General features: G+C 63.3%; 39 protein-coding genes. 13 read left to right on the top strand and 26 right to left on the bottom strand.

Annotated features, from left to right (window positions below):
- From WCJ41_RS08590 to WCJ41_RS08580, 3 genes are all read left to right on the top strand, one after another.
- A partial coding sequence (locus WCJ41_RS08590) for a sulfatase-like hydrolase/transferase (RefSeq protein ID WP_336905436.1) occupies positions 1-981 on the top strand: 981 nt, incomplete at its 5' end.
- A gap of 86 nt (positions 982-1,067) precedes the next feature.
- A complete protein-coding gene (locus WCJ41_RS08585) occupies positions 1,068-3,203 on the top strand; it encodes a tetratricopeptide repeat protein (protein ID WP_336905435.1) in 2,136 nt (711 codons plus the stop codon).
- Between the two features lie 124 nt (positions 3,204-3,327).
- Positions 3,328-3,693, top strand: coding sequence for a hypothetical protein (locus tag WCJ41_RS08580; RefSeq protein ID WP_336905434.1), 366 nt, complete (start codon positions 3,328-3,330; stop codon positions 3,691-3,693).
- A gap of 9 nt (positions 3,694-3,702) precedes the next feature.
- On the opposite strand, the gene WCJ41_RS08575 is transcribed toward WCJ41_RS08580, so the two are convergent.
- Complete coding sequence (locus tag WCJ41_RS08575; protein ID WP_336905433.1) at positions 3,703-5,583, bottom strand: adenylate/guanylate cyclase domain-containing protein; 1,881 nt, start codon at positions 5,581-5,583, stop codon at positions 3,703-3,705.
- Between the two features lie 93 nt (positions 5,584-5,676).
- Between WCJ41_RS08575 and WCJ41_RS08570 the strand changes: the two genes are divergently transcribed.
- Both WCJ41_RS08570 and mtnA read left to right on the top strand, forming a co-directional pair.
- Complete coding sequence (locus tag WCJ41_RS08570) at positions 5,677-6,327, top strand: SOS response-associated peptidase (RefSeq protein ID WP_336905432.1); 651 nt, start codon at positions 5,677-5,679, stop codon at positions 6,325-6,327.
- Between the two features lie 138 nt (positions 6,328-6,465).
- Complete coding sequence (mtnA, locus tag WCJ41_RS08565) at positions 6,466-7,566, top strand: S-methyl-5-thioribose-1-phosphate isomerase (RefSeq protein ID WP_336905431.1); 1,101 nt, start codon at positions 6,466-6,468, stop codon at positions 7,564-7,566.
- Here mtnA and mtnK read toward each other — a convergent pair.
- Positions 7,560-8,840 carry an S-methyl-5-thioribose kinase gene (mtnK, locus tag WCJ41_RS08560; protein ID WP_336905438.1) on the bottom strand — a complete coding sequence of 427 codons (1,281 nt, stop codon included), beginning with the start codon at positions 8,838-8,840 and terminating at the stop codon, positions 7,560-7,562. The two genes, mtnA and mtnK, sit on opposite strands and share 7 nt — an antisense overlap.
- 283 nt (positions 8,841-9,123) lie before the next feature.
- Between mtnK and WCJ41_RS08555 the strand changes: the two genes are divergently transcribed.
- Genes WCJ41_RS08555 through WCJ41_RS08535 form a run of 5 tightly spaced genes read left to right on the top strand, consistent with a single transcriptional unit; the run spans position 9,124 to position 14,794 of the window.
- Complete coding sequence (locus WCJ41_RS08555; RefSeq protein WP_336905430.1) at positions 9,124-10,149, top strand: sugar ABC transporter substrate-binding protein; 1,026 nt, start codon at positions 9,124-9,126, stop codon at positions 10,147-10,149.
- 9 nt (positions 10,150-10,158) lie between these two features.
- Entirely contained in the window at positions 10,159-11,676 is a 1,518-nt protein-coding gene (locus tag WCJ41_RS08550) for a sugar ABC transporter ATP-binding protein (RefSeq protein WP_336905429.1), read from the top strand.
- Positions 11,677-11,701: 25 nt separating this feature from the next.
- Entirely contained in the window at positions 11,702-12,772 is a 1,071-nt protein-coding gene (locus WCJ41_RS08545) for an ABC transporter permease (RefSeq protein WP_336905428.1), read from the top strand.
- Positions 12,773-12,821: 49 nt separating this feature from the next.
- Positions 12,822-14,249 carry a deoxyribodipyrimidine photo-lyase gene (locus WCJ41_RS08540; protein ID WP_336905427.1) on the top strand — a complete coding sequence of 476 codons (1,428 nt, stop codon included), beginning with the start codon at positions 12,822-12,824 and terminating at the stop codon, positions 14,247-14,249.
- Complete coding sequence (locus WCJ41_RS08535) at positions 14,246-14,794, top strand: NADPH-dependent FMN reductase (RefSeq protein ID WP_336905426.1); 549 nt, start codon at positions 14,246-14,248, stop codon at positions 14,792-14,794. Before WCJ41_RS08540 ends, WCJ41_RS08535 begins: the two co-directional genes overlap by 4 nt.
- 107 nt (positions 14,795-14,901) lie before the next feature.
- On the opposite strand, the gene rpe is transcribed toward WCJ41_RS08535, so the two are convergent.
- The 3 genes from rpe to WCJ41_RS08520 form a co-directional block, all read right to left on the bottom strand.
- A complete protein-coding gene (rpe, locus tag WCJ41_RS08530; RefSeq protein WP_336905425.1) occupies positions 14,902-15,573 on the bottom strand; it encodes a ribulose-phosphate 3-epimerase in 672 nt (223 codons plus the stop codon).
- 8 nt (positions 15,574-15,581) lie between these two features.
- Complete coding sequence (gap, locus tag WCJ41_RS08525; protein WP_336905424.1) at positions 15,582-16,598, bottom strand: type I glyceraldehyde-3-phosphate dehydrogenase; 1,017 nt, start codon at positions 16,596-16,598, stop codon at positions 15,582-15,584.
- A 91-nt stretch (positions 16,599-16,689) separates the two neighbouring features.
- On the bottom strand, positions 16,690-17,337 hold the full coding sequence (locus WCJ41_RS08520) for a TetR family transcriptional regulator (protein ID WP_336905423.1): 648 nt from the start codon (positions 17,335-17,337) through the stop codon (positions 16,690-16,692).
- A 97-nt stretch (positions 17,338-17,434) separates the two neighbouring features.
- Here WCJ41_RS08520 and WCJ41_RS08515 point away from each other — a divergent pair, with 97 nt between their 5' ends.
- A complete protein-coding gene (locus WCJ41_RS08515) occupies positions 17,435-18,697 on the top strand; it encodes a DUF3422 domain-containing protein (protein ID WP_336905422.1) in 1,263 nt (420 codons plus the stop codon).
- 78 nt (positions 18,698-18,775) lie between these two features.
- Here the strand turns inward: WCJ41_RS08515 and WCJ41_RS08510 are convergent, their stop codons facing one another.
- The 14 genes from WCJ41_RS08510 to WCJ41_RS08445 all read right to left on the bottom strand — a co-directional run bounded on the left by WCJ41_RS08510 (position 18,776) and on the right by WCJ41_RS08445 (position 36,685).
- A complete protein-coding gene (locus WCJ41_RS08510) occupies positions 18,776-19,948 on the bottom strand; it encodes a Gfo/Idh/MocA family oxidoreductase (protein WP_336905437.1) in 1,173 nt (390 codons plus the stop codon).
- An 11-nt stretch (positions 19,949-19,959) separates the two neighbouring features.
- Complete coding sequence (locus tag WCJ41_RS08505) at positions 19,960-21,018, bottom strand: sugar phosphate isomerase/epimerase (protein ID WP_336905421.1); 1,059 nt, start codon at positions 21,016-21,018, stop codon at positions 19,960-19,962.
- 20 nt (positions 21,019-21,038) lie between these two features.
- Complete coding sequence (gene xylA, locus WCJ41_RS08500; protein ID WP_336905420.1) at positions 21,039-22,352, bottom strand: xylose isomerase; 1,314 nt, start codon at positions 22,350-22,352, stop codon at positions 21,039-21,041.
- Entirely contained in the window at positions 22,352-23,809 is a 1,458-nt protein-coding gene (gene xylB / locus WCJ41_RS08495; RefSeq protein ID WP_336905419.1) for a xylulokinase, read from the bottom strand. Before xylB ends, xylA begins: the two co-directional genes overlap by 1 nt.
- Before the next feature lie 11 nt (positions 23,810-23,820).
- Complete coding sequence (locus tag WCJ41_RS08490) at positions 23,821-24,846, bottom strand: LacI family DNA-binding transcriptional regulator (RefSeq protein ID WP_336905418.1); 1,026 nt, start codon at positions 24,844-24,846, stop codon at positions 23,821-23,823.
- Positions 24,847-24,905: 59 nt separating this feature from the next.
- Entirely contained in the window at positions 24,906-26,297 is a 1,392-nt protein-coding gene (locus WCJ41_RS08485; protein WP_336905417.1) for a flavin reductase, read from the bottom strand.
- A gap of 9 nt (positions 26,298-26,306) precedes the next feature.
- On the bottom strand, positions 26,307-27,947 hold the full coding sequence (locus WCJ41_RS08480) for an ABC transporter ATP-binding protein (RefSeq protein ID WP_336905416.1): 1,641 nt from the start codon (positions 27,945-27,947) through the stop codon (positions 26,307-26,309).
- Positions 27,937-28,839: an ABC transporter permease gene (locus tag WCJ41_RS08475; protein ID WP_336905415.1), complete on the bottom strand. Its 903-nt coding sequence runs from the start codon at positions 28,837-28,839 to the stop codon at positions 27,937-27,939. The genes WCJ41_RS08480 and WCJ41_RS08475 overlap by 11 nt, the downstream gene beginning before the upstream one ends.
- On the bottom strand, positions 28,836-29,807 hold the full coding sequence (locus WCJ41_RS08470; RefSeq protein WP_336905414.1) for an ABC transporter permease: 972 nt from the start codon (positions 29,805-29,807) through the stop codon (positions 28,836-28,838). Before WCJ41_RS08470 ends, WCJ41_RS08475 begins: the two co-directional genes overlap by 4 nt.
- 136 nt (positions 29,808-29,943) lie before the next feature.
- Positions 29,944-31,551, bottom strand: a complete 1,608-nt coding sequence (locus WCJ41_RS08465; RefSeq protein WP_336905413.1) for an ABC transporter substrate-binding protein — start codon at positions 31,549-31,551, stop codon at positions 29,944-29,946.
- 190 nt (positions 31,552-31,741) lie between these two features.
- A complete protein-coding gene (locus WCJ41_RS08460; RefSeq protein WP_336905412.1) occupies positions 31,742-33,337 on the bottom strand; it encodes an ABC transporter substrate-binding protein in 1,596 nt (531 codons plus the stop codon).
- Positions 33,338-33,598: 261 nt separating this feature from the next.
- Entirely contained in the window at positions 33,599-34,552 is a 954-nt protein-coding gene (locus WCJ41_RS08455) for an Hsp33 family molecular chaperone (protein WP_336905411.1), read from the bottom strand.
- Entirely contained in the window at positions 34,549-35,478 is a 930-nt protein-coding gene (gene argF, locus WCJ41_RS08450) for an ornithine carbamoyltransferase (RefSeq protein WP_336905410.1), read from the bottom strand. The genes WCJ41_RS08455 and argF overlap by 4 nt, the downstream gene beginning before the upstream one ends.
- Positions 35,479-35,506: 28 nt before the next feature.
- A complete protein-coding gene (locus WCJ41_RS08445; protein ID WP_336905409.1) occupies positions 35,507-36,685 on the bottom strand; it encodes an aspartate aminotransferase family protein in 1,179 nt (392 codons plus the stop codon).
- A 428-nt stretch (positions 36,686-37,113) separates the two neighbouring features.
- Between WCJ41_RS08445 and WCJ41_RS08440 the strand changes: the two genes are divergently transcribed.
- Positions 37,114-37,650: a GcrA family cell cycle regulator gene (locus tag WCJ41_RS08440; protein WP_336905408.1), complete on the top strand. Its 537-nt coding sequence runs from the start codon at positions 37,114-37,116 to the stop codon at positions 37,648-37,650.
- A gap of 170 nt (positions 37,651-37,820) precedes the next feature.
- Here WCJ41_RS08440 and phoB read toward each other — a convergent pair whose 3' ends face one another.
- The 7 genes from phoB to WCJ41_RS08405 all read right to left on the bottom strand — a co-directional run bounded on the left by phoB (position 37,821) and on the right by WCJ41_RS08405 (position 45,162).
- Positions 37,821-38,522: a phosphate regulon transcriptional regulator PhoB gene (gene phoB, locus WCJ41_RS08435; RefSeq protein WP_336905407.1), complete on the bottom strand. Its 702-nt coding sequence runs from the start codon at positions 38,520-38,522 to the stop codon at positions 37,821-37,823.
- On the bottom strand, positions 38,519-39,241 hold the full coding sequence (gene phoU, locus WCJ41_RS08430; protein WP_336905406.1) for a phosphate signaling complex protein PhoU: 723 nt from the start codon (positions 39,239-39,241) through the stop codon (positions 38,519-38,521). The genes phoB and phoU overlap by 4 nt, the downstream gene beginning before the upstream one ends.
- An 11-nt stretch (positions 39,242-39,252) precedes the next feature.
- Entirely contained in the window at positions 39,253-40,074 is an 822-nt protein-coding gene (pstB, locus tag WCJ41_RS08425) for a phosphate ABC transporter ATP-binding protein PstB (protein WP_336905405.1), read from the bottom strand.
- Positions 40,075-40,089: 15 nt separating this feature from the next.
- Complete coding sequence (gene pstA / locus WCJ41_RS08420; RefSeq protein ID WP_336905404.1) at positions 40,090-41,604, bottom strand: phosphate ABC transporter permease PstA; 1,515 nt, start codon at positions 41,602-41,604, stop codon at positions 40,090-40,092.
- The gene (gene pstC / locus WCJ41_RS08415; protein ID WP_336905403.1) at positions 41,597-42,775 is read right to left on the bottom strand and encodes a phosphate ABC transporter permease subunit PstC; all 1,179 of its coding nucleotides are present in this window, start codon (positions 42,773-42,775) and stop codon (positions 41,597-41,599) included. The genes pstA and pstC overlap by 8 nt, the downstream gene beginning before the upstream one ends.
- Before the next feature lie 84 nt (positions 42,776-42,859).
- Complete coding sequence (locus WCJ41_RS08410) at positions 42,860-43,900, bottom strand: PstS family phosphate ABC transporter substrate-binding protein (protein ID WP_336905402.1); 1,041 nt, start codon at positions 43,898-43,900, stop codon at positions 42,860-42,862.
- Positions 43,901-44,145: 245 nt separating this feature from the next.
- The gene (locus tag WCJ41_RS08405) at positions 44,146-45,162 is read right to left on the bottom strand and encodes an ATP-binding protein (protein WP_336905401.1); all 1,017 of its coding nucleotides are present in this window, start codon (positions 45,160-45,162) and stop codon (positions 44,146-44,148) included.
- A 92-nt stretch (positions 45,163-45,254) separates the two neighbouring features.
- On the opposite strand from WCJ41_RS08405, the gene WCJ41_RS08400 reads away from it, so the two are divergent.
- On the top strand, positions 45,255-45,860 hold the full coding sequence (locus WCJ41_RS08400; RefSeq protein ID WP_336905400.1) for an alpha/beta hydrolase fold domain-containing protein: 606 nt from the start codon (positions 45,255-45,257) through the stop codon (positions 45,858-45,860).
- Positions 45,861-46,120 lie beyond the last annotated feature (260 nt).

Below are 46,120 nucleotides of genomic sequence, written 5' to 3'. Positions count from 1 at the left end.
GACGGCACCCAGAAGATCGAGGATACCGGCCCGCTGACGAAGAAGCGCATGGAGACGGTGGACGAGGAAGTGACCGCTGCGGCGATCGGCTTCATGGACAAGGCCGTGAAGGAGAAGAAGCCCTTCTTCGTGTGGTGGAACTCCACCCGCATGCATATATTCACGCACCTCAAGGCGGAATCAGAAGGCAAGACTGGGCTTGGCGTCTATGCCGATGGCATGGTTGAGCATGACGGGATGGTGGGCGAACTGCTCGCCAAGGTGAAGGACCTCGGCATCGAGGACAACACAATCATCATGTACTCGACCGACAATGGCGCTGAGACCTTCAGCTGGCCGGACGGCGGCACGACGATGTTCCGAGGCGAAAAGAACACCAACTGGGAAGGCGGCTACCGCGTGCCGACCGTGATCAAGTGGCCCGGCGTCATCAAGCCCGGCACGGTGATCAACGACATCGCCGCACATGAGGATATGCTGACCACCTTCGTTGCGGCGGCCGGTGACCCCAACGTGAAGGAAGAACTTCTCAAGGGTGAGAAGATTGGCAACCGCGAGTACAAGGTGCACCTCGACGGCTATGACCTCCGCCCCGCGCTGGAAGGCAAGGGCGACTGGCCGCGCAAGGAGTTCATCTACTGGACCGACGATGGCAGTGTTGCGGCCATCCGGTACGGTAACTGGAAGATTACCTTCCTGAAGCAGGACGCGTTGGGCTTGCGCGTGTGGACGGAGCCCTTCACCCAGCTCCGCGCCCCGCTCATCACCAATTTGCGCATGGACCCCTTCGAGCGTGCCGACGAGGAGAATGCGATGGGCTTCCAGCAATGGTACATGAACCGCATGTTCATGATCGCCCCGGCGACCGGTTATGTCGCGCAGTGGCTGCAGAGCTTCAAGGAGTTCCCGCCGCGCCAGAAGCCGGGTTCCTTCAACCTCGACCGCGTGATGGAAGCCGTCACCAGCGTCCAGGGCGAATAAGCCGACGACACCGAGGCACCGGAGTGGCTTGACAGAGCCCTCCGGTGCCTTTCTCTTTGCCTCTATCTGACCTGAATGGGATGGCGATGCCGGGGCACCGTTTGCGATATCTTGTGGCGGCGGTGATGCTGGTGCTTTCGGGCTCTCTGGCCTCCGCCGAGGAAGCGCCTCATGGGGGCTTCGTGGGCAGTGCGGCCTGTGCGGATTGCCATGCCGCCGAGACCACCGCCTGGGCTGGCTCCGACCATGCCTGGGCACTGAAGACGCCAGATGCCGCGAGCGTTCTAGGTGACTTCAATGATGCCACGATCACCAACAAGAACGTCACCACGCACTTCACCTCGAAGGAAGGGAAGTACTTCGTCGAGACCGAGGGCGCAGACGGCAATCCCACGACCTTCGAGGTGCGCTACACGGTGGGCCACCGCCCCCTGCAGCAATACCTCGTCGAGACGGAAAAGGGCCGGCTGCAGGTGCTCGACCTTGCCTGGGACGTGGCACGGAAGAAGTGGTTTCACCTCTATCCAGAGCAGGACGCGCCGCCGGGCGATGGACTGCACTGGACCGGCAGCTACAAGAACTGGCAGGCGCGCTGCGCCACCTGCCACCAGACCGGCTTTGACAAGGGCTTCGACCTCCCCACCCGCACCTACAAGAGCCACTGGGCCGAAGTCACCGTGGGCTGCGAATCCTGCCATGGACCGGGCGAAGCGCACAATGCCTGGGCGGCGACGAAGACCGGCGATGACCCCTACAAGGCGCTGCCACTTGGCCCCGGGCACCAGGCTCAGGAACTCGATGTCTGCGGCCCCTGCCATTCGCGCCGCGAAGCCTTCTCGCAGCTACAACCCAGTGCGGGCGCCTCTTTCGATGAGAACTACGCGCTGGCACTGCTGACGCCCGACCTCTACTTCCCCGACGGCCAGCAGCGGGACGAGGTGTTCATCCTCGGGTCCTTCATGCAATCCAAGATGAAGGCCAAGGGCGTCACCTGCTCCAACTGCCATGAGCCGCATGGCGGCGGGTTGGTTGCCGAGGGCAATGCCGTGTGCACGCAGTGCCACAGTCCGGCGGGCAACGACACGTTCCCCAGCCTGCGCAATGCAGAGTTCGATTCACCCGAGCATCATCACCACAAGCAGGGAAGTGATGCCGCGGAATGCGTGAGCTGTCACATGCCAGAACGCAGCTACATGATGATTGACCCGCGCCGTGACCATTTCTTCCGCAGGCCCGATCCCCTGCAATCCAAGGCGGCGGGAGCACCCGATGTCTGCACCGGCTGCCATGCCGACAAGACAGCAGAGTGGGCGGCCGCGCAGATCGCCTCGTGGAAGCCCGCTGGCGACAGGAGCTGGCAGGACCGTTCCGCCTTCATCGCCTTCACCAATGATGATCGTTCGGAGACCACCGTGGCCGACCTGACACGCTATGTGCTCGATCGCGCGCATCCGGCGGTCGTGCGCGCAACCGCCCTCAACGCTCTCGGTTCCAGTGGCTCCCTCTCGGCGGCCAATGGCGAGCAATTGCTGAAGGACGATGACCCGCTGGTGCGCGCCGCTGCCACCGGTGCCCTCCGCCAGGTCAATGTGCAGGACAGGATCCCATTGCTGATGCCATTGCTCACGGACCCATCGCGCAGCGTGCGGCAGCGCACGGCAGTGGAGATCGCCGGCGCCGGTGTCGCGATGCTGCCTGCAGCCGATGATGCAGCCTATCGCAAGGGGCTGCAGGACTTCATGGATGCGCGCATGGCCAATGCCGACACGCCCGAGTCTCACGTCGCCATCGGAGGACTCGCACTGAGCCGGCGTCAGTGGGACGACGCCCAAAGGGCCTTCACCACGGCCACTGAACTGGACCCGCAGATGGCCTCGGCCTGGCTGGTCCTGGCGCAGCTTTCCGAGGCACGCGGCAACCCGAAGGATGCCGAGGCAGCTCTCACCTCCGGTCTCGCGGCCTCTCCCCGCAACGTCGACATCATGCTGGCGCGGGGTGACCTCTCTGCACGCCAGCAGAAGTTTGACGATGCGCTGGGCTGGTATCGCCGCGCACAGGGCGCTGATCCGCAGCGACCGGACGTCTGGGTGGCGTCCGCCATCGGCTACGCGCTGAAGGGCGACAGGGTGGCGGCGGCCGAAGCCGCCAAGCGCGCCCGTGACCTGGCACCGAGCATGGCCCTGCCGCCGGAGCTCGAGCAATTCCTGGCACAGCCCCAATGATTCAAACCGGGTATTTCCACACGCCAAGGTTTATGGACAAGTGCACACCGGAGCAGAGAATGACCGTCGCCCGCCTGGGGAATTCGAATTGGCGGCGGAAAGTTCATCAGCAAGGAGAATCAACATGATGAAACGGATGTTGCTCGCAGCGGCCGGACTCGCGACACTCGCCACCGTGGCGGTCACGGCGGCGCCCCCTGCGGAAGCGAAAGTCTTCATCTATGGGGGCGTGCCCTATTATGGCTACGCGATGCAGCCGCACTATCGCTATTACTACGGCCGCGGCTGGTATGACCCCTATGCCTACAACTACGTCCAACCCGCCTGGATGACGTGTGGCCAGGCTCGTCAGGCAGTGAAGGCCAGCGGCTACTACAACGTCGTTACGCGGGATTGCTCCGGCAAGATCTACAATTTCTCCGCCGTCCGGAACGGCAAGCCGCGCAACGTCTCGGTAAACGCCAAGACGGGTGCCGTCTGGCAGAACTAGCGACCTCACTCAGGCGTGGCCGCTGCCCATGTCGGACGCAGTGGCCCGCCTGATCTCCTGCCAACGCGGATCCGCGTGCAGCGGATCGAAATCGGAATCGCGCATGATCCACGCCCGCATATCGGCATTGCTGATTGGCAGGAGCTTGGCCAGCACGGCAAAGGCCTCATCCAGCTTGCCACCGACACTGTAGTAGCAGGCGATGTTGTAGAGCGTGAGGTAGTCATCGGGCGCTATGGCCAGAGCCGTCTTCGCCCACTGCTCCGCCCGCTTCACGTCCTTCAATTTGGCCAGGGCCGTTGCCATGAAATAGGCAGGGCGCGGATTTTCCGGGTTCCTGGCGAACTCGCGTTCTGCCCGTTCCACGCCACGTGTCGCGCAGCGCACAGCATCTGCCTCGCGGTTCAGCGAGGCGTAAACCTGATTTAGCAGGATCAGCGTCTGGTAGTCCTCGGGCTTGATCTCCGCTGCGCGCTCCCAGTGTCGCGCCGTGTCTTCGAGCTTGCCCTGCGCGTAGCATGATCGCCCTTGAAAGAAGTGAAGTTCGAAGAGATCGCGCTCGGATGCGAGTGCCGCTGCAAACTCCGCATCGGCTTCGGCATAGCGGTGCGCGATGGACAGGGCGAGCCCGCGCGAGGCACGGGCTTCGGCAAGGCTGGGCTCGAGCGCCAGTGCCTTGCCGCTGTTGGCCAGCACGGCATCGGCAGTTTCCTCGCTGTAGTCCATGTAGAGAAATGCATCGCAGTCGGCGAGACCGGAATAGGCGCGGGCATAACCAGGGTCGAGTTCGAGCGCCTTTGCAAACATGCGCTTTGCCAGGTTGTAATAGGTGCGCGACCCGCGGTGGAAGTAATCGCGGCCGCGCAGAAAATAGGTATAGGCCTCGACATTGCGCGTGGGTGCCTGTTCGATCGCCTTCTTCTCGCGCGGCAGCAGCTTGACCTTGAGCTGGGCGACAATCGACTTGGTGATCTCGTCCTGCAGGGCGAAAATGTCAGTCAAGTCACGGTCATAACGGTCGGCCCACACCTGCCCGCCACTGGCGCCCTCGGTGAGTTGCGCGGTGATCCTCACCTTCGAGCCAGACTTGCGGACGCTGCCATGAAGGAGATAGCCCACGCCAAGATCGCCTGCGATCTCCTCCATGTTGGCGGCGCGGCCCTTGTGCCTGAACACCGTGTTGCGGCCCAGCACGAAGAGTCCGGACACGTTGGAGAGATCGGTAATCAGGTCTTCGGTAATGCCGTCGGAGAAGAATTCCTGCTGTTTGTCACCACTCATGTTGGTGAAGGGCAGCACGGCCAGTGAGGTGCGCTCTGCGGCCTGCCGCACAACTGGCGCGCGGGCCTGAACCTTCGGCTCAATGTGTTCAATGAGGAAAACATGCAGTGGCCGTGCAATGTTACGCAGGGTCTTTTCGCCCAGGTCTTCGAAAGCGACATCGAGCCTGGAGCCGATCTGGAAACGAATGCCGGCGGAGCAGGCAATGCCGCCGGGCGGGGCATGGGCTACCATGCGCGAGGCGAGATTGACGTCGTCGCCGAAGAAATCATCCCCCTTCACCAGCACATCGCCGAGGTTGATGCCAATGCGGAAGCGCAGCGCACGGTCAGCCGGCAAGTCAGCGTTGCGACCTGCCAATTCGCGCTGGATTTCGATTGCGGCCTCCGCCGCCTCAAGTGCGCTGGAGAATTCGGCGAGGAAGCCGTCTCCCATGGACTTGAAAATACGGCCATCATGCCGTCCCACTGCGGGGTCGACGAGGTCATGCCGATGCTGGTGGAGCGCAGTCAGCGTTCCCTCCTCATTGGCTGCCATCAGTCGGCTGAAGCCCACGACCTCCGCCGCCATGATGGCGGCGAGGCGGCGCTTCACACGCTCCCCGGTCATCTCTACCCCCCCCTTGAATTCGTTTCCAACTATGTGTTTGCACGTTGCAAATTGCAATGCTTACGTAACGATGCCCACCTTTTCGAGCGCCACATGTGCAATCTCTACAGCCTCACCAAGGGCCAGGCCGCGATCCTTGCGATGGCCCGTGCCATGGTCGACCATACCGGCAACTTGCCGCCACTCCCCGGCATCTTTCCGGACTACCGCGCACCGATCATCCGGAACGGGGCTGATGGCCGCGAGCTTGCCTATGCACGATGGGGCATGCCTTCTCCCAGCTTCGCCTTGAAGGAGCGCAACAGCGACCCAGGAATCACCAATGTTCGCAATGTCGCCTCTCCGCATTGGCGGCGCTGGCTCGGCGAGGCTTCGCGCTGTGTGGTGCCCTTTTCGAGTTTCGCCGAACCCGCGAGCCTGCCCGATGGCAGGAAGGAGAATGCCTGGTTTGCGCTGGGCGAGGAACGGCCCCTCGCCTTCTTCGCCGGGATCTGGACCCGCTGGACCTCGGTGCGCAAGGTGAAGGAGGGCGAGACCACCAATGATCTCTTCGCCTTCCTGACCACCGACGCCAATGCCGAAGTGGGCGCCATTCACCCCAAGGCCATGCCGGTAATTCTCACCACCGGGGATGAAGTGGACTGCTGGCTCACGGCGCCAACTCAACAGGCCCTCAAGCTGCAACGGCCCCTGCCCGATGGCTCATTAGTGATCGTGGCGCGCGGCGGCAAGGACGATGGTTGAACTTGCCTCACTGGCGCTTCGATTGATTACAGATGATCGCCCCCGCAACGCACGAAGCGGACGCATGGAATGCAAGCAAGCTGACTGATTGATTACCTGCGCTTTCTCCTGCACATTCGCCATGCGTGGAGGATACCAATGAACGTTAACGGGAAGCACTACCGCACCATCTGGCTCAACGCGGATGGCTGGGCGGTGGACATCATTGACCAGACCAGGTTTCCCCATGTCTTCGAGACGGTGACGCTGCGCACGCCGGATGAGGCGGCTGTTGCCATCAAGGACATGCTGGTGAGAGGCGCGCCACTGATTGGCGTCACCGCAGCCTATGGCATGGCGCTCGCGATGCGGCAGGATACAGCTGATGTGGCGCTCGGTGGCGCATATGAGCTTCTGGTGAAGACGAGACCCACCGCGATCAATCTCAAATGGGCGCTGGATGAGATGATGCGTGTGCTGAGGCCATTGCCCGCAAGCGCCCGCGCGGCTGCCGCCTATGCGCGGTCCGCCGAGATCGCGGACGAGGACGTCGCTATCAACCAGGCCATCGGGCGCAACGGCTTCGAAATCATTCGGCAAATCGCTGCCCGCAAGAAGCCGGGCGAGACCATCAACATCCTTACGCACTGCAATGCCGGCTGGTTGGCCACCGTGGACATGGGCACAGCCACCGCGCCCATTTACACAGCACATGACGCAGGCTTTCCGGTCCATGTCTGGGTGGACGAAACACGGCCGCGCAACCAGGGCGCATCGCTCACCGCATGGGAACTGCTGCACCATGGCGTGCCGCACACTGTAATCCCCGATAACACGGGTGGCCACCTGATGCAGCACGGACTGGTCGACATGGCGATCGTCGGCACCGATCGCACCACGGCACAGGGCGATGTGTGCAACAAGATCGGAACCTACCTGAAGGCATTGGCGGCGCATGACAATGGCATACCCTTCTATGTGGCGCTCCCCTCCCCCACCATCGACTTCACGGTGGTGGACGGCATCCGCGAGATACCCATCGAGCAGCGTGGCGGGCATGAGGTGTCGCACATGACCGGGCGCACGGAGGACGGGCGCATCGAGACGGTGGAGATCGTTCCGCGCGGGTCGAAGGTAGCCAACTATGCCTTCGACGTGACACCGGCGCGCTATGTGACAGGCCTCATCACCGAACGCGGCGTGATCGCCGCCGACCGGGCAGCGATCGCCAAAGCCTTCCCCGAGCGAGCTGCTCAGTAGTGTTTCATCTCCTGACGCACGCGCCGCGCGGCATCGACAACTGCAGAAATGGACGGGTAGCGCGCGGTATTCACCATCATGTCACGTGCCAGCGTGAGGACGCGTGCCTCGCAGGTGGCGCGGCGGTCCTCATCCTTGATCCACTCGAGATCGATGTTGTGGGCAAGGCCTAGGATGCGGCGGATCATCTTGGCGGCAGCAAAGCCCACTGTGTCAGCCCATAGCCGGTCCATATAGGCTTGCCGTTCGATGTCGAGCCGTGCCTCACCTTCCGCACCCGCGAAGAGCGAGGCTGGGTAGGCATCACCCGTAGGACTTTCCCGCCACAGCGCGACGAACTTGTCGCGGAATCGGAACATGATCTGTTCCAGCGTCGAAAGCACCCAGTCGCGATAGGAATCACGCTCACCGGCCTGCTCTTCATGCCCGTCCTGGGCGAAGAAATTAATGAGGACGTTGGCGACGATGGCGCCAACGTCGAAGCCCATCGGACCCATGAAGGCGAATTCCGGGTCGATCACCCGGGTATCCTCCTTCGTCAGCATGACGGAGCCGGTGTGCAGGTCGCCGTGCAGCATGGCCTCCGCCGAGGACAGGAACTTGAGCTTGAGGCGCGACACGGCAACCTTCAGATCGCCATCCTCGCGCCAGCGCGCGGCGTAGGCGTCAAGTTGCGGCGATGTCCAGCGGTTGAGTTCGGCCACGCGATAGGGATCGGTGAAGATCAGGTCCTCGGTGATCTTGCACAGCGCGGTGTTTCCGGCAAAGGCCCCGATCAGGGCCTTCTTGCAGTCGGCCGTCAGCGCGAGGTCGGACGTGAAATAAAGGGTCCGCGCCAGGAAGGTGGAGATGTCCTCGGCGAATCTCGGATATTCGGTCGCCGCAATCATGCCGCGCCGCATGATGATGTGCGGTTCCAGCAGTTCCATGACGATCAGTGCCAGCGTCTCGTCATAGTGGTGGATCTTCGGCACCAGCGCCCCGGTGAGGCGTGCCTGCTCGGTGAGGGCCGTGTGCTCGTAATGCGCGCGGGACAGTGGCAACGGCCAGCTCTCACCCACGAGCCGCACATAGGGCAGCGCCTGCTTCACAGCGACACCGCCTTGAGGCCCTTTCACGATGAACACGAGGTTCAGGTTGCCGTCGCCCACCTCGGCGATCGACCATTGCTCAGGCCTCCCGCCAAGAATGCGGCGCACGGTGTCGATGCCTGAAAGATAAGCAGCAAGTGTTTCGGGTTTCTGTGGCGCGTAGCCTTCGCGGGTTTCGATCATTGCAGACATGACATGCGATTTGCTGATGGCGATAAGCGCAGTGAGCACCGGAATGCACCGTGAATGCAAGTGTCGCGCGCCGCAGGGCGATTGCTTTCGCAAACGCAAAAGCGATGATGCCATGCAGCAAATCAGATTTGTCGGACAAAAGCTCTGGACAAACTTCAATCCGTGTTGGATGTTTTCGCTCATCGGCGTCCTTCAAGAAGTTTCGGCCGACTACGCCGGCACGAAACCACTCGGGCGCGCGACAGAACATCAGCTTTGGAGGAGGACCAACGCAATGCTCGACGATCTCATCAAGGAAGCCGCCAACCGCCGTGACGTGTTCAAGAAGCTGGGTGCCACCGCACTCGGCGCAGCGCTGCTCGCCGACGCGGGCTTCGACCCTGCCATGGCGCAGGCACTGGCGCCTGGCGCCAAGCCCATGAAGGCAGCCTTCTCGAATGCCGGCCTGCAGGCCACCTGGTGCGCCCAGGGCAAGCAGGCGGCGGAAGCCTGGGGCAAGCTCATGAATGTGGAGGTCACCTGGTTCGACGGTGAACTCTCAGCCACCAAGCAACGCGCCGCCATCGATAACATGGCCTCGCAAAAGTGGGATTTCGTGGCCATCCAGACCTTCGGCATCGGAACGCTGACCGACCCGATCAAGAAAATGATCGACGAAGGCACGCCGGTGATCGCCATGGATACGCTGGTTGCCCCTCCGGGTACCGTGCCACTGCAGACCTTCATCGCGCCTGACAACATCATGATGGGCTCGGTCGTCACCAGCGCCCTCGTCTCGGCGATGGGCGGCGGCGGCAACATGGTGATGACTCAAGGAGCACTCGGCCACTCCGGTGCGCAGGGCCGCGCCAAGGGCTTCCATCAGGTGGTTGATGGCAATGCCAACATCAAGGTGCTGGACGAACAGCCCGCCGACTGGGACGTGACCAAGGTTGCCCGCATCTGGGACTCGCTGCTGACACAGTATCCGGACATCAAGGGTGCCTTCTTCCACAATGACGACATGGCGCTTGCTGCCCACAACGTCATGAAGGCCAAGAACCGCACCGACATCCTGATCGCCGGCGTCGACGCCATGCCACCCGCCGTGAACGCGGTGCTCGATGGCGTGATGGTGGCGACCGTTCGCAACCCCTCATGCCGCATCCACGGCTGGGCGGTGGCAGCAGGTGTTGCCGCTGTTCAGGGTGGCGAGAAGCCCGGCAAGGACATTCCGGACTTCATCCTCGCCGACGGCCCGGTCATCACCAAGGAAACGGCTGCGGGACATCTCTGGCTGCAGAAGAACTTCCTGATCTGACATTTTGTGATGCAGGATCAGTCACAACAGACGAGCGGGGGCCAACAGCCCCTGCTCGAACTTTCCAACGTGTCGAAGCACTTCGGCGGCGTGATGGCGTTGCAGAGTGTCGACTTCACGCTGCTGCCCGGTGAAATCCACGGTCTCGTGGGCGAGAATGGTGCTGGCAAATCCACGACCATGAAGATCATCGCCGGGGTCCACACGGACTTCGACGGCGGCATGAAAATCAATGGGCGCGAGGTGCGTTTGCGCTCGGCCGGCGATGCGCTGTCCAATTCCATCGGCATGGTCCACCAGGAACTCTCCGTCGTTCCCGACCTGACGGTCGCCGAGAACGTGTTCCTCGGCAATCAACCGCTCACGCGGCTCGGCACCGTGGACTGGGGCCGCATGAACCGCGATGCAAAGAAGCTGATCGCAAGCCTTGGCCTCGACATCGACCCCACGACCACCATGGGCTCGCTGCCTGTCGGCCTGCAGCAGCTGGTCGAACTCTCCCGCGTGCTGTTCTCGGGCGCGCAGATCATCATTCTCGACGAGCCGACCTCGGCGCTATCGCCGCCGGAAGTAAAGCAGCTCTTCGAAGTGTTGCGCCGGTTGCGCGGCGAGGGCCGCTCCATCGTGTTTATCTCGCACTTTCTCGATGACGTTCTGGACATCTCCGACCGGGTCACGGTGTTCCGCAATGGCAAGAAGGTGATCACCGAGGACACGAAGAACCTGACCAAGGACATCGTGATCGCGCACATGATCGGACGCGGCTCCAAGGGCATGCATATGGGCGAGGATGCGGAGCTGAAGGGCGATGATGCCAAGCCCGTCGTGCTCTCCGTTCAGGGCGTGAGTGATGGCCGGAACCTGCGCGATTTCTCGATCGAGATGCGAGCCGGAGAGATCACCGGCGTCTATGGCTTCATGGGATCGGGCCAGCTCGAGCTGGCGCGCGCGCTGTTCGGCAAGGTTCCGCTCCGCAAGGGCACGGTCCGGCTTGACGGCAAGGCAGTCCGCTTCCGTTCGACCGCCGCGGCGCGCGCCAAGGGCATTGCCTTCGTGCCGGAAAACCGGCGGATGATGCTGTTCCGCCAGGAACCGGTCTACAAGAACGTCTCGATCTCCATCCTCGACCGCATTCACCGACTGTGGCTGAAGCCACGCGCCGAAAAGCGCATCACCGAGGCCCACATCAAGGACCTGCAGATCAGGCCACCGCGAACTGCAATCCCGCTCGGCTCGCTGTCGGGCGGCAACCAGCAGAAGGTGGCATTGGCCAAGTGGCTGACCCACCTTCCCAAGGTGCTGATCCTCGCCGAACCCACCCGCGGCATGGACGTCGGTGCCAAGGAAGACGTGATCCGCATCGTCAAATCACTGCGCGACAAGGGTGTCGCCATTCTCGTGCTCTCGACCGAGCCTGAGACCATCCTGACGCTGGCTGACCGGGTAACGGTGATCCGCAAGGGAACCGTGGCGCGCGAATTTGCATCGGGGCACATCGAGAAGGCCGACCTGCTGGCGGCAGCCTGAGTTTTTCGAGGGAGACGAAGTAACCATGACGACCGCCGAAACGGTAGCGCCCAAGAGCTTCTCCATGAAGCGCTTCCTCGCCGACCAGCTGCGCAACATCGCACCCGTGTTCACGCTGGTGGCCCTCGTCGTGTTCTTCACCTTCGCGTCGAGCTCGTTCCTGACGCTCGACAACATGCTGAACATCGTGCGCCAGCTCTCCATCACCGGCATCATCGCGGTGGGTCTCACCTTCGTGATCCTGACGGCCGAAATCGACCTCTCCGTGGCGGCGGTGGCCAATGCGGTGGGCATCACGGTGGCCTATTTCACCATCCAGCCGGACTACGTGAACATCGCCAACATCCCGCTCCCGGGCTGGATCGCCATCATCCTTGCACTTCTTTCCGCGCTGGCTTTCGGCCTCGTCACGGCCTTCGGCATGACCTTCATCGGCATCCCGTCCTTCATCATGACGCTCGCCATGATGCAGATCGCCAATGGCGTCTCGGCCCTGCTGGTGCGCGGCCAGATCGCTTACCAGTACCCGGACCTCATCACGCTCCTCGGCTCGGGCACGGCATTCACCATCCCACTCGGTATCAATGCCGCGGGCAAGGCGATGTTCATCCCCATTGGCTGGCCGATCATCGTCTGCATGGTCTTTCTGCTGGTGGGGCATCTGGTGCTCACCTACACGCGCTATGGCCGCTACATCTACATGGTGGGCGGTAACCGCGAGGCGGCGGAGTATTCCGGCGTCAACGTCAAGTTCATCATCGGCTCGGTGATGGTGATCTGCGCAGTGTGCTCCGGCATCGCCGGCATGCTGGGCGTGGCTTATTTCGGCTCCGCGCAACAGAACCAGTTCGACACCTTCCTGCTCGATGCAATTGCAGCGGTTGTCGTCGGCGGCACATCGCTGTTCGGCGGGCGCGGCGGCATCGGCAACACCATCATCGGCTTGCTGGTGCTGGGCGTGGTCAACAACGGGCTGGACCACATCCAGATTGACAGCTTCCTCAAGATCCTGATCCGCGGCCTCATCCTGCTCGCCGCGCTGATCATCAACGTCTATGCGCAGGTCCTGAAGGAAAAGCAGGCAGACCTGGACTGAACAAGGGGCGGTTGATCCCGCCCCTCGTTCGGTGCGTAAAAGGGGTATCATGGCAGCCCCTTCCCTCTACTGGCTTCGCAACGACCTGCGCCTCACCGACAATGCCGCCCTGACGGCGGCGGCGGCGCAGGGCCCGGTCATCTTCCTCTACATTCTCGATGACGAGGCCCCGGGCGACTGGCGCCTTGGCGGTGCCTCGCGCTGGTGGCTGCACAAGAGCCTTGAAGCTCTCGGCGCCAAGGCGCCGCTGGTGCTGCGCCGGGGCGGGGCGGACAAGGTGATTGCCGAGGTTCTGAGGGAGAGCGGCGCCGACTCCATTCACCTCACCCGCGACTATGCGCCGTGGTCAGGCGCGCTGGAACACCGCGTCAAGGCTGCCTGCGAAGCGGCAGGTGCCTCCTGCCACCGCTATGGCGGCTACCTGCTGCATGAGCCGGAGACGATCCGCAATGGCTCCGGCGAGCCCTATCGCGTCTACACGCCCTTCTCCAAGGCCTGCTTTGCGGCGGGCGAACCGAAGCCGCTGAAGCCGGTGCCGAAATTCACCCCCTGGTCGGATGCGCTCAAAAGCGATCGCCTGTTCGACTGGGGACTGCTGCCGACGAAGCCCGACTGGGCCACCGGCATGGCGGCCCACTGGACACCGGGAGAGGCCGGAGCCGCCGTGCGGCTCAAGGAGTTCATCGCCGATGGTCTTGCATACTATGCCGATGAGCGTGACCGGCCTGACCGCGACGTGACCTCGCGCCTCTCGCCACATCTGCACTTCGGCGAGATCAGCCCTGCCCAGTGCTGGCATGCGGTGCGCGCGGCGCAGCTTGCGGCTGGCGGCAAGCTGGACAAGGCGGCGGAGAAATTCCTCAAGGAAGTGCTGTGGCGGGAATTCTCCTACCACCTGCTGCATCACTGGCCGACCTTGCCGGAGAAGCCTTTCCGGCCCGAGTTCGCCTCCTTCCCGTGGAGCGACAATCCGGAGGGCCTGAAAGCATGGCAGAAGGGCCGCACCGGCTATCCCATCGTCGATGCCGGGCTGCGCGAGTTGTGGGCGACGGGCATCATGCACAACCGCGTGCGCATGATTGCGGCCTCCTTCCTCATCAAGGACCTTCTGGTTCACTGGCAGGACGGCGAGCGCTGGTTCTGGGATACGCTGGTCGATGCCGACATTGCCAGCAATGCCGCAAGCTGGCAGTGGGTGGCGGGTTGCGGAGCAGACGCCGCACCCTATTTCCGCATCTTCAACCCGGTGCTGCAGGGCGAAAAATTCGACACCAAGGGCACTTATGTCCGCAAGTGGCTGCCGGAGCTGGCGCATATGCCGGATGAGTTCGTGCACCGCCCATGGGAGGCGCCTGCACTGGTGCTGAAGGCCGCCGGGGTTGAACTGGGAGGAAACTACCCCCATCCTGTCGTCGACCACGCGAAGGCACGCGACAGGGCGCTCGCGGCGCTGAAGGAAACCAAGGGGGTCCAATGACGACGCTTCTCGGCATCACCGGCTCACTGCGCAGGGCTTCCACCAACACAGGTCTGCTGCGCGCGCTGAAGGACATGACGCCAGCACATGTGACCATGGAAATCGCGGACCTGCACGGCATCCCGATGTTCAACGAGGATGACGAGGCCGCGACCGGAAAGCCCGAGAGCGTGAAGGCGCTCGATGGCAGGATCCGAGCTGCGGACAGCATCGTGATTGCCTGCCCGGAGTACAACTTCTCGATTCCCGGCGTGCTGAAGAATGCCACTGACTGGCTCTCGCGCGGTGGCTCGCCCTTCCGCTGGAAGCGGGTGGGCATCATTGGCGCGGGCGGCGGCCAGTTCGTCGGCACGGCGCGCGCGCAGTATCACCTGCGGCAGAACCTGCAGGCGCTGCAGGCCATCACCATGCCCCGGCCCGAGATCTTCGTGAACCACAACGAGGAGAAGTTCGACGCCGAGGGCAATCTCACCGACGCGGAGACACGGCGGCACCTCTCGAAGTGGTTCGAGTCGTTTCTTGAGTGGGTGGAGAAGCGGCCGTGAACGATCTCACACTTCATCATGCGCGGGCTTGAACCGCGCATCCTTTACACCGGTGCCAAGAAGATCGCCGGGTCAGGCCCGGCGATGATGAAATGGGGGAAGCGAAATCAGACCGCGACGCTCGTCGCAGCGTTACGGATGGCACGGATTTCAGCTGCATAGTCCTTGGTCTTGAAGATCGCCGAGCCGGCGACCAGCACATTGGCGCCGGCACGAACGACCTCGCCGGCATTGTGCCGTGTGATGCCACCATCAACCTCGATGTCGATGTTGCGGCCGCCCACCATGTCACGGACTTCCGAAATCTTCTCCAGCATCGCAGGAATGAAGGACTGGCCGCCAAAACCGGGATTGACGCTCATCACCAGGATCAGGTCTAACCGGTCCAGCACATGTTTCAGAACGGACGCGGGCGTCGCGGGATTGAGCGAAACACCGGCTTTCTTGCCCATCGCGCGGATCGCCTGCAACGAACGGTCGAGATGGGGGCCTGCCTCGGCATGCACCGTGATGATGTCAGCGCCCGCCCTGGCGAAGCTTTCGAGATAGGGGTCGACGGGAGCGATCATCAGATGCACGTCGAAGGGTTTCTTCGTCACACCGCGGATCGAGTCCATGATCGGCGTTCCAAAAGAGATGTTGGGCACGAAGTGCCCATCCATCACGTCGATGTGGATGTAGTCGGCCCCCGCCTCATCAATGGCGCGCACCTCCTCGCCCAGCCGCGCGAAGTCGGCGGCGAGGATGGAGGGTGCAAGCAGCAGGGGCCGCGTCTTCATCATCAGCCTCAGGCGATCAGCCTGCCGAAATAAGCGGCCGTGTCGCCCATGCGGTTCGAGAAGCCCCACTCATTATCGTACCAGGAGAGGATCGACACGAAGTTGCCATCCATCACCTTGGTCTGGTCGAGGTGGAACACGGAAGAGTGCGGATCGTGGTTGAAGTCGATCGACACGTTCGGCTTGTCGGTGGTGCCGAGGATGCCCTTGAGCGGGCCATTGGCGGCCGCCTTGAGGATCAGCTCGTTCACCTCTTCCTTCGTCGTGGCGCGCTTGGCGATGAACTTGAGGTCGACAACCGAGACGTTCGGCGTCGGCACGCGCATGGCGAAACCGTCGAGCTTGCCCTTGAGCTCGGGGAGCACCAGGCCCACGGCCTTGGCAGCACCGGTCGAGGTCGGGATCATCGACAGCGCCGCAGCGCGGGCGCGGTAGAGGTCCTTGTGCATTGTGTCGAGCGTAGGCTGGTCGCCGGTGTAGGAGTGGATCGTCGTCATCATGCCCTTGTCGATGCCGAGGCCGTCATTCAGCACCTTGGCGACGGGCGCGAGACAGTTCGTGGTGCACGAGGCATTCGAGATCACCATGTGATCCTTCGTGAGCTTGTCGTGGTTCACGCCATAGACGACGGTGAAGTCGGCGCCATCCGACGGGGCCGAGACGATCACGCGCTTGGCGCCGGCGGTAAGATGCGCCGCAGCCTTGTCGCGCGCCGTGAAGATGCCGGTGCACTCCAGCGCGATGTCGATGCCGAGATCCTTCCACGGCAGCTGGCTCGGGTCCTTGATGGCGGTGACCTTGAACTGGTCGGAGCCGATCGAGATCGAGTCGCCCTTCACCATCACCTCATGCGGGAAGCGGCCATGGACGGAGTCGAACTGCAGCAGGTGCGCGTTGGTTTCCACCGGGCCAAGATCGTTGACGGCCACCACGTCGATGTCGGTGCGGCCGGACTCATAGATGGCGCGAACGATGTTGCGGCCGATGCGGCCGAAGCCGTTGATGGCGACACGGACTTTCGTCATGGGAAGCTCTCCGGATGATGGCGGGTTGAATGTCGGCGGCTGTTATAGAGATTTTGCTGCGCCGCGAAAGGGGGAATCTGAGGTACGTAACTCAGCGCTCTGTGGCATAGTGCTTCGGAAAGAATGCGGCCAAGGCCGTGGCCATCACCTGCTTCGCCTTGGTGTCGCTGACCTGGCCCTTGTAGCCACCGCCGCCGAGGCTGACCCATAGGCCGTCACCCAGCGATTCCAGCCCCCTTGCGGCGAGGGCCGCGTTGAGGCCATAGCCGCCTTCCGCGATAACCTCGCGGCAGAGCGCCTCCGTGGCGGTCTGCCGTTCGGCATCTGAGCCGGCGCAGATCTGGTCATAAAAGGGGCGGCCCTGTATCTCGCCCCAGAAGGCAACCCAGGCGGCCAGCTTTTCGCGCGTATAGACGTCGGTGTCGAAGTCGGAGAGCAGCAACGCCTTCAGACGGTCCGCCGCGGCGGGGCCGGCAGCGTTCATGCTGGCCTCCCAGTGGGCTCGGTATTCGGCGGCCAGCGCCCCCAGAACGGCGGCCAGCAGCTCGTCCTTGGTGTTGAAATGGAAAATCACGATGCCGGCGGATAGCCCGGCCTCCTTCGCCACATCGGCGACCGTCAGGCCTGCGTAGCCCTTGCGGGCGAGCACCGCGATGGTGGAATCGATCAATTGCTGGCGGCGCACCGGGCGCGTCGCCTTGCGCGGGGGAGGAGTTTCGGTCTGCCGGACACTTGCCATGCAGTGCAGCATAGTCAATGCTTCGCCCGGGGGAAAGGCTGAAGCCGTGCCTGCCTCTGAGGTGACCCTGCGGCAGAATCTTCTCGTAAGGCGATACATGCGCGACCATGAATTGAGATCAATCCTGAATGACGAGTTGCATGGGCGCCCCGGCCTGCCGGTGGTCGCCCCGGCGCGCATCACGCACCTGGCCTTCACTCTGTCCGAGGGAGATAGTGACCCTCTGGACCACGTCCGACTGCTGTGCGACGCGCTGGGCGTGAAGCCGCCGCCGCCTGGTGCGGCCCACCATGCCTTCGACATTGCCGGCGGGCAGTTCAAGTATGAGCGCCATGGCGAGTTCTACCGCATCAGCGTGGTCGCCGAAGGCGGGCCGGAAAAGGGCGAGGCGCTGGTCATCCTGCCGGTCGGCTGGGTCGACGGCCTGCCGGGGTCCCGACTCGTGGGCATCCACACCCGCGTCATGGCCAAGGAGGAGCCAGGTCCCGATGTGGACGAGCTCATCCGCATGTTCGGCCACGAGGACCTTGCAGGCTCACGCGTCAGTTCCGGTCAGGCGACAGTCTGGACAGACTTCCGCATCGGCCCTGACGGCTATACCCGCATGCTGGTAAAGGACCACGGCCTGTCGCCGCTGCGGCTTGGCCGCGTCGTCCGGCGCATCCACGAGATCGAGACCTACCGCATGATGGCGCTGCTGGCCCTGCCACTGGCGCGCAAGGTGACGGGGGAACTCGCAGGCCTCGACCGCGCGCTGTCGAAGGTGACGGCGGACATGCTGTCGGCGCGCGAGAGTCACGAGGACGCAGAACTGCTCACAGGCCTGAGCCGCATCGCTCGCGACGTGGAGGAAATCTCCAGCCGCACAAGCTATCGCTTCTCTGCAGCGCGGGCCTATGCAGCCCTCGTCGACAAGCGCATCGCCGAATTGGGTGAAGAAAAGGTGATGAGCTTCCAGCGCATCGGCGTCTTCCTCGACCGCCGCTTCTCGCCTGCCATGGCCACCTGCCAGGCGGTGAGCGACCGCATCAAGAGCCTGACCGAGCGCAGCGAACGCGCCTCGAACCTGCTGCGCACCCGCGTCGACATCGCGCTTGAGGCGCAGAACCAGCAGGTGCTGCAGTCGATGGAAAAGCGCGGCCACCAGCAGCTGCGCCTGCAACAGACGGTCGAGGGCCTCTCCGTGGTCGCGATCAGCTATTATCTGATCGCCATTCTCTCGAAGCTGATCGAAGGCTTTGGCTCATACGCCCATGTGGAGACGAAGCTCGTCAGCATCGTCATCATTCCCGTGGTGATGTTCTTGGTGTGGTACGGGATCAGAAGACTCAGAAAGCATATTCTGAGTTCGGAGAAATAAGATCCTTACGTCCTCTCCCGATTCGGCGGGAGAAGACGTTTGTGAACCATTCATGAGCCGGTGAGTGGCGAATTCGCCCTACAGCTTCGTCCACTTCCCGTTCTTCTCCGACGACTTCACGCAGGCCTCGATGAAGGCCATGCCGGCAACGCCGTCCGCAATGCCGGGGAAGGCCACGTCCTTGTCGCGCTTCTTGCCCGACCGCTTCGCCTTGATGGCGCGCGCCACCTCCGTGTAAACATTGGCGAAGCCTTCGAGATAACCCTCGGGGTGGCCCGGCGGCACGCGCGTGACGCGGCCTGCGGCAGGGCCGGAGCCCGCACCGCCGCGGGTGATGAGCCGCTTCGGCTCGCCAAACGGCGTGTACCAGAGATAGTTCGGGTCGGCCTGCGTCCACTCGAGCCCGCCCTTGGTGCCATAGACGCGGATCTTCAACCCGTTCTCGTTGCCCGGCGCCACCTGGCTGGCCCAGATCATGCCGCGTGCACCATTGTTGAAGCGCAGCATCACATGCACGTTGTCATCCAGCGCGCGACCCTTCACGAAGGTGGTAAGGTCGGCGGAGAGCTCTTCCGCCGAGAGGCCAGAGACATCGCACATCAGCTGGTAGGTGTGAGTGCCGATGTCGCCCACACAGCCGCCAGCACCCGAACGCTTCGGATCGGTGCGCCATGCGGCCTGCTTCTGGCCGGTCTTTTCGAGCGCGGTGGTGAGCCAGTCCTGCGGATATTCACCCTGCACCAGGCGAATGTCGCCCAGCTCGCCCGCCTTCACCATGGCCTTGGCGTGGCGGATCATCGGGTAGCCCGAGTAGTTGTGGGTGAGGGCGAAGATCACCTCCGGATGCTTCGCCAGCGCCCTCTCCAGCTGCTTTGCCTCCTTGAGGTTCAGCGCCAGCGGCTTGTCGCAGATCACATGAATGCCGGCCTCGATGAAGGCGAGCGCTGCCGGCACATGCACGTGGTTCGGCGTGACGATGGAGACGACTTCGATGCCGTCGGCGCGCTTCGCCTCGGCCTTCGCCATCGTAAGGAAGTCGGTGTAGATGCGGTCGGGGCTCAAGCCCAGTTCCGCGCCCGAGGCCTTGGCCTTCTTCGCGTCGGCGGAAAGTGCGCCGGCCACGAATTCATACTGGTCGTCCATGCGGGCGGCCAGGCGGTGCACGGCGCCGATAAAGGCCCCCTGCCCGCCGCCCACCATGCCGAGCCGGATGCGGCCCGTATTCGCGTCACTGCGTCCTGATACCATGATGCAATACCCCCTTATGCCAGGCCGAGCATGCGGCGGGCCTTGGTGGTGTCCGGCTTGCCGCCCGCGAAATCATCGAAGGACTTGGCCGTGGTCTTGATGATGTGGCTCTCGATGAAGGGCGCACCTTCCGCCGCACCCTGCTCGGCATCCTTGATGCAGCATTCCCATTCGAGCACCGCCCAGCTGTCGTAATTGTAGCCGGCGAGCTTGGAGAAGATGGCGCCGAAGTCCACCTGCCCGTCACCCAGCGAGCGGAAGCGGCCCGCGCGCTTGAGCCACGGTTGGAAGCCCGAGTAGACGCCCTGGCGGCCCGTGGGGTTGAACTCGGCATCCTTCACGTGGAAGGCGCAGATGCGCTCATGGTAGATGTCGATGAAGTCGAGGTAATCGAGCTGCTGCAGCACGAAGTGCGACGGATCGTAATTGATTTGGGCGCGCGGATGGTTGTTCAGTCGCTCGAGGAACATCTCGAAGGTGATACCGTCGATCAGGTCCTCGCCGGGATGCAGCTCATAGCCAACGTCCACGCCGTTCTCGTCCATCACGTCGAGCAGCGGCTTCCAGCGGCGGGCCAATTCATCGAAGGCTTCCTCGATGAGGCCCGGCGGGCGCGGCGGCCAAGAATAGATGAAGGGCCAGGCCAGAGCGCCTGAGAAAGTGACGTGACTGGTGAGGCCCATGTTCTTCGACGCCTTGGCGGCAAGCTTCACCTGCTCCTCGCCCCAGGCGCGACGATCCTTCGGCTTGCCATGCACCGCACCCGGCGCGAAGGCATCGAAGCCCTCGTCATAGGCAGGATGCACGGCAACGAGCTGGCCCTGAAGGTGGGTCGAAAGCTCCGTCACTTCAACGCCATTGGCGCGGGCCACGCCCAGCACCTCGTCGGCATAAGTCTTGGAGTCGGCTGCCTTCTTCAGGTCAAAAAGGCGGCCATCCCATGTGGGGATCTGCACGCCCTTGTAACCAAGCGACGCGGCCCATCTGGTGATCGAGTCCCATGAGTTGAAGGGCGCTGCATCGCCCGCGAACTGGGCGAGGAAAATGGCGGGTCCCTTGATATCGGTTGGCATGTTGGGTCCTCCCTGGACGATCAGATGTATGAGTTGAGAAGCGCTTCGAGGCGCTCCTGTTTTCCGGATTTGGGCTGCGGGTCGAGGCCTTCGGCGAGCGCACGCTTGGCGATCGACTCCAGCGTCTCCTTGCCTTCCAGCATCGCCTTGTTCTTGGGCTCGCTCCATTTGCCATAGCGGTCAGCAACGATCTTGCCGAGCTTGCCGTCCTCGAGGATGGTCGCGGCGATCAGCAGGCCGCGCGCGCAGGCATCCATGGAACCGACGTGCGCATGCAGGATGTCGTCCGGATCGATGGACTGGCGGCGGATCTTGGCATCGAAGTTGAGCCCGCCCGTGGTGAAGCCACCGGCCTTCAGGATTTCGAGGAAGGCCAGCGACATTTCGGGGATGTTCATGGCGAACTGGTCGGTGTCCCAGCCTGACTGGTAGTCACCACGGTTGATATCGATCGAGCCAAAGATGCCCAGTGCCGAAGCCAGCGCAATTTCATGCTCGAAAGTGTGGCCGGCGAGGATCGCGTGGTTCTGCTCGATGTTGACCTTCACGTCCTTCTGCAGGCCGAGCGAGGCGATCGTCGCGTAGACAGTGGCGACATCATAGTCATACTGGTGCTTGGTCGGCTCCTGCGGCTTGGGCTCGATCAGGATCGGGCCCTTGAAGCCGATCTTGTGCTTGTACTCGACAACCATGGCGAGGAACCGCTTGGCCTGTTCCAGCTCATGGCCGATGTTGGTGTTGACCAGCGTCTCATAGCCCTCGCGGCCACCCCACATGACGTAGTTGGCGCCATCGAGGTCCTTGGTCACGTCCATGCAGTGCTTCACCTGCGCGGCGCAGTAGGCAAACACGTCCGGATCCGGGTTCGTTGCGGCACCCGCCATGAAGCGGCGGTTGGAGAACATGTTGGCGGTGCCCCAGAGGAGCTTCTTGTTCTTGGCCGCCATCTTCTTCTCGAAGATCTTGGCAATCTCGGTGACGTTGGCGTTGAACTCCTTCAGCGACTTGCCCTCGGGCGCGATGTCGAGATCATGGAAGCAGAAGAAGTCGACGTTGAGCAGCTCGAGTGTTTCGAACATCAGGTCGGCCTTCATGCGGGCGGCACCCATGTCGTCCGACATATGGTGCCACTGGCGCTGGAAGGTGTCGCCGCCGAAGGGATCGCCGCCTGGCCAGCACAGCGTGTGCCAGTAGGCTATGGCGAAGCGCATGTGGTCGCGCATCGTCTTGCCCATGACCACCTGGTCCGGATTGTACCAGCGGAAGGCGAGATCGCTCTTGGAATTCGGGCCCTCGTACTTGATCGGGTCCTTGATGGAATAGAAGGCGGACATCAGCGGTAAATCTCCTTGATCGCGGGATAGATGGAAGCATAGCGGCGGTAATGCGCTTCGTAAGCGTCACGCGCCTTGGGTTCGGGCTTGATGGTGCGGGCGGTCTTGGGTGCTGTCAGCACCTTGCGGAAATCAGCACCCGTGGCGGCGATGAGGCCAAGGCGTGCCGCACCGAATGCGCCGCCAACGTCACCCGCTGCGGGCAGGTCAACCGGCACGCCCAATACGGTGGCGATGATCTTGAGCCAGAGTTCGGACTTGGAACCACCACCCACGGCGGTGACGCGCTTCACTTCCGTTCCCGCATCCTTCAGCGCTTCGAGCGAATCCCGGAAGGCGAAGGCCACGGCATCGAGTGCCGCATGGGTGAGCGTCTTGTGGTCGCTCTCGTGACCAAGCCCCATGATGAGGCCACGCACCTGCGCATCCGCCACCGGTGTACGTTCGCCCGAGAGATAGGGCAGCATCAGTGCGGACGATGGACCGGTGAGCGTGGGGCCGAGCGCGCCAATGAGCTTCGGCGCGGGCTTGCCGAGGATAGTCGCCAGCCATTCGAGGCTCGCCGCGGCAGACAGGATGACGCCCATCTGATGCCACGTTCCCGGCACGGCATGGCAGAAGGCGTGCACGGCGCGGCCAGCATTGGGCCGGAACGTGTCGTTCGACACGAAGAGCACGCCCGAGGTGCCGATGGAGACGAGGGCCGAATTATCCGTCACCGCGCCGATGCCGCAGGCCGCCGCGGCATTGTCACCACCACCGCCAGCAACGACCGGTCGCTTCGGCATGCCCCAGGCCTTGGCGACGTGCGGGGTGAGCCTGCCTGTCGCATCGGTGCCCTCATAGAGCTTCGGCATCTGGTCGATGCTCATGCTGCCGGCAGCCAAGAGTTTCTCTGACCAGTCGCGCTTGGCAATGTCGAGCCAGTAGGTGCCGGAGCTATCCGACATGTCGGAGGCATAGTCGCCGGTCATGCGGAAGCGGATGTAGTCCTTGGGCAGCAGCACCTTGGCGACCTGTGCGAAGATATTGGGCTCATGCTTCTTCACCCACAGCAGCTTCGGCGCGGTGAAGCCGGCGAGCGGGATGTTGCCGGAAATCTCCCGTGCGCGGGATTCCGCCTTCTCGATATCATCACATTCCCTGAAGGAGCGCGCATCATTCCACAGGATGCAGGGGCGCAGCGCCTTGCCATCCTTGCCGAGCAGGGTTGCGCCATGTTGCTGGCCGGAGAGGCCGATGCCTTCCACTGCCGCGATGGCCTTGGGCTTCAACTTGCCCAGCGTCTTCATCACTGTGTTGCAGGCCTTCCACCAGTCCTCGGGGTTCTGCTCCGACCAGCCGGGCTGCGGGCGCGAAACCTTGAGGGGGGCGGAGGCGGTGGCCACGATCTTCTGCTTCGCGTCGATCAAAACGCCTTTCACCGATGATGTGCCGAAGTCCAGTCCCAGATACATGTGCCGTCCTCTTAGGGGATGTTGTCGCGGAGATAGATGTCGATGCGGATGCGCTCCATCTGCTCGACGATGGGCAGCTTGTCGGCCTTGGACATGAGCACGCGAATGGCGCTTCTCACCTCGTGGCCGGCATCCTGGTTGATGATAATGTCGATTGTACCGTCGATCAGGGCGCGGCGCGTGTCGTCGGTCAGTTCATGGGTGATGAACACCACCTCGCGCGCCCGGCCCGCCTGTTCCAGCGCAGCGGCGATGCCACTGGAGCCGGCACCAACATTATAGAGGCCGATGAGGTCCGGGTGATCGGCGAGAAGCTGCTCGGCCACCGCCTGCACCTTCACCCGATCGTCGCGGCCCTCACGCACCGGCAGCAGTGTGAGGTTCGGAAAGTCATGCGTCATCACCTGCTCGAAACCGAACTGGCGCTCGATGTGATCGCGCAGTGACAATGAGCCCGCGATCAGACCCACCTTGCCGCGGCGTCCCGAGAGATAGCGCCCCATGAGGGTTGCCGCCGTGCGGCCTGCCGCTGAATTGTCGATGCCGACGTAATGGATCCGCTTCGAGCTTGGCACGTCGGACACCAACGTCACCACAGTGACGCCGCGCTCCGCCACTGCATTGAGCGCCTCGCGCACCCGCGGATGGTCGAGCGCCACTACGGCGACGCCGTCATATACGGCTCCGATGGTGTCGAGGGTGGAGGCAAGTTGCTGTGCGTCGAAGACATCGGTGTGGATGAGATCGATCACCACCTTCTCGCGCGCCATGCGAAGTGCTTCCTCCTGCACCGCCTCGGCGAGCGAGGTCATGAAGGCGTTGCTGCCTTCGGGCAGGATGAAGCAGAAGCGGTATTCACGCGCCCGCGCCAGGCGGGCCGCCAGACGGTCCGGCTGGTAGTTGAGGCGGCGGATGGCCTTTTCGACGCGCTCAGCCGTCTGCGGGCGCACGGCGGCGCGGCCGTTCAGCACGCGGTCGACGGTGGCGATGCTGACGCCCGCCTCCGCGGCGACATCCTCGATGGTGGCCTTGACCATGGCCCATCAAAGCGCGGCCACCCGTTTTCGTCAATTCCTGATAGGCGTCTATCAAAGGCTCAATCGACGGCCTTTACCGTGCCCTGCTTATGGTCACCGGAATAGACCTTGAAGCGGCCGATCTTGCGCTCGGCCGCATAGCGCCGGAGCATCGAACGGGTCGCCTCGTCAGGCAGCCGATCCCAGGGAATGTCCTCGAAATCTGCAAGCACAGTGCGGCCGCGGGCATGCAGCAGCGCCTCGCCGCGATAGTAGATGCACTGCTCGCGGGTGCCGGGGTTCTCGAACACGGCAAAGAGGAAGCCCAGCGTCGCGTCCATCCCTTCGCGCTGCAGCAGTTCATGCAGTTGCGAGGCGCTGCCCGAGTGGCCGTGCCGGCCCACTTCCGGCAGCACGAGGCCGTTGGGGCGTGACGGTTCGGGGAGCAGCACGAGGCGATTGTCGTTCTCGAGAATGGCACCCACCACGGTGCGGCTGGCGGAGGAGGCCGCGTTCACCGCCGCCTGCTCGAGCCCCAGCGTGATGTAGTGGCCCCGCGCATAGCCCAGCGGGTTGGCATCAGAATAGGAGAAGGCCTCGACGTGGCCCATCAGGATGATGTGGTCGCCCGCGTCGACCACCTGATAGCGCGCGCAGTCAAACCACGCTGCGGAACCCTCGATCAGCGGGTTTCCGAAAGGTCCTGCACGCCATGCAGCCGCTTCGAACTTGTCGGCCCGCTTGGAGGCGAAGAGCACGGAGACGTCCTTCTGCGCTTCCGAGAGGATATTGACAGCGAAGCCCTTGGCATGGCGGAACACCTCCATGCTCGCCGCCTGCTTGCCGATGCAGATCATCAGCAACGGCGGCTCCAGCGAAACGGAGGTAAAGCTGTTGGCGGTGAAGCCCCGGGGCTGGCCATCGATGCCGGCTGTCGTCACGATGGTGACGCCGGTCATGAAGCTGCCAAATGCTGAGCGAAGCTCGCGGTTGTCGAAGCTGCTGAGGCGTTCGGCGAGGAAGCTGCCGAGCAGAGCGTTTACCTCGTCCGGCGTTCCCACCGCATTGCGGCCACGCTGCAGTGCGCGCGCCAACACCTCGGCCGCATCGCGATGGGCATTGGAAGTGACAATCAGCGCCGGGCAGAGTATTGGCACGGCCGGATCATGCTGCGGCACGGCATCCAGCAAGGCGATGCGCCGCACGCGGTGCGGAAAGCTTGCAGCAAGGTCGAGGGCCACGCCTGCCGCTGATCCATGGCCGACGACATTGGCGGAGGTGATGCCGAGATCATCCAGCAAGCGCCTCGCCTGCGCCACGGGATCATTTGCCCCGATGTCAAGCGAGAGCACCCGGAACTGGCTTGCAAAGGCCTCAAACCAGGTGTCCGCGTCACCGCCGAGGAACAGGACGACCTCGCCCTCACCCTTGTCTGTGTAGCGGCTGCCGCCGATGCTGTTGTGTGCCGGCACGGCTGTGGCCTAGGCCTTGACCTTCGCCTGAGCCCGCTGGGCCAGAAGGTTGGTCAGCCAGTCCGGGTCCATCTGCGGCACCGAGGAGAGCAACAGCTCCGTGTAGGCGGGGTGCGGCGGATTCAGCACCACCGACTTCGGCCCCTGCTGCACCACCTTTCCGCGGTGCATGACCACGATCTCGTCCGAAATCGCCCGCACGGTTGCGATGTCGTGGGTGATGAAGAGATAGGAGACGTTGGTGTCCTTCTGCAGCTTCATCAGCAGTGTCAGGATTTCTTCCTGCACGATCTGGTCCAGCGCCGACGTCACCTCGTCGCAGATGATGATGTCGGGCTCGGCAGCGAGCGCGCGGGCGATCGAGATGCGCTGCTTCTGGCCACCCGAAAGCTCGGTGGGCAGGCGGTCGATATAGCTCTCGTTCAACTCGATCGAGTCGAGCAGCTCCGCCACGCGCCGGTCGCGCGCGGCGCCACTCACCCCGTGATAGAACTCCAGCGGTCGGCCGATGATGTCGCGGATCGTCTGCTTGGGGTTCAGCGAGGTGTCAGCCGACTGGTAGATCATCTGGATACGCCGGAGCGTGTCCTTGTCGCGGTCCTTGAGCGCACGTGACAGTGGCTTGCCGTTGAACAGGATTTCGCCCTTGCTGGGCGGCAGCAGGCCGGTGATGGCGCGGGCCAGCGTCGACTTGCCGGAACCCGATTCACCCACCACGGCCACAGTGCGGCCGCGCGGCAGGCTGACGGTGACATTGTCGAGGACCTTCACAACACCCGAATAGCTGGCATCGACGTTTCGCACGCTCAGCGTCACGTCATCGCTGATCGATTCTTCCTTGGTGAGGCTGCGCACGGCCCACAGCGTCTTGGTATAATCCTTCTTCGGCTCCTTCAGCATCTCGCGGGTGGGGGCTTCCTCCACCTCGAGGCCGTGGCGCAGCACCATGATGCGGTCGGCCATCTGGGCCACCACCGCAAGATCATGCGTGATGTAGATCGCCGCCGTGTGGAACTGCTCCACGATGTTGCGCATGGCCGCCAGAACCTCAACCTGCGTCGTCACGTCGAGTGCTGTCGTCGGTTCGTCGAAAATGATCAGGTCAGGGCGGCAGGACATGGCCATGGCCGTCATGGCGCGCTGCAGCTGCCCACCCGACACCTGGTGCGGATAGCGATCGCCAATGTGCTCGGGATTCGGCAATTGCAGGCGGCGGTAGAGGTCGATCGAGTCCGCAATCGCCTGGTCCTTGGTCCTGATGCCGTCACGCACCGCAGTCTCGATGGTCTGTTCCATGAGCTTGTGGGCGGGGTTGAAGGCGGCGGCTGCACTTTGTGCCACATAGGCGATGCGCGCGCCCCAGAGCCGGCGCTTCTCGGCCTCGGACGCCGTGCGCAGGTCGATGCCGTCGAACATGATGGTGCCGTCGGTTATGCGGCAGCCCGGCCGGGCGAAGCCCATGGCGGCAAGGCCGATGGTGGATTTGCCCGCACCCGACTCACCGATCAAGCCAAGCACCTCGCCGCGCTTCAGCGAAAGGTCGACGCCCTTGACAATGGGATTCCAGATGCCATCCGAGTTGCCCTCGATCTTGAGGCCGCGGATCTGCAGAAGGTCCGCGCCCTTGACGCGCTGGTTGTCACTTTTCATCGCGAAGCCCGCTGGTCTTGTGGAGGAACCAGTCCACCACGAAATTTATCGACACCGTCAGCAGCGCGATGGCCAAGGCCGGATAGAAGGGCGCCGGAATCCACGGGAAGCTCTTCACCGGGAAGGTGATGAGCGTCTTGCTTTCGGCCACCATGGAGCCCCAGTCGGCGGTGGGCGGCTGGATGCCGACGCCGAGGAAGGAGAGCGCCGCAATGGTGAGGAACACGAAGCAGAACCTGAGGCCGAATTCGGTGATGAGCGGCGGCAGGATGTTGGGCAGCACTTCCTTGAAGATGATCCAGCGATTGCCTTCGCCACGCAGCTTGGCGGCTTCCACGTAATCCATCACCACCACGTTCAGCGCCGTGGCGCGTGCCAGGCGGAAGACGCGGGTGGAGTCGAGCAGCGCCAGGATGAGGATCAGGTTTATGACGTACTTGCCGAAAACGGCGAGCAGCATCAGCGCGAAAATCAGCACGGGGATCGCCAGGAAGGCATCGACGATGCGCGAGACCGCCTGGTCCAGCCAGCCGCGCTTCAGCGCCGTCAGCACACCCAGCGTGCCGCCGATGGCGAAAGAGAGCAGCGTGGTGATGAAGGCGATGCCGATGGTGTTGCGCGCGCCGTAGATGATGCGGGAAAAAAGGTCACGGCCGATCTGGTCGGTGCCGAGCCAGAACTCGCCTCCGGCAGGCTGGTAGGCCTTGCCCACCACTTCGGCCTCGCCATAGGGCGCGATCCACGGGGCGAAGACCGCCGCGAAGACATAGATCACGATGACGATCATGCCGAACCATGCGCTGAGGGGCGCCGAGGCCAGCGTGCGCTTGACGTTCTGCCACAGGCTGCGGCGGGCACGGACGGAGCGGATGTCTGGAGCTTGCGCGGTCATTTGGGGTGCAGCAGCCGTGGATTGGTGATGATCGACACGATGTCGGCCGACAGGTTGAGCAGGATGTAGGTCGCAGCGAAGATCAGCGCGCAGGCCTGCACCACAGGCATATCGCGGCTCGAGACCGAGTCCACCATCAACTGGCCGATGCCGGGATAGACATAGACGACCTCGACCACGACGACGCCGACGACGAGATAGGCGAGGTTGAAGGCGATGACGGTTGCAATGGGCGCCCAGGCATTGGGAAGCGCATGCTTGATGATCGCCTCGCGCCGCGGAACGCCCTTGAGCTGCGCCATTTCCATGTAGGGGCTGGCGAGCAGGTTGATGAGCGAAGCCCTGGTCATGCGCATCATGTGGGCAACGATGACAAGGGTCAGCGTCAGGGCCGGAAGGGCCGCCCTGTACATGTGCTCAAGAAACGGGGTCGAGTCCGAAACCGTCGAAAGCGAATAGAACCAGCGGTGCTTGATGGCGAAGAAGAACATCAGCAGGTAGGCGATGAAGAATTCCGGGGTGGCGATGGTCGTCAGCGTCACGGTGTTGACGGCACGGTCATACCAGCTGTTGCGGTAGAGCGCGGCCATGATGCCGAGGAACAGCGACAGCGGCACAGCGACGACTGCCGTCATGATGGCGAGGAAGAAGGTGTTGTAGAGGCGTGGCGCGATCAGGTCGGTGACGCTGCGCTTGATGGAGCCGCCCATGCCGGCATAGGAGTAACCGAAGTTGCCGTGGAGGATGTTCCAGATCCACTCGAAGTAGCGGACGGTGGCGGGGCGGTCGAGACCGACCTGATGGTTGAAGGCTGCCACCGTTTCAGGTGTGGCGCCTTGTCCGAGGATGGCTTCCGCGAAGCCACCAGGCAGCAATTCAAGGGACGCGAAGATAACGACCGACACCACGAACAGCGTCAGAAGCCCTAGTCCCAAGCGCTGCAGTACGGTTTTCAGAACCGGATGCATGCCTCTCCCCTGAGCCTCTTGTTGGGCCCGTGCTTTCGATAGTAGCAGAACTACTGAGCCTACCAAGCAAAATGATAGAGGCCGGACTGCGCATCCGCAGTCCGGCCTCCGACCGTTGACTGGTCGTTTCCGTCAGTTACGAGGTGAACCACCAACGCTCGGCAACGCGCATGCCGTCAAGCTGCCAGTTGGCGGCCACCTTGCCGTGGCCGAGGTTCTTCGCATGGGCCTCGACATAGGAGTTGAACAGCATGTTCACCAACCCGCCGTCGTCATGCAGGATCTGCTGCATCTCGGCATACATGGCGGCACGCTTGGCTTCGTCCGTCTCGGAACGGGCCGCAACGAGGAGCTCGTTGAACTTTGCGTTCTTCCAGAAGGTATCGTTCCACGAAGCATCCGCTGCATAGGCGGTGGTCATCATCCAGTCGACGGTGGGGCGGCCGCTCCAGTAGGAGGCAACGAACGGCTTCTTCAGCCAGACATTGTCCCAGTAGCCGTCTTCCGGTTCCTTGATGACGTTGATGTCGATGCCGCAGTCCTTGGCCTTTTCCTTCCACAGGATTGCCGCATCGACGGCGCCCGCGAAGGCGGCATCCGCCACCGAGAGGTCGAAGGCGAGGCTGTCGAGGCCGGCCTTCTTGAGATATTCCTTGGCCTTGGCGGGGTCATAGCTGTGCTTCGGCATCGGGTCGATGGCGAACTTCACCGTGGGGGCGATCGGGTTGTCGTTGCCCACGGTTCCGTGGCCGAGGAACACCGACTCGAGGATCGCATCGCGCGGCATCGAATACTTGATGGCGGTGCGGATGTTGACGTCGTCGAACGGCTTCTGCGTCACGTTCATCACGTAGATGTAGTGGCCGTAGCCGGTGATCTCCGACACGGTGAGGTCCGGATTGGCCTTCAGCTGGTCGAGCGTCTTGAGATCGCAGCGGTCCATGTAGTGGATCTCGCCCGACAGCAGCGCATTGGTGCGGGCCGCCGAGTCCTTGATCGACAGAAACTGCACCGTGTCGAACCAGCCCTTGCCGGGCTTGTAGTAGTTTTCGTTCTTGGTGAAGGAGGCCTGCACGCCCGGATCGAACTTGTCGAGCTTGTAGGCGCCGGTACGGATGCCGGACTGCCAGTCCACCGTACCGTCGGGGTTCTTCGGCATGATCGGCATGTGGTAGTCAGAGACGGTGTAGGGGAAGTCGGCATTGCCGCCGGTCAGTTCGAACACCACGGTGTTCGGCCCGTCGGCCTTCATCACGGTGACTTCCTTCAGCAGCGACTTTGCCGCCGACTTGGAGTTCTCGCCCAGGTGATGCTGCAGCGAGGCGATGACGTCATCCGCCGTTACTGTCTTGCCATTGTGGAAGGTCACGCCGTTCCTGACCTTGAACACCCACTTCTTGGCGCCGTCGGAGGACTCAAAGCTCTCGGCGATGTCACCCACCACGTTCCCGTCGGCGTCGATCTCGGTGAGGCTGTTGGCCAGCGTGCCCCACAGCGCGGTGCCGGTGAACTGATCCGGATAGAGGCCCGGGTCCATCGAGTCGGTGGTGGCGCCGTGGCCGACGCCGACCTTCAAGTTGCCGCCCTTCTTGGGCTCATCAGCATAAGCCTTGCTGAACATGCTGTTGGCAGCGGCCAGGCTGACGCCCGACGCCAGCGCAAGCTGGGTGAATTCACGCCTGGTGATGCGGCCCCTGACGGCCTGCCCCAGCGCGGCGTTCAGCTTGTTCTTGATCTCGTCCATTGTCGCTCTCCCTCAGGCCGATGTACGGCCATTGACGTTTCCCCGGCTGGCATTCCCGTTCTCCGAGCCTGGCTTTCGCCTCAGGCCTGCGGGATCTGCCACCGTCCAGTGTGAAGGTTCACATGACGAAAAGACCCCGTCAATTGCTTGACGGGGTCCCGTTTCATTAAATTGTCGTATCAGGCGTGAATTACGCCATCCACCAACGCTCGTACATGTAGCCGCCGTCATGGTCGAAGTCGGTGTTGAATTCGCCATGGCCGACCGCGTTGTTCAGCGCGCCGACATAGTTGTTGAACATCAGCACGACCTGGCCGCCGTCGTCATGCATGAGCTGCTGACATTCGGCATACATGGCCTGACGCTTGGCCTCGTCCGTCTCGGCACGAGCCGCGACGAGCAGCTCGTTGAAGCGCGGGTTCTTCCACTTGGTGTCGTTCCAGGCCGCATCGGCAGCCATGGAGATCGAGAGGAAGGAGTCCGCGGTCGGACGACCACCCCAGTAGCACTGGCACCAGGGCTTCTTGATCCAGACGTTATCCCAGTAGCTGTCGTTCGGCTCGCGCACGACGTTGATCTCGATGCCGGCGGCCTTGGCCTGTTCGGCCATCAGCAGCGCTGCGTCGACGCCGCCCGGGAAGGCTGCATCCGAAGCCGAGAGATCGACCTTGAGGTTTTCCATGCCGGCCTTCTTGAGCAGCGACTTGGCCTTCTCCGGATCGTAGGTGTAGACCGGCTCGGGCTGGATCGCATACTTGAGCGACTGGGCGAGCATGTTGTCGTTGCCGGCGGAACCGTAGCCGTAGAGGATCTTGTCCACCAGTTCCTGGCGGTTGATCGCCCACTTCAGCGCCTGGCGCACTTCGAGCTTGTCGAAGGGAGCCTGGTCAACCAGCATCGGCGCCGAGTAGAGCGCGGTGCCCGACACGTTGTAGAGGCCGGTGTCCGGCGCGTTCTTCAGCATGTCGATGGTCTTGAGGTCAGCACGGTCGATGAAGTGCACTTCGCCCGACAGATAGGCGTTGGTGCGGGCCGCCACGTCGATGATCGAGAGCAGCTCGACGTTATCGAAGTAGGTGTCCTTGAAGTAGTTCGGGTTGCGCTCGGCGGTCATCTTCACGCCGGGCTCGAACGACTTCAGGATGTAGGGACCGGCGCCGATGCCCTTGTCCCACTGGATCTTGCCGCCCTCAGAGGGATACATGGCAAGGTGGTAGTCGGAGAGCAGGTAGGGGAAGTCGGCGTTGCCGCCCGAGAGTTCGAACACAACGGTGTCCGGGCCGTCGGCCTTGACCGACACGAGGTTCGACAGAACGCCCTTGGCCGGCGACTTGGAGTCCGGCGCGATGTGATAGTTGATGGTGGCCACCACGTCATCGGCGGTCAGCGCCTTGCCATTGTGGAAGGTGATGCCCTTGCGCAGCTTCACGATCCACTTCTTGGCGCCGTCCGTCGGCTCGAGGCTCTCGGCGACGTGGGGAACGACTTCGTTCTTCTGGCTGATCTGCACCAGCGGCGCGCCCATGACGGACTTGCCCCAGGCGAAGGTGAAGCCGTTCGACCAGGTGGCCGGATCGAGCGAGTCAGTCGTCTGGCCGTGGCCGACGGCGGCCTTGAAGGTGCCGCCCTTCTTGGGTTCGGCGCGCGCGGCGCGGGCGAACATCGTCTGCGCGACGGCCAGCGTGACGCCGGAGGCCATCACGAACTGGATGAAGTCGCGGCGCGACAGCTTGCCCAGACCGACGGCCTTCTCGGCTGCCTTCAGTTTCATTTCGAATTCGGTCATGCATCTCTCTCCTTAAGTGACCGTCAACTTTGCGGTGGGGATTGGGACTGGATCATGGCGAGCAGCGCGTTCAGCGCTCCTTAGCCAATGCTCTCCCTCGCCTCTCCCACGACCGTTCTTCTTTATCTTTGGGGCCTTTGGCCCTATCCGCGTGAGCCTGTCACGTGGATTTCCGTCCGTCAATCAGAGTTGCACAGCCGGGTGGTGAATCCTACTAACGATTTGGACAGGTTTCGGGCGAAATACGACACGTGAGGCCCATCACGGGGCGAGGTCACCCGGCTGCACCTTGTAAGTGGTCGAACAGAACTCGCAGGTCACGGCGATTTCACCATCCGTTACCATGTCGGCCCGGTCCTCTGCCGGAAACCGCGCCAGCATCCGGGTGATGCTCTCCTGTGAGCAGCTGCAGTAGCGCTCCAGATGTGTCGCGGGGTAAGCCGTGACGCCATCCTCATGATAGAGACGATAGAGAAGTTGCTCGGCGGAGAGCTGCGGGTCGAGCAGCTCATGCGCCTCGACCGTGTCGAGGAGCAGCCGCGCCTTCACCCAGTCATCGTTCTCTTGCGGTGCAACATCGAGCCCCTCCGGGGCATCGCCGGAATGGCTCGGAAGCGGGCTGGAGCCACCCTCCCGCGGCAGGTGCTGAACCATGATGGCGCCCGCGCGCCAGGCCTCGCCCTTGGCGCCGCGCTGGAGCAATGGGCCCGCCGCCATGCGAATGCGCGTGGGGATCTGCTCCGACTTCTCGAAATAGCTGTGGGCTGCCGCCGTGAGGTCTGCCCCATCAAGCGGCACGATGCCCTGGTAGCGCTCCATGTCGGGGCCCTGGTCGACTGTCATGGCAAGGTAGCCCTTGCCGAGGAGTTCGACCTGGGTGGGGTTCTTCAGCGCCGCCATGCGGTCCGCGTCGAAGCGGGCATAGCCGCGCACCTTGCCGGGCGCCACATAGTCGGCGACGATCATGTCCACCGGGCCGTCGGTCTTGGTCTGGAGAATGAACTTGCCGTCGAATTTCAGCATGGCGCCCAGGGTGGCGGCCAGCGCCACCGCCTCGGCGAGGAGCGCCGACACCGGTGCGGGATAGGCGTGGCGGTGCAGGATGTCGTCCACCGCCGGACCAAGGCGCACAAGGCGGCCACGCACGCCGAGCGGCTTGATCTCGAAAGGCAGGACGAGGTCGTCCGCCGGCAGGCCCATCGCGTCCGCCATCATGCCCCCAGGCAGTGCAGAAGGATCGACTTCTGCACATGCAGACGGTTCTCGGCCTCGTCGAAGACCAGCGAGTTGGGAGAATCCATCACCTCATCCGTCACCTCTTCGCCGCGATGCGCGGGCAGGCAGTGCATGAATTTGGCATTGGGCTTCGCCCGCTTCATCAGCGCGCCGTTCACCTGATAGGGCCTGAGCAGGTTGTGGCGGCTCGCCGTATCGGTGTTGTGCATCGAGACCCAGCAATCGGTGATGACGCAATCGGCTCCTTCCACGGCCGCTTCCGGCGAGGTGGTGAGCGCGATGTCGGCGCCGGTGGCGCGGGCCCAGTCCATCACCTCCGGGGCAGGCGCCAGTTCGGCCGGCGTGCCGATCTGCAAGCGACCGCCCATGCGGCCAACCGCCTGGATCCATGAGGCGGCGACATTGTTGCCGTCGCCCACCCAGCTGACGGTGAGATTCTTCAGCGGCGCCACATGTTCCTCGAGCGTCATCACGTCGGCCATCACCTGGCAGGGGTGGGTGAGGCTGGTGAGGCCGTTGATCACCGGAACGGTGGCCGCGGCGGCGAGTTCCGTCAGGGTCGAATGCTGCGCGGCGCGGATCATGATGGCATCAACGAAGCGCGACAGCACGCGCGCCGTGTCGGCGATGGTCTCGCCGCGGCCCAGCTGCATCTCGCTGCCGGTCAGCACCAGCGTATCGCCGCCGAGCTGCCGCATGCCCACCTCGAAGGATACGCGTGTCCTGGTCGATGGGCGCTCGAAGATCAGCGCCAGCATGCGGCCCTTCAGGGGTTCATCCTTCTCGCGCAGGCCCCTGGGAAGGCCCTTGCGCGCATCCTTCATGGCCCGCGCCTTGGCGATGATGCCGTTCAGCGTGGTGGCGTCAAAATCGGAAATATCGAGAAAATGCTTGGGAGAACTCATGGGAACCGTCATGAAGAAATGAAATGTGTCAGGCCTTGACTTCGAGCGCCTTGCAGGCACGGTCGAGCTTGTCCACGGCTTCGGTGATGTCGGCATCGGTGACGATGAGCGGCGGCAGCAGCCGCACCACATTGTCACCCGCACCGATGGTGAGAAGATGCTGGTCGAGGGCTGCCGCCTGGAACGCCGTGTTGGGCACCTTGCATTTGATGCCCATCATCAGCCCCGCCCCGCGGACGTCCTCGATGATGGTGGGGTGATTGTCCTTCAGCGCGGCAAGCTTCTGCTTCAGCGTGAGGGCGCGGCGCTGCACGCCATCGAGGAAGCCGGGCTCCAGGATGACATCCAGCACAGCATTGGCGACCGCCGTGCCCAGCGGGTTGCCGCCGAAGGTGGAACCGTGGGTACCGGCAGTCATGCCAACCGCCGCCTTCTCGGTCGCGAGGCAGGCGCCGATGGGGAAGCCGCCGCCGATGCCCTTGGCAATGGCCATGATGTCTGGCGTGACGCCCGCCCATTCATGCGCGAAGAGCTTGCCGGTGCGGCCAACGCCAGTCTGCACCTCGTCGAAGATCAGCAGCAGGCCATGCTCATCGCACAGCTCGCGCAGGCCCTTGAGGCAATGCGGCGGCACGGGGCGAATGCCGCCCTCGCCCTGCACCGGCTCGATGAGGATGCCCGCCGTCTCAGGCCCCATCGCCGCCTTCAATGCTTCATGATCGCCGAAGGGCAGCTGGTCGAAACCCTCGACCTTGGGGCCGAAGCCCTCGAGATATTTCGCCTGGCCGCCAGCCGCGATTGTGGCCAGCGTCCGGCCATGGAAGGCGCCCTCGAAGGTGATGAGGCGATAGCGCTCCGGGTGGCCGGTGGCCGACTGATACTTGCGCGCCATCTTGATCGCGCATTCGAGCGCCTCGGCGCCTGAGTTGGTGAAGAACACCGTGTCGGCGAAGGTGTTCTCGATCAGCCGCTGGGCAAGCTTTTCCTGCCCCGGCATCTGATAGAGGTTGGACGTGTGCCAGATCTTCTTCGCCTGCTCGGTGAGCGCCTCGACGAGATGCGGATGGGCGTGACCACAGCTCGTCACCGCCACGCCGGCGCCAAAATCGAGATAAGCCTCGCCTTCGGGCGTGAACACGCGCGCGCCCTCGCCCCTGTCGAAGGCAACCTTCGCGCGGGCATAGGTCGGCAGAACGGGCGTGATCATGGCGGAACCCTGTTGTCGAAATCAAAAGGCGCCCGCCGGTGGGGAGGGCGCCTCGCAGCGAAAACCTTATAATTCCGAGGGCGCGCGGGGTCAATCATGCGCTGGCCCGGAATGATTCACGAAACTCAAGGCGTGATTCACGGTTGTCCACACTGAGTCAAAACAGCGCAGCGACAGACGATTCCTGCCACTGATAAGGTTTGGTTAACCAAAGTGCTTGGCGCGGAAACTGGGGAAAACGGTTCCGATTCTGGCGCCGGAGGTTGCGGGTGAGTCACCGCGTATTGTAGGGTCACGGCCATCAGCTACGAGATGTAGCGGCTAACGGTCAGTTTGGTGATTGAACACGCCGGGACGAAGCAGGTCCGGCGAGGTATGAGGGATTCCGTTTGACTGCACAGCATGAAGTCAATCTTGGAGGGGCGAAATTGTCCTGGACAGATGAGCGCGTCGAGCTTCTGAAGAAGCTCTGGACGGAAGGGCTGAGCGCCAGCCAGATCGCCGGCCGGCTTGGCAATGGCGTGACCCGCAATGCCGTGATCGGCAAGGTTCACCGCCTCAACCTGTCGGGCCGGGTTCAGCAGCAGCGTGTGGCGCAGCCGCGCCAGCCACGCAAGCAGCGCGAACCAAGCCTGGCGCCACGCGCCGGTGGTTCGATGCCGAGCATGCCCACGGCGGGCTCCTCAGCACTGAAGCCGATGATGCGGGCGGAAACCCACATTCGCCCCGCCGCAATCCCCGAGCCGCAGCCGCTGCGCCTCGTCGAACTGTCGAAAGATGGTCGCGTCACCATCCTCCACCTCTCTGACAAGACCTGCAAATGGCCGATCGGCGACCCGGGCTCGGAAGAGTTCTGCTTCTGCGGCCACGGGCCCCGCGAAGGCTCGCCCTATTGCGAATACCACGCAAGGTTGGCCTACCAGCCGATGCAGGACCGACGGAACCGCAAGGTGAACTTCGGATGAGATGAAAAGGCCCTCAGCGATGAGGGCCTTTTGTTGATGCCTCGGCCGCGACCCACCACGTTCATCATGCCCGGGCTCGTCCCGGGCATCTTCTTTGGGTGCCGCCATCAAAAGGATCGCCGGGACACGCCCGGCGATAATGATGATGGAGAGGAGAGGGCGCGCCGCCGCTAGATCGTCCGCCCGAACCGCTCGTCGAACGAATAGCCCATGCCGCGCACCGTGCGGATCGGGTCCACTTCCCTGCCCCGGCTCAGAGACTTCCGCAGCCGCCCGACGTGAACATCGACCGTCCGCTCGTCGACATAGACGTCGTGCCCCCACACGGTGTCCAGCAATTGCGCGCGGGAATAGACGCGCCCAGGGTTGCGCATCAGGTGCTCAAGCAGCTTGAACTCGGTCGGCGAGAGGTTGATGTCGCGCGCGCCGCGCGTCACCCGCCTGGTCTTGCGGTCAAGCCCGAGATCGCCCGCCTTCAGCTGATCGGCCACTGCATCCGGGTTCACCCGGCGCAGGATGGTGCGGATGCGGGCGAGCAACTCCGGCACTGAGAAGGGTTTCACCATGTAGTCGTCTGCGCCCGTGGCAAGGCCGCGCACGCGCTCGGCCTCCTCGCTGCGTGCGGTCAGCATGATGATGGGAATGTCTCGCGTCTCGGGCTTCGCCCGCAGCAGGCGGCACACTTCAATTCCTGAAATTCCCGGCAGCATCCAGTCCAGCACGATCAGGTCCGGCCGTTCGTCGGTGACGAGTTTCGTCACGTCCTCGCCTTCCGCCGTGTGGCGGACACGGTATCCCTCGGACTCAAGATTGTAGCTGAGGAGGATCTGGATTGGCTCCTCGTCCTCAACGACCAGGATGGACGCACTCATCTGTCGTCGGATCCCTCGATGTCACCGCGCATGCCGCTGGTCACGTCCTTCTTCGGGCGGCCTTCGCTCAGCGGCTTGCCGTGCACGAGATAGTAGATGTTCTCGGCGATGTTGGTTGCATGGTCGCCGACGCGCTCCATGTTCTTGGCGCCGAACAGCAGGTGCGTGCAAAGCGAGATGTTGCGCGGGTCTTCCATCATGTAGGTGAGAAGTTCGCGGAAGATCGAATTGTAGAGCGCGTCGAGGTCTTCGTCAGCACGCCACACTTCCATCGCCAAGTCGGCATCCGAGCGCGAATAGGCATCAAGGATGTTCTTGACTTCCACCTGCGCCAGACGACCCATGCGGGTGACGCCCACCAACAGCTTGCGCGGCAGCTGGTCCGACATGGCGTGGGTGCGTTTCGCCGTGTTCTTGGCAAGGTCGCCGATGCGCTCAAGGTCGGAAGACACGCGGATCGCTACCATGATCTCGCGCAGGTCGCGGGCCACCGGCTGGCGCCTGGCGATGGTCAGAATCGCCTTTTCCTCAATCTCGCGCTCCAGCACGTCGACGCGCTCGTCGTTCTGGATCACCCGGTCAGCAAGGGCTGTATCGCGCCGCGTCAGTGCGTAGATGGCGTCGTCCAGCTGCTGCTCCACGAGGCCGCCCATCTGGGCCAGCATCGTCCTGAGCTGCGAGAGGTCCTCGTCATAGGACTTTACGATGTGTTCAGACATTCTCTCTCTCCTCAGCCGAAGCGGCCAGTGATGTAATCCTGGGTGCGCTTTTCCTGCGGCGCGGTGAACATCTCGTTGGTGTCGCCATATTCCACCAGGGTACCCAAGTGGAAGAAGGCGGTGAGCTGCGAGACGCGCGCCGCCTGCTGCATGGAGTGCGTCACGATGACGATGCAGTAATTCTGGCGGAGCTCGTCGATCAGCTCCTCGATCTTGGCGGTGGCGATGGGGTCCAAGGCCGAGCACGGCTCGTCCATCAGGATCACCTCGGGGTTCACCGCGATGGCACGCGCGATGCACAGGCGCTGCTGCTGGCCGCCGGACAGGCCGGTGCCCGGCTGGGCAAGCCGGTCCTTCGCCTCTTCCCACAGGCCGGCCTTGCGCAGGCTCTTCTCGACGATCTCGTCGAGTTCGGTCTTGCCGGCGGCAAGCCCGTGGATGCGCGGGCCATAGGCCACGTTCTCGAAGATCGACTTGGGGAAGGGATTGGGCTTCTGGAACACCATGCCGACCTTGGCGCGCAGCTGCACCACGTCGATGTTCGGATCATAGATGTCACGCTTGTCGACATCGATGAGCCCCGTCACCTTGCAGGTCGGGATCGTGTCGTTCATGCGGTTGATGCAGCGCAGGAAGGTGGACTTGCCGCAGCCCGAAGGGCCGATGAAGGCCGACACGGCGCGGTCGGGAATGTCGATCGACAGCTTCTTGATGGCTTGTTTCTCGCCATAATAGACGTCGACATCGCGCGCCGTGACCTTGAACTGACCGCTGGCGAGCGCCTTCGGATGGGCCGGGGTGATGAGGGTCTGGTGGTGGACGGGGGCGTTCATGTTTCTGTTCCTGTCTTACCAGCGGCGCTCGAAGCGCTTGCGGAGATAGATGGCGATGGCGTTGAGTGCGAAAAGCACAACGAGCAGCACGATGATGGCCGCCGCCGTCTTGGACTTGAAGGCCAGTTCCGGCAGGTCGGACCACAGGAACACCTGCACCGGCAGCACGGTGGCGGCACTGGTGAAGCCCTGCGGCACGTCGGCGATGAAGGCAATCATGCCGATCATCAGGAGGGGTGCCGTTTCGCCGAAGGCACGGGCCAGCCCCAGGATGGTGCCGGTCATGATGCCCGGCAGCGCCAGCGGCAGCACGTGCTGGAACACCGCCTGCTGCTTCGAGGCGCCGACGCCCAGTGCGGCTTCGGTGATGGACGGCGGCACGGCCTTGAGTGCTGCGCGCGAGGCGATGATGATGGTCGGCAGCACCAGCAGCGCCAGCACCAGGCCGCCGACGAGGGGCGCCGAGCGTGGCAGGCCGAAGAAGTTGAGGAACACCGCAAGGCCCAGCAGACCGAAGATAATGGAGGGCACGGCAGCGAGGTTGTTGATGTTCACCTCGATCAGGTCCGTCCATTTGTTCTTGGGCGCGAACTCCTCGAGGTAGACTGCGGACGCAATGCCGAGCGGCAGGGCGAGCGAGATCGCCACCAACACGGTCAGGAGCGAACCCACGAGCGCCCCGCGGATGCCGGCGAGTTCCGGCTCGCGCGAGTCACCCGCCTGGAAGAAGCGCCACGAGAAGGAATTCTCGATGCGGCCGTCCTGCTTCAGCTTGTCGAGCCACAGGGCCTGGTTGTCGTTGATACGGCGGTTGGCTTGCGGAACCGAAAAGCTGACGATGTCCCACTGGCCGGCATCGAAATTCCCGGTGCTGAAGGCGGCATCAGGCGGAAGAACCGGGTCGGCCTTCAGATAACCGTTCTGCATGCCTGTGACACGCACCGCGCCACCCTGGAAGCGAACCACGTCGCCGGTTGCGAGGCCCAGTTGCTTTTCGGCCTCTTCACCGGTCTTCTCGCCCGTCAGCACGAAGCCTTCTTCGCCCTCGAGCCGGGCGACGTGAAGCGTGGCCTTGCCCGGAGCAATCGTCTGGTCCGTGAGCTGGCCCTTGAGGAACATGTCGGCGTCAGCGCCCAACAGCACCGGAACGGTGACAGTCTTGCCGATGATCGACGGATCGGCGATCACCATGCTGCGCAGCGCGTCGGCACCACCCGTCGAGAGCAACGCGGTCAGGGCCTTCTGGTTGGCACGGCCGGTCACTTCCGGGAATTCGGCGCGGAAGGCTTCCTTGATCATCTTGTCGTAGTTGCCGCCCGGCAGATTCGCGGGGTCGACGTCGGCCGCATTCACGTTCACGTCGACCTCGACGCTGGTCTCGTGAAAGGCGGGAATGCCCCTGATGACGGTGTCGATCAGCAGCACGGCAAGAAACAGCGCCGTCAGGATCAGCGCGGCAGCGCCATAGAAGCGGAAGCGGCGCTCGGAGGCGTAGCGTTTCTTGACCAGTTCGTCCCTGACCTCAGTCATACTGTTCCCGGTATTTCTGCACGATGCGAAGTGCGATGTAGTTGAGGACGAGCGTGAAGAAGAAAAGGACGAAGCCAAGGGCGAAGGCCGACAGCGTCTTGGGCGAGTCGAATTCCTGGTCGCCCACCAGCAGCGTTGCGATCTGCACAGTGATGGTGGTGACCGCGGCCAGCGGGTTGGCGGTGAGGTTTGCGGCAAGGCCCGCCGCCATGACCACGATCATGGTCTCGCCAATGGCGCGCGAGATGGCCAGCATGAAGGCCGACACGATGCCGGGAAGAGCCGCGGGCAGCACCACCTTCTTGATGGTCTCCGACTTGGTGGCGCCCATCGCGTAGGAACCGTCGCGCAGGCTCTGCGGCACGGCATTGATGATGTCGTCCGAGAGGGACGAGATCAGCGGCACGATCATCATGCCCATGACGAGGCCGGCGGCGAGAGCCGATTCGGAGGCAACCGAGAAGCCCATCGCCTCGCCGGAGGAGCGGATCAGCGGCGCCACGGTGAGCGCGGCGAAGAAGCCCAGCACAACGGTGGGGATGCCGGCCAGAATTTCAAGAATTGGCTTGAGGAAGCTCCTGAGCCGCGGTGAGGCGTATTCCGCCATGTAGATCGCCGAGAGCAGCCCGAGCGGACCTGCCACGGCGATGGCGATCACGGTGATGAGCAACGTGCCGACCAGGAGCGGGATGAAGCCGAAGGAGGCTGGCGTACCTGTGGGCGACCAATGGGTGCCAAACAGAAATTCGATGGGTGAGACGGAACGGAAGAAGATCAACGTCTCGTAGAGCACCGAGAAGACGATGCCGATGGTGGTGAGGATGGCCACGGCTGAGCAGGTGATGAGCAGCACCAGCACGACACGCTCGAAATTGTTGCGTGCCCGGAAATCGAGCGAGCTCTTGGAATAGAGCGGGAATGCACCGAGGGCGGCGCCGATCACGGCTGCGACGGGCGTGAGCAGTGACTGCGACCCAAAGACGAAGGCCCCGGCGATGGCGAGCGCCAGGCCGCCGATCATCGCACCGGCCGCCGTGAAGAGACCGTGATAGGAGGGAAGTGAATGAAGCCTCGGGCCGCCGGCTGTTACCAGCCCCGCGGCATGCGTGCGGCCAGCCCAGTAGGCAATCACGGCCATCAGCACGATCAGCAGAACGGTCCACACGAACATCAGGTCGCTCCGGCTTGCGTTAAGTAGAAACAAAGACCAGGGGGCCGGTTCATCCGCGGTCCCCCTGATCCCTCACATATGCAGTTACTTAACGTCGGCCGCCGTGAGGACGGTCATGTTCTTGGCAACTGCACGGGTCTTGTCGGCTTCGGCGCCCGGAAGCGTCACGAGGCCCTTGTCGGCGAGGTAGCCGTCTTCGCCAATGGCCTTGTCGGACACGTATTCGGCGACGAATTCAGCCATGCCGGGGATCTTGCCGACGTGCTGCTTCTTCGCGTAGATGAACAGCGGACGCGACAGCTTGTAGGAACCATCGGCGATGGTCTCGTAAGTTGCCTGCACGCCGTCGATCGGAATATCCGTTATGGCGTTGGCGTTCTGTTCGACGAAGGAGAAGCCGAAGATGCCGAGTGCTGTCGGGTTGGCGACCAGCTTCTGGACGATCAGGTTGTCGTTCTCGCCGGCTTCCACATAGGCGCCGTCTTCGCGGATCGACTTCCAGACCTTTTCGAAGGCCTTCGCGTCGGCCTTCTTCATGTCGGCCATGGCGGGGAACTTCAGCCCGCCGGCCTCGAGGGCGAGCTCGGCAAAGCTGTCACGCGTGCCGGAGGTGGGCGGCGGGCCCAGCACTTCGATCTTCACGTCGGGAAGCGACGCGTCGACGTCCTTCCAGGTCTTGTTCGGGTTGGCAATCAGCTTGCCATCCTTGTCGGGGACTTCCTTGGCCAGCGCCATGAACAGCTGCTGCTTGGTGAGCTCCAGCGGCTTGGCGTCCTTCGACTGGGCGATGGACAGGCCGTCAAAGCCGATCTCGATCTGGACGATCTCGGTGACGCCGTTCTTCATGCAATCTTCGAACTCGGCCTTCTTGATGAGGCGCGAGGCATTGGCGAAGTCAGGAGTGTCCTCGCCGACGCCGGAGCAGAACAGCTTCATGCCGCCGCCGGTGCCGGTGGCCTCGACCACGGGCGTCTTCATGCTGGTGGACTTGCCGAACTGCTCGGCGACCGCGGTGGTGAAGGGATAAACCGTGGACGAACCCACGATGCGAATCTGGTCGCGCGCGGCGAAGGCCGGCACGGCGGTGAGCGCCACGAGGCTGGCGGTCAAAAGGATACGTTTCATTTTCTGGTTTCTCCTGTCTGAGGCAGGGCGGACCCTAGGGTCGCCACAAAACGCTTATGTGACTTGTAGATTACAGTAATGTGACGATTTAAATTATTGATTTTTAAAATTTATTCAAGAAGGCGTGGCCCTTCCCATTGCACTTTGCGCGGACTTGATCCGGGCGTCCTTTTCCACGACTTCCGAAAGGGACGCCCGGATCAAGTCCGGGCGAGGTGAGCTCGAACGCGTGGCGGCGGGACCAGCTACCCCTTCAGCGGCAGCCGCATCATGAAGGTGCTGCCCTCGCCCAGCACGGAGCTGATCACCAGCCTGCCGCGGTGGCGGTTGACGATGTGCTTGACGATGGCCAGCCCCAGCCCGGTGCCGCCGCGCGAGCGGCTGTCCTGGACGTTGACGCGATAAAAGCGCTCGGTCAGGCGCGGAATGTGCTGTTCGGCAATCCCGGGGCCGTGGTCGCGGACGCTCACCTCGGCCCAGTCGCCGTTCTTGCGGACGATCATCTCTACCAGCTTGCCGGAGCTTCCGTATTTCAGCGCGTTCTCGGCGAGGTTCTGGATCACCTGCACGAGTTCGTCGCGGCTGCCCGCGATGGTGAGCGGGCCATCGCTTTCGAGCCGCAGTTCGCAGTCGAAATCCTTCGCCATGCCCGACAGCACATCGCGCACATGGGCGGAGACCTGGTTCAGGTCCACTTCGCCCGCAGGCCTCACATGCTCGTTCATCTCGATGCGCGAGAGCGACAGCAGATCATCGATGAGGCGGCGCATGCGCTCGGCCTGACTCTTCATCAGGCCGAGGAATTTCTCCTGCGCCTTGGGGTCGTTCTTCGCGGCACCCTGGATCGTCTCGAGGAAGCCGGAAAGTGCGGCAAGCGGGGTTCGCAGCTCATGGCTGGCATTGGCCACGAAGTCGGCGCGCATGCGCTCGATCTGCTGTTCGCGCGTCAGGTCGCGCAGCGTGATGAGGGCACCCTTGCCGACTCCGAGGCACGAGACATGAGCGCGGAAGCTGCGTGGCACGGGCACGCGCACGTCATAGTCGACATTGGCCCCGCCCTCGCCCAGCGCCGCCTCGGTCACCGCGTCGAGCACGGCAGGCACGCGCAGCGAGGCCGAGAGGTGGCGGCCGACAGGATCGGACTCGAGCACCTCCACGGCCTGCTCGTTGGCCAGCGTCACCATGCCCTGCGCATCCACCACCAGCGCCGGATCGGGCATGGCATGGACGAGGTCGACGGGCAGCGGCACGTTGGAGGGCATGGGCCGGAACGCTCGGAGCAATGGACGAAGCATCTGCATTGGCGCAGGATTGCAGCCCCATATGACAGATCAATTGCCGGGAGCCTAGAGCCATGACGACTGCGCCTTTCGATGCCGAAACCCGGGCCCACCTCGAGGCCCAGGCGAAGGATGCAGGGCCGTGGGATCCGGCCTGGCCGCTGGCCCGCCTGCGCCAGGCCTGGGAAGACCAGTGCAAGCGGGTGCGCGCGCGCCGCCCCGACCGGCTCATGGTTGAGGACCTCGAGGTCGACACGGTCCACGTGCGCATCTACCCCGCAGTCGGTGCGGATCCCGACACAAAGTCTTACCTTGAACACGCCAACTCACCGGCGCTGAGCCGCGCGGAAATGATCGAAAGCCTCAAGGCGCTGCTGGGGCCCAGGGGCTCAGCGAACTGGAGCGACCCGCTGGGCGCTCCCAACACCGCGCAGGACGTTTCCGGCCTGCCACCCACCTTCATCACCGTGGCCGTGCACGACCCGCTGCATGACGATGGGGTGATCTTCGCCGAGATGCTGAAGGCGGCGGGCGTTCCCGTGGCCTTGCGCGAGGAGCCAACGCTTGCCCACTCCTACTGGCGCTCACGCCACCACAGCAAGGCGGCGATGGCGGGCTTCAAGGCCATCACGCAAGCCGTTCGTCACCTGGCGCACGAGGGCGCGCTTCAGCCGTACTGACAGCCGGGCAGTGGTTATTAGAACCGGAAGTCATAATTTTAATGCTTTATATCAATGTATTACTTGTTTAACGCGGCCGACTTCATGCCACCGTTGTCACGCCGAGTGTCACGGATTGAGCGCCCGGAGCCCGTTTTCCGAGTTCCGGAAGTCGTGGTGCCGGTCGCCGGAGGCGGCCGTGCCGAGGGGCAGAAAGCGGCCTTCCGGGTTCCGGAATTTTTCCAGGCCAGCGCTTCCGAGTCGAACGGGGGCGGTGGGGG

The sequence above is a fragment of the Aestuariivirga sp. genome (assembly GCF_037139295.1).
Taxonomy (GTDB): Bacteria; Pseudomonadota; Alphaproteobacteria; order Rhizobiales; family Aestuariivirgaceae; genus Aestuariivirga.
Note: the sequence above shows the minus strand (reverse complement) of the source record. Positions and strands in the feature narration are given on the sequence as shown.

Excerpts from the sequence above, each read along its gene's own strand:
- WCJ41_RS08470 (WP_336905414.1), bottom strand. The coding sequence starts at position 29,807 with ATGCATCCGGTTCTGAAAACCGTACTGCAGCGCTTGGGACTAGGGCTT.
- WCJ41_RS08575 (WP_336905433.1), bottom strand. The coding sequence starts at position 5,583 with ATGACCGGGGAGCGTGTGAAGCGCCGCCTCGCCGCCATCATGGCGGCG.
- pstA (WP_336905404.1), bottom strand. The coding sequence starts at position 41,604 with ATGACTGAGGTCAGGGACGAACTGGTCAAGAAACGCTACGCCTCCGAG.
- mtnK (WP_336905438.1), bottom strand. The coding sequence starts at position 8,840 with ATGATCGAAACCCGCGAAGGCTACGCGCCACAGAAACCCGAAACACTT.
- xylA (WP_336905420.1), bottom strand. The coding sequence starts at position 22,352 with ATGTCCGCCTTCTATTCCATCAAGGACCCGATCAAGTACGAGGGCCCG.
- WCJ41_RS08540 (WP_336905427.1), top strand. The coding sequence starts at position 12,822 with ATGGCAGCCCCTTCCCTCTACTGGCTTCGCAACGACCTGCGCCTCACC.
- argF (WP_336905410.1), bottom strand. The coding sequence starts at position 35,478 with ATGAGTTCTCCCAAGCATTTTCTCGATATTTCCGATTTTGACGCCACC.
- WCJ41_RS08455 (WP_336905411.1), bottom strand. The coding sequence starts at position 34,552 with ATGATGGCGGACGCGATGGGCCTGCCGGCGGACGACCTCGTCCTGCCT.
- WCJ41_RS08570 (WP_336905432.1), top strand. The coding sequence starts at position 5,677 with ATGTGCAATCTCTACAGCCTCACCAAGGGCCAGGCCGCGATCCTTGCG.
- WCJ41_RS08515 (WP_336905422.1), top strand. The coding sequence starts at position 17,435 with ATGCGCGACCATGAATTGAGATCAATCCTGAATGACGAGTTGCATGGG.
- WCJ41_RS08535 (WP_336905426.1), top strand. The coding sequence starts at position 14,246 with ATGACGACGCTTCTCGGCATCACCGGCTCACTGCGCAGGGCTTCCACC.
- phoU (WP_336905406.1), bottom strand. The coding sequence starts at position 39,241 with ATGTCTGAACACATCGTAAAGTCCTATGACGAGGACCTCTCGCAGCTC.
- WCJ41_RS08580 (WP_336905434.1), top strand. The coding sequence starts at position 3,328 with ATGATGAAACGGATGTTGCTCGCAGCGGCCGGACTCGCGACACTCGCC.
- WCJ41_RS08545 (WP_336905428.1), top strand. The coding sequence starts at position 11,702 with ATGACGACCGCCGAAACGGTAGCGCCCAAGAGCTTCTCCATGAAGCGC.
- WCJ41_RS08400 (WP_336905400.1), top strand. The coding sequence starts at position 45,255 with ATGACGACTGCGCCTTTCGATGCCGAAACCCGGGCCCACCTCGAGGCC.
- WCJ41_RS08490 (WP_336905418.1), bottom strand. The coding sequence starts at position 24,846 with ATGGTCAAGGCCACCATCGAGGATGTCGCCGCGGAGGCGGGCGTCAGC.
- WCJ41_RS08585 (WP_336905435.1), top strand. The coding sequence starts at position 1,068 with ATGCCGGGGCACCGTTTGCGATATCTTGTGGCGGCGGTGATGCTGGTG.
- pstB (WP_336905405.1), bottom strand. The coding sequence starts at position 40,074 with ATGAACGCCCCCGTCCACCACCAGACCCTCATCACCCCGGCCCATCCG.
- WCJ41_RS08465 (WP_336905413.1), bottom strand. The coding sequence starts at position 31,551 with ATGGACGAGATCAAGAACAAGCTGAACGCCGCGCTGGGGCAGGCCGTC.
- WCJ41_RS08555 (WP_336905430.1), top strand. The coding sequence starts at position 9,124 with ATGCTCGACGATCTCATCAAGGAAGCCGCCAACCGCCGTGACGTGTTC.
- phoB (WP_336905407.1), bottom strand. The coding sequence starts at position 38,522 with ATGAGTGCGTCCATCCTGGTCGTTGAGGACGAGGAGCCAATCCAGATC.
- WCJ41_RS08460 (WP_336905412.1), bottom strand. The coding sequence starts at position 33,337 with ATGACCGAATTCGAAATGAAACTGAAGGCAGCCGAGAAGGCCGTCGGT.
- WCJ41_RS08480 (WP_336905416.1), bottom strand. The coding sequence starts at position 27,947 with ATGAAAAGTGACAACCAGCGCGTCAAGGGCGCGGACCTTCTGCAGATC.
- xylB (WP_336905419.1), bottom strand. The coding sequence starts at position 23,809 with ATGTATCTGGGACTGGACTTCGGCACATCATCGGTGAAAGGCGTTTTG.
- WCJ41_RS08445 (WP_336905409.1), bottom strand. The coding sequence starts at position 36,685 with ATGATCACGCCCGTTCTGCCGACCTATGCCCGCGCGAAGGTTGCCTTC.
- WCJ41_RS08405 (WP_336905401.1), bottom strand. The coding sequence starts at position 45,162 with ATGCCCTCCAACGTGCCGCTGCCCGTCGACCTCGTCCATGCCATGCCC.
- WCJ41_RS08475 (WP_336905415.1), bottom strand. The coding sequence starts at position 28,839 with ATGACCGCGCAAGCTCCAGACATCCGCTCCGTCCGTGCCCGCCGCAGC.
- pstC (WP_336905403.1), bottom strand. The coding sequence starts at position 42,775 with ATGTTCGTGTGGACCGTTCTGCTGATCGTGCTGATGGCCGTGATTGCC.
- WCJ41_RS08410 (WP_336905402.1), bottom strand. The coding sequence starts at position 43,900 with ATGAAACGTATCCTTTTGACCGCCAGCCTCGTGGCGCTCACCGCCGTG.
- gap (WP_336905424.1), bottom strand. The coding sequence starts at position 16,598 with ATGACGAAAGTCCGTGTCGCCATCAACGGCTTCGGCCGCATCGGCCGC.
- rpe (WP_336905425.1), bottom strand. The coding sequence starts at position 15,573 with ATGAAGACGCGGCCCCTGCTGCTTGCACCCTCCATCCTCGCCGCCGAC.
- WCJ41_RS08550 (WP_336905429.1), top strand. The coding sequence starts at position 10,159 with ATGCAGGATCAGTCACAACAGACGAGCGGGGGCCAACAGCCCCTGCTC.
- mtnA (WP_336905431.1), top strand. The coding sequence starts at position 6,466 with ATGAACGTTAACGGGAAGCACTACCGCACCATCTGGCTCAACGCGGAT.
- WCJ41_RS08520 (WP_336905423.1), bottom strand. The coding sequence starts at position 17,337 with ATGGCAAGTGTCCGGCAGACCGAAACTCCTCCCCCGCGCAAGGCGACG.
- WCJ41_RS08505 (WP_336905421.1), bottom strand. The coding sequence starts at position 21,018 with ATGCCAACCGATATCAAGGGACCCGCCATTTTCCTCGCCCAGTTCGCG.